This is a genomic window from Ruegeria sp. HKCCSA071 (assembly GCF_017872555.1).
Classification (GTDB): domain Bacteria; phylum Pseudomonadota; class Alphaproteobacteria; order Rhodobacterales; family Rhodobacteraceae; genus Ruegeria.
In genome coordinates this window covers 1-44,929 of sequence record NZ_JAEDOX010000020.1, presented here as the reverse complement: position 1 = coordinate 44,929, position 44,929 = coordinate 1, and the positions used below count along the sequence as shown (strand labels likewise).

General features: G+C 60.1%; 36 protein-coding genes. 18 read left to right on the top strand and 18 right to left on the bottom strand.

Going from position 1 to position 44,929, the window contains the following annotated elements; genetic code table 11:
- Window positions 1–195: 195 nt before the first annotated feature.
- The 6 genes from I9188_RS19640 to I9188_RS19615 form a co-directional block, all read right to left on the bottom strand.
- On the bottom strand, window positions 196–1,932 hold the full coding sequence (locus I9188_RS19640) for a Mur ligase family protein (protein ID WP_209507986.1): 1,737 nt from the start codon (window positions 1,930–1,932) through the stop codon (window positions 196–198).
- Between the two features lie 14 nt (window positions 1,933–1,946).
- The gene (gene cphA / locus I9188_RS19635; protein ID WP_209507984.1) at window positions 1,947–4,748 is read right to left on the bottom strand and encodes a cyanophycin synthetase; all 2,802 of its coding nucleotides are present in this window, start codon (window positions 4,746–4,748) and stop codon (window positions 1,947–1,949) included.
- Window positions 4,749–4,763: 15 nt separating this feature from the next.
- Window positions 4,764–5,660 (bottom strand): cyanophycinase, encoded by an 897-nt coding sequence (locus I9188_RS19630; RefSeq protein WP_209507982.1) that lies wholly within the window; start codon window positions 5,658–5,660, stop codon window positions 4,764–4,766.
- 274 nt (window positions 5,661–5,934) lie between these two features.
- The gene (locus I9188_RS19625) at window positions 5,935–7,446 is read right to left on the bottom strand and encodes an aldehyde dehydrogenase family protein (protein ID WP_209507980.1); all 1,512 of its coding nucleotides are present in this window, start codon (window positions 7,444–7,446) and stop codon (window positions 5,935–5,937) included.
- 3 nt (window positions 7,447–7,449) lie between these two features.
- Window positions 7,450–8,556 carry a saccharopine dehydrogenase NADP-binding domain-containing protein gene (locus tag I9188_RS19620; protein ID WP_209507978.1) on the bottom strand — a complete coding sequence of 369 codons (1,107 nt, stop codon included), beginning with the start codon at window positions 8,554–8,556 and terminating at the stop codon, window positions 7,450–7,452.
- A 134-nt stretch (window positions 8,557–8,690) separates the two neighbouring features.
- The gene (locus tag I9188_RS19615) at window positions 8,691–9,944 is read right to left on the bottom strand and encodes a cytochrome c peroxidase (protein WP_348540360.1); all 1,254 of its coding nucleotides are present in this window, start codon (window positions 9,942–9,944) and stop codon (window positions 8,691–8,693) included.
- A gap of 33 nt (window positions 9,945–9,977) precedes the next feature.
- On the opposite strand from I9188_RS19615, the gene I9188_RS19610 reads away from it, so the two are divergent.
- Window positions 9,978–10,448 (top strand): tetratricopeptide repeat protein, encoded by a 471-nt coding sequence (locus I9188_RS19610; RefSeq protein ID WP_209507976.1) that lies wholly within the window; start codon window positions 9,978–9,980, stop codon window positions 10,446–10,448.
- A gap of 30 nt (window positions 10,449–10,478) precedes the next feature.
- On the opposite strand, the gene dctP is transcribed toward I9188_RS19610, so the two are convergent.
- From dctP to I9188_RS19580, 6 genes are read right to left on the bottom strand one after another with little or no spacing between them, the layout of a single operon-like run.
- Window positions 10,479–11,540, bottom strand: coding sequence for a TRAP transporter substrate-binding protein DctP (gene dctP, locus I9188_RS19605; protein ID WP_209507974.1), 1,062 nt, complete (start codon window positions 11,538–11,540; stop codon window positions 10,479–10,481).
- Between the two features lie 24 nt (window positions 11,541–11,564).
- The gene (locus I9188_RS19600) at window positions 11,565–12,854 is read right to left on the bottom strand and encodes a TRAP transporter large permease (protein WP_209507972.1); all 1,290 of its coding nucleotides are present in this window, start codon (window positions 12,852–12,854) and stop codon (window positions 11,565–11,567) included.
- Window positions 12,855–13,442, bottom strand: a complete 588-nt coding sequence (locus I9188_RS19595) for a TRAP transporter small permease subunit (RefSeq protein WP_209507970.1) — start codon at window positions 13,440–13,442, stop codon at window positions 12,855–12,857.
- 53 nt (window positions 13,443–13,495) lie between these two features.
- Window positions 13,496–14,011, bottom strand: coding sequence for a flavin reductase family protein (locus I9188_RS19590; protein ID WP_209507993.1), 516 nt, complete (start codon window positions 14,009–14,011; stop codon window positions 13,496–13,498).
- Complete coding sequence (locus I9188_RS19585; RefSeq protein WP_209599725.1) at window positions 14,011–14,901, bottom strand: aldo/keto reductase; 891 nt, start codon at window positions 14,899–14,901, stop codon at window positions 14,011–14,013. The genes I9188_RS19590 and I9188_RS19585 overlap by 1 nt, the downstream gene beginning before the upstream one ends.
- On the bottom strand, window positions 14,901–16,055 hold the full coding sequence (locus I9188_RS19580; RefSeq protein ID WP_209507965.1) for an LLM class flavin-dependent oxidoreductase: 1,155 nt from the start codon (window positions 16,053–16,055) through the stop codon (window positions 14,901–14,903). The genes I9188_RS19585 and I9188_RS19580 overlap by 1 nt, the downstream gene beginning before the upstream one ends.
- A gap of 105 nt (window positions 16,056–16,160) precedes the next feature.
- Between I9188_RS19580 and I9188_RS19575 the strand changes: the two genes are divergently transcribed.
- The 8 genes from I9188_RS19575 (at window position 16,161) to I9188_RS19540 (ending at window position 27,781) form a co-directional block, all read left to right on the top strand.
- Complete coding sequence (locus I9188_RS19575) at window positions 16,161–16,871, top strand: GntR family transcriptional regulator (protein ID WP_209507963.1); 711 nt, start codon at window positions 16,161–16,163, stop codon at window positions 16,869–16,871.
- A 12-nt stretch (window positions 16,872–16,883) separates the two neighbouring features.
- Complete coding sequence (locus tag I9188_RS19570; protein ID WP_209507961.1) at window positions 16,884–17,984, top strand: Gfo/Idh/MocA family oxidoreductase; 1,101 nt, start codon at window positions 16,884–16,886, stop codon at window positions 17,982–17,984.
- A gap of 243 nt (window positions 17,985–18,227) precedes the next feature.
- Window positions 18,228–20,321, top strand: coding sequence for a hydantoinase/oxoprolinase family protein (locus I9188_RS19565; RefSeq protein WP_209507959.1), 2,094 nt, complete (start codon window positions 18,228–18,230; stop codon window positions 20,319–20,321).
- Window positions 20,321–21,973, top strand: coding sequence for a hydantoinase B/oxoprolinase family protein (locus tag I9188_RS19560; RefSeq protein ID WP_209507957.1), 1,653 nt, complete (start codon window positions 20,321–20,323; stop codon window positions 21,971–21,973). Before I9188_RS19565 ends, I9188_RS19560 begins: the two co-directional genes overlap by 1 nt.
- Complete coding sequence (locus I9188_RS19555) at window positions 21,970–23,037, top strand: histidinol-phosphate transaminase (RefSeq protein WP_209507955.1); 1,068 nt, start codon at window positions 21,970–21,972, stop codon at window positions 23,035–23,037. The genes I9188_RS19560 and I9188_RS19555 overlap by 4 nt, the downstream gene beginning before the upstream one ends.
- The gene (locus I9188_RS19550; RefSeq protein ID WP_209507953.1) at window positions 23,034–23,774 is read left to right on the top strand and encodes an Asp/Glu racemase; all 741 of its coding nucleotides are present in this window, start codon (window positions 23,034–23,036) and stop codon (window positions 23,772–23,774) included. Before I9188_RS19555 ends, I9188_RS19550 begins: the two co-directional genes overlap by 4 nt.
- 310 nt (window positions 23,775–24,084) lie before the next feature.
- Window positions 24,085–25,335 (top strand): aminotransferase class V-fold PLP-dependent enzyme, encoded by a 1,251-nt coding sequence (locus I9188_RS19545; protein ID WP_209507951.1) that lies wholly within the window; start codon window positions 24,085–24,087, stop codon window positions 25,333–25,335.
- Between the two features lie 28 nt (window positions 25,336–25,363).
- A complete protein-coding gene (locus tag I9188_RS19540) occupies window positions 25,364–27,781 on the top strand; it encodes an FAD-dependent oxidoreductase (protein ID WP_209507949.1) in 2,418 nt (805 codons plus the stop codon).
- A gap of 117 nt (window positions 27,782–27,898) precedes the next feature.
- Here the strand turns inward: I9188_RS19540 and I9188_RS19535 are convergent, their stop codons facing one another.
- Complete coding sequence (locus tag I9188_RS19535; RefSeq protein ID WP_209507947.1) at window positions 27,899–28,480, bottom strand: UbiX family flavin prenyltransferase; 582 nt, start codon at window positions 28,478–28,480, stop codon at window positions 27,899–27,901.
- Window positions 28,477–29,985 carry a UbiD family decarboxylase gene (locus I9188_RS19530; protein ID WP_209507991.1) on the bottom strand — a complete coding sequence of 503 codons (1,509 nt, stop codon included), beginning with the start codon at window positions 29,983–29,985 and terminating at the stop codon, window positions 28,477–28,479. Before I9188_RS19530 ends, I9188_RS19535 begins: the two co-directional genes overlap by 4 nt.
- Window positions 29,986–30,121: 136 nt before the next feature.
- Between I9188_RS19530 and I9188_RS19525 the strand changes: the two genes are divergently transcribed.
- The 3 genes from I9188_RS19525 to I9188_RS19515 are packed head-to-tail and all read left to right on the top strand — an operon-like array spanning window position 30,122 to window position 32,566.
- On the top strand, window positions 30,122–30,664 hold the full coding sequence (locus I9188_RS19525) for an SCP2 sterol-binding domain-containing protein (protein ID WP_209507945.1): 543 nt from the start codon (window positions 30,122–30,124) through the stop codon (window positions 30,662–30,664).
- Window positions 30,664–31,641, top strand: coding sequence for a peptidase U32 family protein (locus I9188_RS19520; RefSeq protein WP_209507989.1), 978 nt, complete (start codon window positions 30,664–30,666; stop codon window positions 31,639–31,641). The genes I9188_RS19525 and I9188_RS19520 overlap by 1 nt, the downstream gene beginning before the upstream one ends.
- Window positions 31,642–31,645: 4 nt before the next feature.
- The gene (locus I9188_RS19515; protein WP_209507943.1) at window positions 31,646–32,566 is read left to right on the top strand and encodes a U32 family peptidase; all 921 of its coding nucleotides are present in this window, start codon (window positions 31,646–31,648) and stop codon (window positions 32,564–32,566) included.
- 87 nt (window positions 32,567–32,653) lie between these two features.
- Here I9188_RS19515 and I9188_RS19510 read toward each other — a convergent pair whose 3' ends face one another.
- The 4 genes from I9188_RS19510 to I9188_RS19495 form a co-directional block, all read right to left on the bottom strand.
- The gene (locus I9188_RS19510; RefSeq protein WP_209507941.1) at window positions 32,654–33,796 is read right to left on the bottom strand and encodes an amidohydrolase; all 1,143 of its coding nucleotides are present in this window, start codon (window positions 33,794–33,796) and stop codon (window positions 32,654–32,656) included.
- Between the two features lie 181 nt (window positions 33,797–33,977).
- Window positions 33,978–35,996, bottom strand: coding sequence for a CocE/NonD family hydrolase (locus tag I9188_RS19505; RefSeq protein WP_209507938.1), 2,019 nt, complete (start codon window positions 35,994–35,996; stop codon window positions 33,978–33,980).
- Between the two features lie 73 nt (window positions 35,997–36,069).
- Complete coding sequence (locus I9188_RS19500; RefSeq protein ID WP_209507936.1) at window positions 36,070–38,109, bottom strand: NADH:flavin oxidoreductase; 2,040 nt, start codon at window positions 38,107–38,109, stop codon at window positions 36,070–36,072.
- A gap of 279 nt (window positions 38,110–38,388) precedes the next feature.
- Entirely contained in the window at window positions 38,389–39,315 is a 927-nt protein-coding gene (locus I9188_RS19495) for a LysR family transcriptional regulator (RefSeq protein ID WP_209507934.1), read from the bottom strand.
- A gap of 157 nt (window positions 39,316–39,472) precedes the next feature.
- Between I9188_RS19495 and I9188_RS19490 the strand changes: the two genes are divergently transcribed.
- The 6 genes from I9188_RS19490 (at window position 39,473) to I9188_RS19465 (ending at window position 44,817) form a co-directional block, all read left to right on the top strand.
- On the top strand, window positions 39,473–40,489 hold the full coding sequence (locus I9188_RS19490) for a TRAP transporter substrate-binding protein (RefSeq protein ID WP_209507932.1): 1,017 nt from the start codon (window positions 39,473–39,475) through the stop codon (window positions 40,487–40,489).
- A gap of 67 nt (window positions 40,490–40,556) precedes the next feature.
- Window positions 40,557–41,093, top strand: a complete 537-nt coding sequence (locus tag I9188_RS19485; protein WP_209507931.1) for a TRAP transporter small permease — start codon at window positions 40,557–40,559, stop codon at window positions 41,091–41,093.
- Between the two features lie 17 nt (window positions 41,094–41,110).
- Entirely contained in the window at window positions 41,111–42,451 is a 1,341-nt protein-coding gene (locus I9188_RS19480; RefSeq protein ID WP_209507929.1) for a TRAP transporter large permease, read from the top strand.
- A gap of 17 nt (window positions 42,452–42,468) precedes the next feature.
- Window positions 42,469–42,963, top strand: coding sequence for a universal stress protein (locus I9188_RS19475; RefSeq protein WP_209507926.1), 495 nt, complete (start codon window positions 42,469–42,471; stop codon window positions 42,961–42,963).
- A gap of 26 nt (window positions 42,964–42,989) precedes the next feature.
- Window positions 42,990–43,376, top strand: coding sequence for a nuclear transport factor 2 family protein (locus tag I9188_RS19470; RefSeq protein ID WP_209507924.1), 387 nt, complete (start codon window positions 42,990–42,992; stop codon window positions 43,374–43,376).
- A 37-nt stretch (window positions 43,377–43,413) separates the two neighbouring features.
- Window positions 43,414–44,817 (top strand): FAD-binding oxidoreductase, encoded by a 1,404-nt coding sequence (locus I9188_RS19465; protein WP_209507922.1) that lies wholly within the window; start codon window positions 43,414–43,416, stop codon window positions 44,815–44,817.
- Window positions 44,818–44,929: the final 112 nt, after the last annotated feature.

Sequence of the window (44,929 nt, the reverse complement as noted above, 5' to 3'; positions counted from 1 at the left end):
CGAATAACCAACACACCCGACAAACCCGTCTGCTCAATCTCCATATCACCCAACCTCAAAAACCTGTTGCCTGTATTAGGCGAGTATTGTCAGGCTGGGTGTCAATGCAAGGGCGATACGCAAATTGCTGTTCAGCTGACCTCAGCCGGAGGTGGCGGCTCGCTGCCTTACTGGTCCTTCAACCCGCTGGGTCGCCTACTGGTCCAGCATCTCAAGCACGGCGTCGCGTTCCGACAGAACCAGCAGCAGGGCAAGATCGCCCGGTTCCACCTGTTTCAGGATCATCGCGGCGGCCTCGGACGGGGATGCGGCCCTTTGGATCTGGGTCTTGTTATATCCCTGTTCCAAGGCAGACTTTTCGATCAGGTCCGGTATCTCTCCCATTGAGCGGCCCCTCAGATACCCTTCCAGTTCAGCAGCAACGACCACGTCGGGTTGGAAGTTCAACGCGGTTGCGGTGACGTCCCGAATGTCCTGATCCGAGCGGTCTCCGGCATGGCTGAGCATGATGAACCGCCGTTTTGCCGGCAGGGCCGACAGCGCATCGCACACGGCAGAAATCGAATGCGGATTATGCGCGAAATCCACGAAAACCTGAGCGCCGTTGTACCGGAATTCGTTACAGCGACCCGGATTGTCCTTGGCATCCGGCTTGAACCCGGCCAACCCTTGCCGCACCGCCTCAAGCGGCAGTTTCAATGCCAGCGCAAGGCACATAGCCGCCAGAGCGTTCAGGATGTTGTATTTCGCGACACCGCCCATGGTCACGGGCACGTCGGACACGGCAATGACCGCCTGCTCGGACCGGCCGTCGAAAAAGACGATATTGCCCTGCGAGACATAAGCGCAGCATGTTCCCGCGTCCCGCGCCCGACGGATCAGATCATTCCCGGGATCCAGCGAAAACCACCAGATATTTGCCGCAGTGTTTTCGGCTTCGGCACGGATAAAAGGATCATCGGCATTCAGGGCCAGAACACCGCCCTTGGTCAGTGTCCGGTGCACGGCGAATTTCGCCTGAGCCAGTTCGGGCACCGTGTTCACGCCGTATTGCCCCAGATGATCATTCGCCACATTGGTGACAGTGGCGGCCATGGCCGCACGCGTCGGCAGGCCGCGACGCAGGATACCCCCACGGGCCACTTCAAGGCAGCCGATTTCAAGCCGCTTGTCGCGCAGCAACATCCGCCCTCCGCCGGGGCCGGAATAGTCGCCGCGATCGAGAATATCATCACCCACCCGCACAAACTCGGTCGAGGTCAGCCCTGCGACCTTGCCCGAGGCGCGGGCGATGGCCTCCAGCAACCGGGTCGTGGTGGTCTTGCCATTGGTTCCGGTGATGAAGGCGACGGGGATGTTGTGAAGGGAGGGCCAGTCAACGTTATCCGGGGCGGGCAGTGCGTTGACAGGCCAGACTTGACTGCCGGAGCCATGCCCGATGGAAATCTCGTCATCGTCGCACAGGATATCCACACCATGCGCCTCGGCGGCCGCGATCAGGGCGATCAGCGCAGGGTTGGCCTCCTTTGCCATGACGCCTTTGACGTCCCGGATCATCTGATCAAAATCGCCCGGCGTGGCCTCCAACAACTCTGCCGCGCAGAAATGCCAGGCGGTCTGCGCCGCAAAGATCGCGGAATAAAGCTGATCCATCGGTGCCGAGATTGCCAGATTGACGCCACCGGTGAAGGTTCGGTGGGTCAGTGCCTGATCCTGCCAGCCAAGCGCATCCAGAACGCACCGGGCATGTTTTTCCCACAGTGCAATGACTTGCGTGGGGTCGATATCAGTGAAAAACACATCCATCACCGCGCCGGGGTGATCCCATAACAGGCCGGGGCCGGTCAGGCGCCGTGCGTCATCCACCTGAATATGATCAGCGGTCGCGCATTCGATGGTCAGCGCGGTTTCAAGCTCTTCGATCCGGTCCATTCCGGTGCCTCCGCTCAATCCGCGTCTTCGCTGATTTCACGCGCCAGTCTTACGCCGCGTTCGTCCCGGATCAGGTTCTGGTCACTGTCGAACATGTCCTCGAACGTGGTGTCGGCGGGGCTGGTCCCGGGTGTCGCCTCGGTTTCAGAGGTTTCGCCATCGGAATTGAAATAGATGATCTGTTTCCAGCACCGTGTGGTGTCATCGCCAAAGATCACCAGAAGATCGCCCGGAGCCGCCATCTCCAGCGCTGTGGTTACGGCCTCAACCTCATCCGGAATGATCGAGATCACGTCGTCCGGCGTCCCGCAATCGATCAGGGCCTGCCGCATCATTTGCGGCACTTCGTCATGCCCGCGACCCCGGCGGCGGTCATCGGCCTTGCAGATGAAGTGGTCAAAATGCCCGGCCAGCGCTGCGGCCCCATCAACAATGTCTTCATCGCGCCGGTCGCCGGGCATCGCAACAACGCACAGCCTGCGGCCCTTGACCTCCAACTGATCGGCCAAAGCGGCCATCGCCTTCAGCGCGGCCGGGTTGTGGCCGTAATCAAGGATTACCTTGAAAGGATGTTCATCATAGACATTCATCCGACCCGGCGCCTGGAAATAACTGGTGTCGAAAGTGCGCAGACCATGCCGGATATTGTCCAGATCGACCCCAAAGCTATAGGCCATTGCCGCCGCGACCATGGCGTTTTGCACGTTGAAGATCGCCTTACCCTCAAGCGTGGCGGGGATCAGATGCGACCACAGAACGGGGATGTGAAGCCCTTTGTCATAGATGGTCAGCATGTCGCCATTCATGCCTTTTTCCAGCACGATGGCCTTGCCCCCTGTCTTGATATGTTCCTTGACCAGACTGTGGCCGGGGTTGGTCGTGACATAGAAGATCTGATCCGCCCCGGCGTAATCGGCCATCTTCAGACAATTGATGTCGTCTGCGTTCAGCACGGCCGTATCGGTCGCGCTTTCCACCACCACCCGTTTGACGACGGCCAGCTCCTCGACCGTGTTGATCCCGCCCAGACCCAGATGATCTGCCGAGACGTTCAGACAGGCCGCCACGTTCGAGCGTTGATAGCCCAGACCCGAGCGCACCAGCCCGCCCCGCGCGGTTTCCATCACCGCAAAATCGACCATCGGATCACGCAGGACGATCTGCGCCGATTTCGGGCCGGTCATATCCCCCTTTACGCTTAGCTTGCCATCCACATAGACGCCGTCGGTCGAGGTCATGCCAACGATCTTGCCGCTGGTTTTCATGATATGACCCAGCATCCGCGACGTGGTCGTCTTGCCGTTGGTGCCGGTGATGGCCGCAATCGGGATGCGGGTCTGTTCATTGGCGGGGAACAGCATATCGATGACCTTGCCCGCCACATCGCGCGGCTGACCTTCGGACGGGGCCACATGCATCCGGAAACCGGGGGCGGCGTTTACTTCGACAATCGCGCCACCGATATCCTTGTAGGATTTGGTGATATCGTCGATCAGGAAATCGACACCGCCCACATCCAGCCCGACGGCCATGATGGCGCGTTCGGCCATGTCGCGGTTGTCAGGATGCACCACGTCGGTCAGGTCGATGGCGGTGCCACCCGTTGACAGGTTCGCGGTCGAGCGCAGATAGAAAACCTCGCCCTCGGGCAAGACAGTGTCTTCTGTCACGCCCGCATTCTCCATCAGGCGGTTTGCCTGATTGTCCAGCTCGAGCCTGGTCAGTACTTTTTCGTGCCCGATGCCCCGGCGCGGGTCCTGGTTCACGATGTCGACCAGTTCGGCAATCGTATGAGTGCCGTCGCCTGTCACATGGCCGGGGACGCGTTTGGCCACCGCAACCAGTTTGTCGTTCACGACCAGCATCCGGTGATCAAATCCGGTGATGAAGCTTTCAACCAGAATGGCGCGGCTGCGCGAATGCTCCTTGGCCTCGGCAAAGCCTGCCTCGACCTCGGCATCGGAATTCAGATTGATCGAAACGCCGCGCCCATGGTTTGCGTCCAAGGGCTTGACCACCACGGGAAACCCGATCCGCGCGGCAGCGCGCACGGCCTCGCGGGCCGAATAGACCATGCGCTGCTGCGGAACCGGCAGGCCAAGATCGTTCAGCAGGTTATGGGTGTCTTCCTTGTCACAGGAAATCTCAACCGAGATATGCTTGGTCTCGGACGTAATCGTCGCCTGAATGCGTTTCTGAAACTTGCCGTGCCCAAATTGCACAAGCGATCCCGAGTTCAGCCTGATCCACGGAATGTCGCGTTCCTGCGCCGCCTTGACCAGCGACCCGGTTGACGGGCCAAATTCCTTGCGTTGCGCCCGCAGAACAAAGCTGCGCAGTTCTTCATCCCAGTTGAAGTCAGGGTCGAATTCGTAATCGATCTGATCTTTCAGGGATTGTGGCAGCAGATGCATCAGCAACCGCATCGCCAGCTTGCCCGCATCCAGACCGACGTCACGCTGGCGGTATTCATAGACCATATTGTACTGGCCCGGCTCACCCGTGCCGCGCGTCCGGCCAAAGGTCACGTCGGACCCGGCCACGTTCTGCACCTCGATGGCACAATGTTCCAGCACATGTCCCAGCCAGGTGCCTTCATCCTCGCGCAGGCGGCGGACGAAGCCGCCGGGTTCGCGATAGGAGCAGCCATGTTCCGCCAGACCGGGAAGCGCCTTGATCAAGGCGTCAATAAACTCGGAACCAATCCTTGCCGAGGGCCATTCTTCCAGAACACCCAGATCGATGACATGGCGAATGACCGGAAAACTTGCCCAGACGTTCGGGCCGACAAAGACATTGGTCGAGATTATTTTCATGAGGCTCCCCGCTGGTTAGCTTTTTGTTTTCTCCCCGCTGGCGACCTCTTGCCCGGACATGTCCGGCAATGTGCAGAACGCCATATGCTCATCCGGCGGAAAAGCCTGGCGAGCCGTCAGATCATAACGGCACCCTTCGCCCAGAACGTCAAGCCGAAGCCCAAGCAGGCTCAGCGCTTCGCCGCGGCGCGCGTCCCACATCGATGAATGGGTCAGATGACTGGCATCCACGACGGTAACCGATCCGCTGCCTACGACTTCAAGGACATTATCGGGCCCGATGAAGGCTGCCGTGTCTTCATCGATACCCAGCCCAATCAAAAAAGGGTTGAAAGATGAAGCAGTTAACAAGCGACCCAGCCGATTGCGCTGTGTGAAGTGCTGGTCGATGATGACGGCGTTGGTCAAACCCATGCCCGGAGCCAGCGTGATATTGCCCTCAGCCGGGGCCGAGTTGCTGCTGCCCCCGGCCACCATATGTTCGGACATGATCGACGCCCCGGCTGAAGTGCCGGCAACCGGCACACCGGCCGCATTGCGGCGGCGTATTTTCTGCGCCACAAGCGTGCCACCCAGAATCGCCGAAAGCCGCAGCTGGTTGCCACCGGTCATGAATATCCCTGTGGCGCGGTCCAGCATCTCGGCATAATCAGGATTGTCGCAATCGGCACGCCGCGAGATGGGCAGAAATTCGACCTTGCCCGCACCCAGCTCGGAAAAGATGCGATTGTAATCCGGTCCGGTCTCTTCCAGCATCGAGGCCGTCGGGATCACGACAATATCAGCATTAGGACCACCAGACAGCTCAACGAACTTGCGGTGAATCTGCATTTCCTTGACGCGGTCTTCGCCGCCGCCGATCGGGATGATGAACCCGCGCGGGGTCTCTGCATCAACGGGTGCAGGGCACATATCTTACTTACCTTCCGGTATAAAAGCAGCCAGCCATCGGGGCCACTCGGTCGCTTAACCTGTTCATACATGCCGTGTCGGGCCATCTGACCTTATCGGACATGCCGTTCCCCCCCCAGCGACATCACATGCCGCACGGCAGGGATTTCGTCAAGAACCACCGGTTTTGTGCCTGCTTCAGCCTGCCAGTGCCAAACCCTGCACGACAAAAGCGATCCCCCCGAAACATCAAAGCTCCGGGGGGATCAGATTGCCCGTCAGTTTGCGCGCTGGTTCAGATGTCGAATTTGACACCCTGCGCCAGCGGGAGCTCTGCCGAGTAGTTCACGGTGTTGGTCTGGCGGCGCATATAGGCTTTCCACGCGTCCGAGCCGCTTTCGCGTCCGCCGCCGGTTTCCTTCTCACCTCCGAATGCACCGCCGATCTCGGCGCCCGAGGGGCCGATGTTGACGTTGGCAATACCGCAATCCGACCCCGCCGCAGTCAGGAACTGCTCGGCCTCGCGCATGTTCAGCGTGAACACACAGGATGACAGCCCTTGCGGTACATCGTTTTGAAGCTGGATCGCGTCGTCAAAGTCGTCATAGCCCATGACATAAAGGATCGGCGCGAAGGTTTCGGTTTTCACAACCGCGCTTTGGCCGGGCATTTCGACAATTGCGGGCTGCATATAGACCCCCGCAGGAAGCCCTTCGGTCACGCGCTCGCCGCCGAACACTGTACCGCCTTCGGCCCTTGCGGCCTCCAGTGCGGCCGTCATGGCGGCACCCGATGCCTCATCCACCAGTGGCCCGATCAACGTGCCCTCAGACAGCGGATTGCCGATGGGCAAACCGGCATAAGCCTTTTTCAGGCGGCCCACCAATTCCTCGCGGATCGAGTTGTGCACGATCAGACGGCGCAGCGTGGTGCAACGCTGACCGGCGGTCCCAACGGCCGAGAAGACAATGGCGCGCACGGCCATTTCCAGATCCGCCGAAGGGCCGACGATCATCGCGTTGTTGCCACCCAGTTCCAGAATGCACTTGCCAAAGCGTGCCGCAACAATGGGCGCAACCGCACGACCCATACGTGTCGAACCCGTGGCCGAGATGATCGGAACATCTTCGCTGGCCACCAGCGCCTCGCCCAACTCCGCGCCACCGATCAGGACCTGAAGCAACCCTTCGGGGGCATCGCCAAACCGCACCAGCGCGCGTTCAAAGATCTTTTGGCAGGCCATCGCTGTCAGCGGCGTCTTTTCGGATGGTTTCCAGATCACCGGATCGCCGCAAACCAGCGCCAAAGCGGCATTCCACGACCAGACGGCAACCGGGAAATTGAAGGCCGAGATCACGCCGACAGCACCCGCCGGATGCCAGGTTTCCATCATCCGGTGACCTGGGCGTTCCGACGCGATGGTCAGACCATAAAGCTGACGCGACAGGCCAACGGCAAAGTCGCAGATATCGATCATCTCCTGCACTTCGCCCAGACCTTCGGACGTGATTTTGCCGGCCTCCCAGCTGACAAGTGCGCCCAGATCGTCCTTGGCCGCGCGCAACTCTTCGCCCAGCAGGCGGATCAACTCGCCCCGACGCGGGGCTGGCACAACGCGCCACGCCTTGAACGCGGTTTTGGCGCGGGCAATTATCGCGTCCATTTCGGTGGCCCGAGTTTCGTGCACTTCGCCCAGAAGGCTGCCGTCAATCGGTGACGTCACCTTCAGAGTGCCGCCTTTCAATGCGGCATCCGTCAGATCCAGATTCGCAAGCGTGGTTTTGGCTGTCATTACGATGTCTTTCATATCTCAGGCCGCCTTGTTTTGCCGGGTCACGTCACCAGCACGATACAGCTGGCCAAATTCTGTTTTCAGGAAGTCATTCAGTTTGACCTGTTCCTGCCGGACAAACCCTTTCGAAGGCAGCGTGCCGGTGCGCATCAGGTCAACGACGCCCAGAATACCCGCAGCTGTGGTGACCTGAATGGCACTCCAGACCTGTCCGTTGATGGTGCGGGCAAAGCTTTTGTTGATCAGGGATTTCTCGCGCAGAACGCCGTTGATCAAGCCCTTGGCCGTGCAATAGACCAGCACAACGTCCTGATCGGTGCGGGGCAGGGCGGTCTCGAAGATATCTTTCAGCAGATCGCGGCGGCGTTCCAACCCCAGATCGTGCAGCAGCAGTTTCAGGATTTCGCAATGGCCGGGATACCGGATCGTGCGATAAGACACGGCCCGCGCCTTGCCTTCCAGCGTTTCCGGCAGTGTGCCCAATCCGCCCGAGGTGTTGAAGCATTCGTATTCCACACCATCGTGACCCAGAATCTCGTAATCTTCCAGCGGCGCGGTCTTGACCAGTTTGCCGTTCACAATGGCGTCGCAGGGGTTGCAGTACTCGTTGATCAACCCATCGGTCGACCAGGTCAGATTGTACTTCAGCGCATTGGTCGGATAAAGCGGCAGCGCGCCCACCCGCATGTGCAGGCTGTCTAGTTCATCAAACTCTGCTGCAAGCGCGGCTCCGGAGATACCCACAAAACCAGGTGCCAGACCACATTGCGGCATGAAAGCCGTCTCACTGCCTTCGGCCAGTTCACGTACGGCCTCGGTGGCCGCAACGTCTTCGGTCAGGTCAAAATAATGCGCGCCCGCCTCTTTGGCGGCCTTGGCAATGTTCGGAGTCAGAAAGAACGGTGCCGCTGAAACCACGGCGTTAAACCCGGTCAGTTCCTTTGCCAGACTGTCCGCATCCCGGGCATCAATCTGTTTCGTGCCAATACCAAGCCTTGTGATTTCACCCAGTGCTTTCAGGTCATGGTCGGCCACAGTCACTGTATAGTTTGGCGAGGCCCTCAGCAGCGTCGCGATCATCTGACCGATCTTGCCAGCCCCGATTACGCAAATATTCCAAGACATCAACGTCTCCGTAAATTTCTGTTCCTGATATTATGGTGCAGGGCTGGCCAGACATTTCATAGGCCGCAATTTGACGAAGTGATCGACTTATCCGACGTTATGCCGGATCGCTTGTCGCTATGACGTGAACGCCGTCAAGGATTGAAATCGGCAGGCACCCCGAAAGGAGGAGAGCCAACACCGGTGCCCGTCAGTGAATGCAGAAATGCGACAAGGGCGCCGATTTCCGCATCCGAAAGCGTCATTGGTGTTATATCGATCCTGCTGCGCTGGCGTTCCATTTCGAACCGGTCGTCCCACACCACGAAATCCGCCTCTTGCAGCCAGGGAACCTTGGGCAACGCAGCCATGTCGGGTTTCCATTTGGCAAGGCTGGTCTGGGGGTCAAGATGGTGACGGACCATGCCTTCGAGGTCTGCAAAAGCACCGTTATGCCCGTAGGGCGCGGTCAGGGCGACATTGCGCAGCATCGGAGTGCGAAAGCGATAGGCGTCTTCCAGGCGGTTGCTTTCCGCCATCCGGCCAACGTCTCGCGCATATGGGTCCCATTGCCGGGTCCGGCCCGGCCCGAATGGCGGCAAACCCAGCGCGTGAAACTTTTGGTCCGACATCAACGGACCCGCGTGGCAGGTCGCGCATCGTGCCTTGCCATAAAACAGGTTCATCCCGTCTTTCTGGACGTCTGACAGCGCATCCTTGTCCCCAGCCAAGTACTGGTCGAATGGGCTGTCGGTGCTGCGCCATTCGATGGCCATGAAGGCCGCCAGCGCGTTGGCGATCTGGGTGATCGTGATGTCTTCGGTGGTCTCAATGTCGTCAAAAGCCGCGACTATGGCGGGGCCATAGCGCGGATCGGTCCGCACGCGTTTGGCAAGGATCGGCCAGCCCTTGTCGATCCTGTCGTGAACCGCGCCGGTCACCTGATTTTCGGCGACATTACCGGCCATCTCGAACTGCGCGGTCAGCGGGAACAGGGCCTGCGCTGCCAAAAGCGAGTTCAGTCCCCCGGGCAGCCATTCCTGTGCAGGCGAATTGAACCCGTTGCCATAGATGTTCGAGATGCTCAGGCGGCCATCGTGGAAAACGGTATGAATGTCCTTTGCCCCGAGGTTCCACAACCCCGGCGCATTTCGGGGAATGCGTTTGCGGATCCTGTCCGCGCCGGTGCCCGGTGTGCGGTCCGGCCCCAACCCCAGTCCGCCTTCGCCGATCCCCAGGGACAACCCGTCAGAGGTGCCGAAATCGGGGTGATGGCAATGGGCGCATGAAATGTTCTGATTGCCTGACAGGATCGGATCGTAAAACAGTTGATGACCGATAGCGGCCTGTTCCATATCAAATGGGATAAAGTCATCATCCGTCAGCGGGCGCGGCAGGTCCTGCGCCACCGCGGCCCCCGCCCATACGAGGACAATCGCCCAATGCGCCAGTTTCTCTTTACCCTTTGTTTTCTTGCGACCCCGGCTCTGGCTGAACTGGAACAGGCCCGTGACATGATGGAGGCCGGGGAGTTTGAAGCCGCGCGCGCGGAACTGCTGCCTGCCGCCCGGTCGGGCAATGCCGAGGCCGAGGAACTGATTGGTGTGATGTATGGGTTGGGTCTTGGGGTCGAGCAGGACCACGAAAGAGCGTTTGAATGGTATCTGCGTGCCTCGATGAAGGGGCATCCGGGGGCACAGTCGGGGGTTGGCTGGTACTATGAACTGGGTCTGGGAATGCCCGCGCCCGATCTGGTGCGGGCCTATATGTGGTACACGCTCAGCGCCATTGGCGGCGATCCCGATGCTGCGATCAGCCTTGAGGAAGTGATCAAGAAAATGTCGCCGGAGCAGATTAAGAAGGCGCATGTTCTGGTCAACGACTACAAAGGGTGGATGTACCCGTTTCGATAAGGGCCGGGCCACAAGGCCCGACCCATCCGTTTAGTTCAGGTCCGCATTGCGCGAGGCGTTCACATCCGCCTCGGCCGCTGCGACGGCTTCGGTTAGCGCGGCAAAGATTTCATCACCACGGGCAACATTGGACTGAAACCAGGCATAGACCGGAGTGGCAGCCTCTTTGAACGCAGCCTTTTGCTCGGGCGTTGGGACGTACAGGTCACCGCCACCTGCGACGAAGTCTTCATACGCCTGAATCGATTTGCGCTTGGGCGAGGCAAAGGTGGCTTGTTGAAGGGCGTAGAACCCATCGACAACGACCCGGCGCACATCTTCCGGCATCGCTTGGAACTTGGCGTTGTTCATCCACCACAGCGCGCCCATATAGGCGTGCCCGTCCAGCGTGACATATTGCAGTCCCGCATCGGGGAACTTCATGCCCATAATGTCAGTGATGCCGTTTTTCGAGCCTTCGACAACGCCAGTCTGGAAGCTGGTGAACAGTTCCGGCCACGGAATCGGGGTCGGTGATGCGCCCAGTGCTTTGACCAGTTCCTGCGGCAGGTCTGCAACGACGGTGCGGATTTTCAGACCTTCCATGTCGGCAGGCTCGGCGACGCGGTGTTTTGTGTTGGCGAAGTTGCGCCAGCCACCGGTGTTGCCGATGGTCATCAGGCGGATCGCGCCACCGGAATCCTCAAGCGCCATGTCGCGCATGGTGCGGGTGAAATCGCCTGACAGAACATGCTCGGCGATCCGGTCATCGGCCATCAGATAGGGCAGGTCCAGAACCTGCACATAGGGGAAGATGCCCGACGCCCCGCCCGAGGTAGAGATATAGATATCGATGGTGCCATCCGCCACGCCCTGCAGGCATTCAGCACCGTTCGAACACAGCTGGGTGCCGATGAACAGCTCAACCTCGATGGCGCCGTTCGACGCCGCCTCGACATAGTTCTTGAAAACGATAAGACCGTCATAATCCTCGTCATTTTCGTTCGAATTGGCTGTGGCGCGCAGCGTATAGTCCGCAGCCGTCGCCGCGACTGCAGACGCGGCCACAAGCGATGTGGCAATCGCCGCTGTTTTGATGAAGTTTCCGAGCATGCGTTTCCTCCCTGTGATACTCAGTCAGTTTGCAAATCCCGTTATCCTCGGGATCGTCATGGATAGTGCGGGGATGTAGGTGATCAGAAAGATCACGATAATTTCGACCGCCAGAAACGGTAGGATCGCCTTGGCGATTGTCTCGACCCGCTCCCGCGACACGGCGGCGGCCACGAACAGCACCAGCCCCATAGGGGGCGTTGCAAGGCCGACGGTCAGATTGACGCTCATGATAATGGCGAAATGGATCGGGTCTACACCGAGACTGGTGAAAATCGGGCCAAGGATAGGCCCAAGGATGATGATCGCAGGGCCTGCGTCCAGAAACATCCCGACGATAAACAACAACAGGTTGATCAGGAACAACAGGATCAGCGGATTTTCCGACAGGCTGAGGATCAACGAAGCCAATTGTTCCGGGGCGTGGCTCAGGCTGACCACGGTCTTGAACGCCATTGCTGCGCCAACCAACAACAACACCACGGCCGACGTCATACCTGCATTGCTCAGAACGTCGGGAATTTCCCTCAGGGTCAGTGTGCGCAGAACGAAAAACCCGATGATAAACGCGTAGCCCACAGCGACTGCCGCGGCTTCGGTCGGGGTAAATATACCCCCCAGAATGCCGCCCAGAATGATCACCGGCGTCATCAGCGGGAAGAACGCCTTGAGGCTGGCCTTGCGCCGCTCATCCCATGTGTATTTCCGGCTGGCGACGGGAAAATAGTACTTGTCGGCCATGAATTTGATCATCACCATCAGGCCGACACCCACCATGATTCCGGGCACGATGCCTGCAAGAAACAGGGCGGCCACGCTTTCTCCCATGACATAGGCATAGATGATCATAATGCCCGAGGGCGGGATGATCGGCCCGATCACCGAACTCGCGGCTGTGATGGCGGCGGCGAATTTGCGGGTGTAGCCCTGTTTTTCCATCGCCGGGATCAGCATCGACCCCAGGGCGGATGTGTCAGCCACCGCTGATCCCGAAAGGCCCGCGAACAGGATCGAGCTCAGCACGTTTACATGCGCCAGCCCGCCGCGCAGGTGGCCCATCAGGGCCTGGCTGAATTCGACAAGGCGGATGGTGATGCCGCCACGGTTCATCATTTCCCCGGCCATCATGAAGAACGGGATGGCCATCAGCGGAAAGCTGTCCATGCCGTTGTAGACATTGCGATAAAGCAGGGTGATGTCATTCGTCTGTCCGTTCAGCCACAGCAGAATGCCGGGTGCTGCCAGAAGCGCGAAAAAGACTGGCAGTCCGATCAACAGGAAAATCAGGAAAGTGGGCAGGAACCAGATCAGCATCTATTCGGCCCCCACGGCCGCGTCGGGAATATCTGGCAACAAATGCGCACCGCCAAGCAGGGTGACCACGGAACGCAGGATAAGCTCGATATTGACCGAAATCAGCAGAATGATCCCCACCAGCAGCGAAGCCATCATCCAGCTGCGCGGAATGCGATACCACTCGTCAAACCCAAGCGATGTCGGCAGGTACAGGGCGGCGGTGGCGAACCTGCCGCCAAAGCCCGTGACCTCGGACCAGCCGATATTGACCGCAACCAAAAGCACGGCCAGCGAGATCAGCAGGAGGAACAGATTGAGCGACAGGCCGAGCATACGCGGCAGAAACCGTTGCAGCATGTCGATAGCTACAAAACCGCCGCGCCGAAAGGCCGTCGGTGCCATCAATCCGGTCATCCACAACATGCAGAACCGCGCGGCCTCATCCGGCCACGGCAGGGCGTTGCCCAGAACGTATCGGAAGAACACCTGAATCAGGATTGCGATGACCATGAATGCAATCGCAACAACGCCAACCGCGCGGCCCAGACGCAGCACGGTTTCGTTCACAAATGCAATCGGCGCAAGCACCGATGCCAGTCCGCCCATGCGGATCCTCCCTTGTTCAGCCGCGGGTGTGTCCCGCGGTCGTCAGATCGCGCTTAGTGCTGCGCGAATTGGCCCATTTTCCCGGCATAGAACGTCAGCGCGTCGCCGTCGCTCATGCTGGCCTTCAGGACTTTGCCCACCACGATCACGTGATCGCCCGCGTCGTGATAGGCATGTTGTTCGCATTCAAACCGTGCCAGACAATCCGACAGCAGCGGGGTGCCGTTTGCACAGCGCTCGTGCCGGATGTCGCGCAGGGCATGGGCATCTTTCGAGCAGCCAAAACACAGCTCAGCCTGCGCAGACGATAACACATGCACCGTGAAATGCGGTGCCGCGCGAAAATAGGGGAACCGGCGCGAGTTGCGGTCGCCGGCCCACATGATCAGTGGCGGGTCCAGCGACAGCGACGAAAAGCTGTTGGCTGTGATGCAGATCGGGCCATCACCGCTGTCGCATGTCACGATGGTAACGCCGGTTGCAAACCGCCCAAAAGCATCCCGCAGGGTCCGGGTGTCGTCCTTGGTTGGCACAAAGGTGTGGGTCATGTTTCTTGAGATTGCGTTCATCATGCTACCTCATGCCCCAGCGCCGCCTCGTACAGGCGGAACCAGGTTTCGCGATCAATTGTGACTTTCAGCGCGTCCGAGATGCGTTTGATACGGTTCAGGTTGTTGGTGCCCAGAACCGGCAGAATGCCCGCCGGATGAGCCAGCAGGAAGGCCACGGCCACAGCGGCCCGGTCTACACCGAACTCCTCTGCGATTTCATCGGCAACAACCCCAACGGGCGGGTTTCCGGCCATCAACAGCCCACCCCCCAGCGGCGACCACGCCATAAGGTGGTGACCGTGCTGTTGGTGAAACGCCAGATCACCATTGGTGAAAGGGGCGATCTCGCCCAGTGAGATCTCGATCTGGTTGGTGACCAGCCGGGTTTTCATCGCCGATTGCAGCAGGGTCCAGTCCCACGGACGGAAATTCGAAACACCAACCGCGCCTACCTTGCCGCTGGCGACAGCCTCATCCAGCGCAGCCCCGGTTTCGTGGTGGTCCATGAACGGATCAGGGCGGTGGATCAGCAGCAGATCGATGTGGTCGATGGCCATTTCCGACAGCGACATGTCGATGGACTTCAGGATATGCGCGCGCGAGGTGTCATAGTATTTGACCTTCGCATCTGAATGCCGCCCCACGGGCGCGACGATGTCACATTTGGTGACAATCTCCATCTTTTGGCGCAGGCCGGGATTGGCGCGCAAGGCGTTGCCCAGAACGGCTTCGGCCGCGTATCCGCCATATATGTCGGCCTGATCGAAGGTGGTGATGCCCTGATCAAGGCAGGCTTGAATCTTGGCCTCGACATGCCCTGCCGAGGTGTCGCTATCGTCACCCAGCCGCCACATGCCATAGACAAGGCGGCTCATTTCCAGCGTCGGGGATAGTTTCACGCGTTGCATCAGCGGCGCACTCCGTTGCCCAGCGGTGTGGCCGGGGGTGTCTTGGGCACACGCCCGTATGCTTCGGGCAGCGAGCATGTTTTCAGATGCGGCATCACACGCGCACCGAAATGCTTGGCCTCATCCATGTGCGGATAGCCCGAGAAGATGAAAGCGCGAATGCCCATCTTCCGGTAATCTTCGATCTTTGACATGACCTGATCGGTTGATCCGACGAGTGCCGCACCACAGCCCGAACGGGCGCGGCCGACGCCGGTCCACAGACCGGGTTCCACATAGCCATATTCATCCGCCAGATCACGGTTCCTGGCCTGATGCGCCACGCCAAGCGACGTTGCATCCAACGCCCGCTCGCGGATCGCGCGGCCATAGTCGTCATCCAGTTTTGAAACGATGTAATCCGCGTATTCCTGCGCCTCGGCCTCGGTATCGCGAACGATCATGTGAACCCGCAGGCCGTAATCCAGCGTGCGGTCGTAGTTTTCGGCCACTGCATGAACAGCTTTCATCCGCTCGGCCAGTTGATCCTTGGTTTCCGGCCACATCAGGTACACATCACAATGTTCGCCGCACAGCTCCAGCGCCGAGGGCGAATAGCCGCCGAAATACAGCAGCGGCCCGCCAGTCTGATAGGGCCGCGCCGGGTCGGTTGTCAGGCCTGTAAAGTTGTAGACCTCGCCCGCATGGTTGATCTCGTCCTGTGTCCAGGCCTGTTTCAGGATCTCGACCACTTCGCGCGAGCGTTGATAGCGATAGGCACTGTCGGCCTTTTCGCCGGGAAAATCGGATGAAATGATGTTGACGGTCAGCCGCCCCTTCAGCATGTGATCCAGCGTCGCGATCGTGCGGGCCAGCATGATTGGCTGCATCTCGCCGCAGCGCACGGCGGCCAACAGGTTGATCTTCTGCGTGATCGGCGCACAACCGGCGACAAAGCTCAGCGTGTCCTGCCCAACCTGATAAGACGACGGGCACAGGATGTTGCGGAACCCCTGCGCCTCGGCCTCTTTCACGATGGCCGAGCAATGCTCCCAGCTGGACCGCAGATCACCATCAGGCACACCCAGGAACTGATAATCGTCCGAACATAAGGCGGCGAACCACGAAACCTCGGCCGCATCCAGATCAGGGGATGTGATGGGGACGATGGTCATTTGATTCACGCTCCGTGCATCTTTTACTTTCCTCTTGCGTAGCAATCACATTGATGTAGATCAATAGTGTATCAATTTTTCCTGCGACCGAATGAAGCGCCTGAAATGCCCCCCAACACCCGAAACCCCAATGCCCTGCCTATCTACGTTCAGATTGCCGAGCTGCTGATCCGCGATATCGCTGCAGGCCGCTTGATCGATGGTGAGCGTCTGCCCCCGGAACGCGACATGGCGGCCGAGCTGAACGTGTCGGTCGGCACGCTGCGAAAATCGCTCGCCGAGCTTGAGAAAAAAGGCATGTTGGAGCGTATTCAGGGGTCAGGAAATTACATCCGCGAGACCGGAACCCAGAACAGCGTCTACGCGATGTTCCGGCTGGAACTGCCCCAAGGGGGCGGGTTGCCGCGTGCGGATATCCTGTCGGTCGATCATCTGAAGAAACCTTCCGATCTGCCGGATTTTGGCACCTCAGACACCGGATCGCGCGTACGTCGGATGCGCTATCTGAATGACACAATCATCGCGGTCGAGGAAATCTGGCTGGACGAATCAGCCGGCCTGATCAAGCGAAGCCTGCTGTCAGACTCGCTCTATCGCTATTATCAGCACCAGCTGGGCTTCTGGATATCACGGGCCGAAGATCGCGTATCGATTGGTCAGCTGCCCGATTGGACGCCCGTGGCGTTCACCAAAGCCGCCGGTGAAGCGGTGGGCTATATCGAACGGTTCAGCTGGTCGGACAAGGCCGAACCTCTCGAATTTTCCAAGACCTGGTTCGACCCGGACCGGGCCACCTATGTCCAACGTCTGAAGTAAAAGGAAACGCGCATGACCCGGACCATCAATTACGGGCTGATCGGATGTGGCATGATGGGGCAGGAACACCTGCACAACATCGCCCTGCTGGACGGCACGCGTGTCGCGGCGATATTCGAACCCGATCCCGGGATGGCAAAAGCCGCGCAGGCGATTGCGCCGGGTGCGGTTATGGCACGCTCGGTGCAAGAGGTGTTGGATATCGAAGACCTGGACTGCTTGGTCATCGCCAGCCCAAATCACATGCATGTCGACCAGATCTGTGAAATCGCGCAAACGCGCCCCTTGCCGCTATTGGTGGAAAAGCCCCTGTTCACCAACCCCCAGGACGCCGCAAGGCTAGAGAAGGTTCAGCGCGACTATCCACACCCGATCTGGGTCGCAATGGAATACCGCTATATGCCGCCCATCGCGACCCTGATCGACAAGATCGGTGACACAGGCGGGGTCAGGATGCTGTCGATCCGGGAACATCGCTTTCCATTTCTGCGCAAAGTCGGCGACTGGAACCGGTTCAACCGCAACACCGGCGGCACTTTTGTTGAAAAATGCTGCCATTTCTTCGATCTGATGCGGCTGATCCTGCAATCCGACCCGGTGCGGATCACCGCAAGCGGCGGGCAGGCGGTGAACCATCTGGACGAAACCTACGGGGGCGAAACACCCGATATACTGGATCACGGCTATGTTCTGGTCGATTTCGCCAATGGCGCGCGCGCGATGCTCGAACTGTGCATGTTCGCCGAAGGCGCCCGCTATCAGGAAGAGATTTCGGCCATCGGGCCCAACGCCAAGGTCGAGGCTCTGGTGCCGGGGCCGGGACGGTTCTGGCCCGACCATCTGGGATCGCCGCCCGTGCCGCAGGTCATCGTCAGCCCGCGGGACCCCAAGGGGCCAATATCGCACGACATCCCTGTCGATCCCCGCTTGCTGGCTGCCGGTGACCACAACGGCTCGACCTATTATCAGCACAGGGGGTTTCTGGATCTGGTGCGCGGGCACAAGGCCGAACCGGATGTAACAGTGCAAGACGGTCTGTGGGCGGTGCGAATGGGATTGGCGGCGCAGCAGGCCCTGCAAACCGGCGAAACGGTTCACCTAAAGCACCCTTAGACTGACCCCAGGCAGGTTCAGGGCAGAACCCTCTGCGGTGACAAATGTGTCGCTTGCGGGCCAATCTGTCGTAAACCAGCTAGTGAAGCGGGGCGCAGTAGGGGACAAAACTGTATGACCTGTCAGTGTATTCCCACCCGTCTGGATCGCCGTGCGACCGGCTGTGATCTGGTCACGACGCGCCGGTAACCGCCCTGCGGGGCCGTTCTGCCTGCCTGCTTTCAGACGACAACGGAATACCTCATGACAACCGCTCTGCGCCTCGCCATCGATATTGGCGGCACTTTTACCGACACGGTCCTCGTCTCGGGTGATGAGACGATACTGGCCTCCACCAAAACCCTGACCACCCACCAGAACCCGGCAGAAGGCGCACTGGAGGGCGCACGGCGCGTCATGGCGCAGGCTGGCCGGTCGCTGAATGATGTCACCGGATTTATTCACGGAACCACTCTGGCAACCAACGCGCTGATCGAACGGCGCGGGGCGGTCGTGACCACGGTCTGCACCGAAGGGTTCCGCGATATTCTCGATATCGGGTACGAGCGTCGGTATTCCCAATACGACATCAACCTTGAAAAGCCAGACATGCTGGTGCCGCGCGAACGCTCGTTGACCATATGCGAACGCATGTCGGCAGAAGGCAAGGTGCTGATTGAACTGGATGAAGGGCAAGTAGATCGTTTGCTGGCCGAGATTGACGCCAGCGGGGCCGAGGCGGTGGCCATCTGCCTGATGCATTCCTACGCCAACCCGGCCCACGAACGGCGTTTGCGCGATGTTCTGGCGCGACACCGCCCCGGTTTGACCGTCTCAATCTCGTCCGATGTCAGCCCCGAAGCGCGAGAGTTTGATCGGCTCTGCACCACTGTGGCAAACGCCTATATTCAGCCGCTGATGGAAAGCTATCTGACCCGGTTCGTGGATCAGTTCACAGCCGAGGGCGTAACCTGTCCGATCCTGATGATGACGGCAGGCGGCGGTATGTGCACGATCAGCACCGCCACGCGTTTCCCCATTCGTCTGGTGGAATCCGGCCCCGCCGGAGGGGCCATTCTGGCCGCTCGCATCGCGGCGCGTGCCGGGTTGGATCAGGTCCTGTCTTTCGATGTGGGCGGCACCACCGCCAAGCTCTGCCTGATCGACAACGCGCGCCCCCAGACCTCGCGCTCATTCGAAATCGCCCGCGCGGCACGGTTCATCAAGGGGTCGGGAATGCCGGTGCGCATTCCGGTGATCGAGATGATTGAAATCGGCGCTGGCGGCGGTTCGATCGCGGGTGTTGACCGTCTCGGGCGTCTGACGGTCGGGCCGAAATCGGCAGGCTCGGAACCCGGACCGGTCGCCTTCATGCGCGACGGAACCGATCCGACCGTTACCGACAGCGACATCACTCTGGGCTATATCGTGCCCGACACCTTTGCCGAGGGGCATATCCAGCTTGACCCCGATGGCGCAAAGGCCGCCCTGAGACGTGTGATCGGGGAAAAACTGGGGCTGGATGCAACAGGTGCGGCAGATGGAGTCAGCCGCATCGTTGTCGAAAGCATGGCCAGCGCCGGGCGGATGCACGCGGTTGAAAGCGGCAAGGACCTTGGCCCGCGCACCATGATTGCCTTTGGTGGCAACGGGCCGCTGCATGCCACCCGCGTCGCCCGGTCCGCCGGGGTGTCGCGTATCGTGATCCCACCCAATCCCGGCGTTGGTTCGGCGGTTGGGTTCCTGTTTGCCCCGGTATCCTTCGAAATCGTCCGCTCGCGCTATTCCCTGCTCGACAGCATGGACATGGACGGGATGAACGCCCTGTTTGATACGATGATTGCCGAAGCAAAAGAGGTCGTCGCCCAAGGGGCAGGGGACGCACCCACCGAAACCCTGCGCACCGCCTTCATGCGCTATAGCGGGCAGGGGCATGAGATCGAGATTACCTTGCCGGACCGCGCCCTGACGCACCGGGATATCGCCCCGCTGACGGCTGCATTCGAAAGGGAATACCGCAAACAATTCTCACGCCCCGTGCCGGGGATGAAGATCGAGGTTCTCAACTGGGCGGTTCGCGTTGCCACCCCGGACAAGGCGGTGCCCGCGGTGTCGGAAACACCCGCCCAAACCGCATTTCAGGTCACGCAGACGCGCCCCATCACCTGTGATCTGGATGGTACGATAAAACGGGCCGCCTTTGTCGCCCGCGCCGATATGCGCCCCGGAGACTATGTGGCAGGCCCCGCGCTGATCCATGAACCACAAACAACCACACTCGTATCCGCTGATTTCTCGGCTCAGATGGACGCAATCGGCAACCTTGTCCTGATACAGGATCAGAAAGGAGGCGCATAATGACCGCTGATCTGTCCCCCGCCCGCCTGCAAGTGATGTGGAACCGCCTGCTGGCAGTGGTCGAAGAACAGGGCCAGACCCTGATCCGCGCGGCTTTCTCGCCCATCGTGCGCGAATGCGGCGACATTTCCGCCGGGATATTCGACGTGAATGGCCGGATGCTGGCGCAGGCCGTGACCGGAACACCAGGCCATATCAACACCATGGCCGAGGCCGTGCTGCACCTGCGCGCCCGTTTCGCGGTGCAGGATATGCGCCCCGGCGACATCTACATGACGAACGACCCTTGGCTGGCCTCGGGGCATCTGAACGACTTCCTGCTGATGATGCCCGCGTTCAAGGACGGCAGGGTGGTGGGCTTTACCTCATGCACCTCGCATCTGGTGGATCTGGGTGGTCTTGGCATGGGGCCTGAAGGCTCGGACATCTATGACGAAGGCCTGCTGATCCCGCCTTGCAAATTGGTCGAGGCCGGAACGCCCAATGCGCTGCTGATGGATATCATCCGCGCCAACTCGCGCGAGCCTGTGGCCAATGAGGGCGACATCTACGCCCTGATCGCCTGTTGCGAGGCTGGGGTGAACCGCCTTGTTGCGATGATGGAGGAGTTCGGGATCGATGATCTGGACAGGCTTGGCACATATATCATCGACACCTCGCGTAAAGGTGCGTTGCAGGCCATCGCCGAGGTGCCCGAAGGCGTGTACAAAAACGTGCTGCGCATGGACGGCTATGAGGCCGAGCTGGAGCTGCACGCGACACTCACCGTCACCAAAGACGGGATACATGTCGACTTCACGGGCACGTCCGGGTGTTCGAAAAAGGGCATCAACGTGCCTTTGAACTATGCCACCGCCTATACGGTCTTTGCCCTGCGTTGCATCGTCGGGCCGGATATCCCGAACAACGCGGGCTCGCTGGAACCATTCACGGTGGACGGCCCCAAGGGTTGCATCCTGAACGCCCAACATCCGGTGCCGGTGGCCATGCGGCATACGCTGGGGCAGGTTACACCGGATCTGGTTCTGGGCTGCCTGCATCAGGCGCTGCCCGATCAGGTGCCCGCCGAAGGGGCGTCGTGCATGTTCGACCTGCCAATGCGCCACGCGCCCGAAGTGGCGGCGAATGGCGGGCGCGAATTTGCCATCGAACCCGTTCACAATGGCGGCACCGGGGCGCGGCCCCACGCGGACGGCCTGTCTGCGACAGCCTACCCTTCGGGGGTGTTCGGCTCGCAGGTGGAAATAACCGAAAGTGTCGCACCCGTGATCATGTGGCGACGCGAATTGTTGCCCGACTCGGGCGGCGCAGGCCAGTTCAGGGGCGGATTGGGTCAGCGGATCGAGATGACGTCCGCGAACGATGCCGCCTTCATCGTCTTCCTGTCGGTCGAACGACTGAAATTCCCGGCTCTGGGTCGCATGGGCGGCCTGCCCGGCGCGCCGGGACGTATCCGGTTCCGCGATGGCGGCGGCGACATTCCGGGCAAGGGTGAGCTACGCGTGGAAAGCGGCGATTACCTGATCTTCGACACCCCCGGCGGCGGCGGCTTTGGCAATCCGGCCGCGCGCGACCCCGAGGCGCTGGCGCTGGACCTCAGGCGCGGGCTGGTCACGGAAGAAGGGGCCAAAGCCTATGGGGGTGCCTCATGATCCGCGCAGTTGGTCACATTCGTGCCATGGCGGCCTATGCGCTGGCCGATCTGGGCGCGCCGGACACTGTATCTCTGGCCCAGAATGAAAGCGCCTTTCCGGTCAGCCCTGCCGCAACTGCGGCGGGCCAGGCGGCATTGCACCGGATGCCGCTTTATCCCGATCCCGACTGGTCGGACCTGCGCGCGGCCATCGCTCAGGCGCACGGGGTGCCAGCCGACAACATCCTGTGCGGTGCCGGATCGATGGAGTTGATCGGCTGCCTGATCCGCGCTTATTCAGGGCCGGGCGACCATGTATTGGGCACGGATTACGGCTATGCCTATGTGGCCTCAGCCACGGCGCAGGTGCGGGCAGATTATGTGAAAGCGCGCGAGGTTGATCTGACCGTCTCGGTCGATGACATTCTGGCCGCTGTCACGCCTGAAACCCGGATCGTCTTTGTCTGCAACCCCGGCAACCCGACCGGCACCCTGATCCCGAATACCGAGATCATCCGCCTGCGCGGCACCCTGCCCGGGAACGTGCTGCTGGTGGTCGATCAGGCCTATGCCGAATTCGCCGATCGCGATCACGACCCGGCTGAAATCTTTGCCCTCGTCGCACGTGGGGATACCGTGGTCATACGCACCTTTTCAAAGGCTTACGGTCTGGCGGGCGCGCGCGTGGGTTGGGGTCTGTTCCCGTCAGAGGTCGCGATTGAGCTGCGAAAGCTGCTCAACCCCAACAACGTATCGACCCTCTCTCAGGCCATGGCAACGGCAGCGATGCAGGATCAGCCCCACATGCGCGACACGGTTGCCAGAACCGCCGCCATCCGGGATGGCTTTGCCGATGGATGCCGGGCGCTGGGATTATCTGTTCCGCGCAGCCACACCAATTTTGTCCTGATCCGCTTTGCCGATGCCGCGACGGCGCAAAAAGCGGATGCTGCGTTGCGCAAAGCGGGTTTGCTCATGCGCGGAATGGGCGGCTATGGCCTCGCGGATTGCCTGCGCGCAACGATCTGCGACACGGCAGTGATGGAGCGCTGCCTGACTGTTCTGAAAGAGGTGACGTCATGACCTTTGAAACCCGGACACGGGCCAAAATCGGGGTGCTTGTGCCCTTTACCAACACCAATCTCGAAGCTGACATGATGCTGATGCGCTGCCCGGACACGACGGTGCATTTTCAGCGAATGGGTGGCTATGACGTGGATGAGATCCCCGGATCGGATCAGATGGCGGGTCTGGGGGCCTCGGATATCAGCCACGACCTCAAGATGATCTCGGGCGTTCGGCCCGATGTGGTGCTCTATGGCTGTACCTCTGCCACGCTGACCCATGGCTCGTCCTTTGATCGAAAGCTGGCGCAGGACATCAGGGCCGCGTCGGGCGCCGTGTGTATTACCGCCGCAGGGGCGCTGGTTGGCGCGATCCATGCGCTTGGCGTGTCCCGGGTCGGTTTTTCTTCGCCCTATCTGGGCGAGATCAACACGCAGGCCATGGATTTTCTGACGCAGAACCGGATCGCAACGGTGAAATGCGCGGATATCGGCCGCGAGCTGGGCAATTACGGGCAGGGTGAACTGACCCCGGACGAGGTTTTCGACCTTGCCATGCAGGCCGACCACCCAAAGGCCGAGGCCATCATACTCAGCTGCACCGACATGCGCGCGGTCGAGGCCATAGACCGGATCGAAACAGCCCTTGATAAACCTGTTGTAACGTCCAACCAGGCCATGATGTTTGCCCTGATGCGGGCGCTTGACCTGCCAAGGCACAGAAATGTTCCGGGGCGGGTGTTTGATCTGCTATAGCCGTGGGTCAGACAAAAGAACGGAATTCGCCCCGGACGGCTGCCTGCCTCAAAGGCAATTGCGACCCGGCATATGGGGCGGGAAATCTGGCCACCCCAACGCGCCGTGTCGCAGATGTGACTGTATTTACGTCGCAAAGGAACAAGATACCGCGTCCTCTACGCCATAGTCGGAATAAGGGCCGCTCGGGATTGAAGTACATGTTGAACCAGCCGCACAGTCACGGGAGATTTGGCCTGCCCCGCGGGGAAACCATCTTAGGCTTGTCTGAAACATCATACGTTCACAAAACACAAAGGTGCCGCTTTTCATGAGCCAATTTTCGGAAAATCTTCTGAACCAGATCCGCGACCGTTTTGCCCAGATCGATCACTGCCCCGAACAGGGCGAGCGGATATTTTTCGAAAACGCCGGTGGGGCTTTGACACTGAAATCCGTGCTGGACAGCTCGGCGCGTCATGCCGCAATCCCCGACAATCAGGGGCGCGACAATCCGGGGTCTCATGCGCTGGTTGCCACGATCAACGCGGCCAAGGCCGATATGCGGGATTTCATGAATGCACCCGGTGGTCAGTTCTTTGTCGGTGAAAGCGGCACCGAGCTTCTGTTCCGGCTGATCATGAACGCCTGTCTGGGAACCGGTCCGGGGATTGTGCTGGGATCGACACTGGAACACCCTGCCACACGCTCAGCCTGTGATCGCTGGGCCCGCATTGCCGGGCAGACCCATGTGCTGGTGCCCCATGATGACGACACCGGCACCGTAACAGCCGGGGCCTATGCCGCAGCTGTTACCCCCAACACCAAAGTGGCGACAATCCTGCACACCTCACCGGTGACGGGCATGGGCGTCGATGTGGCCGCTGTTTCGCAGGCTATTCGCGCCGTGGCGCCAGACTGTTTCATCATTGTCGATGGCATCCAGCACGCCGCCCATGGCCAGATTGACCTGAGCGCATATGACGTCGACGGCTACGTGATCTCGCCCTACAAGGTGTTTTCGCGCCATGGCTACGGCGTGGCGTGGATTTCCGACCGGCTGACGCGGCTCGAACACAATGCCCTGTTGGACGGCCCGGCAGATAACTGGGAAATGGGCACGCGCGACACCGGGGCTTATGCGACCATGTCCGACGTTGTGTCTTATTTCGAATGGCTCGGCAGTCAGGTCAGCGACGCCACCGACCGGCGTGCCAGATTTCTGGCAGCGGGCGAAGCCATCCACGCGCAGGAAAAGGCGCTGACCGACGCGATGATCCACGGCACCGGCAACCTGAGCGGTCTGGCCGAGATGGAGAAGGTCACCATTCTGGGCGGTGCCGACAATCCCGCACGCGAAGGGCTGGTGTCGCTTCGCGTTCAGGGTGTGGCCTCGGCAGATGTCGTCAAACGGCTGAACGATGAAGGTATTCGCACCCATTTGCGCAAAGCCGACCATTACTCTGGCAACATATTGACACCGCTGGGTTATGACGCCTGCGTCCGGGTCTCGATGTGCCACTACAACTCAATCGGCGAAATCGCCAGATTTCTGGCTGCCATGAAAGAAATCGCCACCTGAGCTACGGCGGACCAAGGGACATGCACTCATGAAAACTCATGCACAAGCTGTCGTGATCGGAGGGGGCCTTGCGGGCTGTTCGATCCTGTACCATCTGGCCAAGCTTGGCTGGACCGACGTTGTCCTGCTGGAACGGAATGAGTTGACCTCCGGCTCGACCTGGCACGCAGCGGCGAATATCCACGGGTTGCACGACAACAACAACATCACCCGTATCCAGCATTATACGATGAATCTGTATAAACAGCTGGAACAGGAAACCGGCCAAAGCTGCGGCGTATTCCAGCCCGGCTCGCTCTATCTGGCCCAGACCGAAGAGCGTGAGCAGCAGTTGCGCCTGCAAGAGGCGAAAGCCCGGTTCTATGGTCTGAACTTCTACGAAGTCAGCCGTGAAGAAGCCAAGGAACTGCATCCGCTGGCGCAGTTCGATGACATCCGCTGCATCATGTACGAACCCGATGGCGGCAATGTCGACCCGTCGGGCGTGCCGCATGCCTATGCCGCCGGGGCCCGTGCGATGGGGGCCACTATTGAACGGTTCTGCCCGGTGACAGCGACCGAAAAACAGCCCGACGGCAGCTGGATCGTGCGCACGCCCAAAGGCGACATTCACACGCAATGGGTTGTCAACGCCGCCGGTCTCTGGGGCCGCGAGGTAGCGGCGCTGGCGGGTCTGACCCTGCCGCTGCAACCGACCGAGCATCAGTATTTCGTGACCGAAAGCATCGACGAGGTCGCCAGTCTGGGCCGTCGTTTGCCCTCGATCGCTGACCGCGACGGCGAATATTACTTCCGGCAGGAAGGCAACGGCCTTCTGATCGGGGCCTATGAGAAAGATATGAAGTTCTGGGCCGAGGACGGCACGCCGCTCGACTTCGCGCATGATTTGTTCCCCGACGATCTGGACCGGATCATGGAAAACGTCATCCGCGCCACCGAACGCGTGCCAGTTGCGGCCACTGCCGGGGTGAAACGCGTGATCAACGGCCCGATGATCTGGTCGCCCGACGCCAACATGCTCTGGGGGCCGGTGCCCGAGCTGAAGAACTATTTCCTCTGCGGCGGTCTGATCCCCGGCTTCTCGCAATCCGGGGGCTTGGGTCTGCTGGCGGCGCAATGGATGATCGAGGGCGAGCCGCAATACGACATGTTCGCCTGGGATCTGGCCCGGTTTGGCGACTGGGCCGACAAGAAATTCACCAAGGCCCGCGTTCGGGATGCCTACACCCACCGCTTCAAGATCCATTTCCCCAACGAGGAACGCAGCGCAGGCCGCCCGGCCCGTATACGCCCCGCCTATGAGATGCAGAAGCGGATGGGCTGTGTCTTTGGCCTCAATTGCGGCTGGGAACATCCGCTCTGGTTCGCCGATGAACCCGAGGTGGAAGAGACCACCGGTTTTACCCGCCAGAACTGGTGGGAGCCCGTAGGCCGTGAGGTGCAGATGCTGCGCGACAGCGTGGGCGTGATCGATATCTCGAACTTCGCCAATTACGTGATCAAGGGCACCGGTGCCCTTGACTGGCTGGACCGTCTGGTGGCCAATCGGGTGCCCACCGAAGTGGGGCGCAGCTGCCTGACGCCGCTGATCTCGGTACGCGGTGGCGTGGCGGGTGATTTCACCATCACCAAGCTGGCCAAGGATGAATACATGATGATCGGGTCGGGCATGGCCGAACGCTATCATCAGCGCTTCTTTCAAATGGTGGAAATGCCCGAGGGCACAACTCTTGAAGTCGCCACCGACCGCATCGCAGGGTTCAACATTGCAGGCCCCGGGTCACGCGAAGCGCTGGCACGCCTGACCAATGCCGATCTGTCGAACGAGGCGTTCCGCTTCATGCGGTCGCGAAAGATCACCGTTGCAGGTGTTGATTGCGTGGCCATACGGGTCAGCTTTACCGGCGATCTGGGCTGGGAACTGCACTGCGCCGAAACCGATCAGGTCGCGCTTTACTCTGCATTGCTTGCAGCCGCCAAAGACTACGGTGGCGGCCCTGTGGGTGGGCGGGCGCTTGGGTCGCTTCGGATCGAAAAGGGCTATGGCTCGTGGGGGCGAGAGTATTCTCAGGAATACTGGCCGCAAGAGGTCGGGCTGGCGGGTCTGATCAAACTGGACAAGGATTTCCTGCACAAAGACGCCTATCTGTCCGTCAAGGACAACCCCGCGCGCGAGGTGCTGTCCGTCTTCGAACTGGATGTGACCGAAAATGCCGACGCAACCGGGGGCGAGCCGATCTTTACCCCCAATGGCACGCCCGTGGGCCGTGTCACGTCGGGGGCGTTCGGCTATTCGGTCGGGAAATCGCTGGCGCTGGGGTTCCGCAACCCAAACACGGCACAGCCGGGCGATGAGGTGGTCATTCAGGTCATCGGCAAACCGCACAAGGCGCGCGTACTGGCCGAGGCACCGTTCGACCCGTCGGGTGCCAGGCTGCGGTGTTGACGCTCAAATCCTGTCTACAGGCAAGCAAGGCCAATAAGACGCTCCAAAAGATGCCTCGTCCCGGCACTTCAGGCGACTTCATCTTTTTCCAAATACTCCCGCCGGAGGCGTCCGAACTCACCCACCAGCGCATTGCGGGCGCCACTCTTGTGCCACCGGCTCACAAATGCGCAGGCAGTCCACTGCGCGTGCGGCGATCTGGGACACGATATCCATCAGGGTGTCGGGCTTCAGATAAAACGCAGGAACCGGGGGCAGGATGATGGCCCCCATTTCTGCCGCCGCCGTCATGTTGCGTAAATGGGCCAGCGTCAGCGGCGCTTCACGTGTCAGTAAAACCAACGGCCTGCGTTCCTTGAGCTGAACACTGGCGGCGCGCGTCAGCAGGTTATCGTCCAGCCCATGCGCAATCGCGGCAAGCGTTCGCATGGAGCAGGGCGCAACGATCATGCCGGATACTGGAACCGACCCGGACGCAATGCTGGCACCGATATCAGCGCTCGGGTGATGCCGCGTCGTCAGTTGCCGCAGGTTTGGCAAAGCGTCCGGGCCGCATTCCTGCGCAAGTGTCCGCATCCCGGCTGCGCTGACCACAAGATCGGTCTCGATATCCGATGACGCCAGACACCGGGCCACGGCAAGGCTCAACGCCGCGCCTGACGCACCGGATACCCCCAAAACAACACGGGCGTTTGTCATGCTCTCAGCTCCGGTATCAATCGGTTTACAAGGTCTTCCGCAAAGGCGTGATCACCATCCGCAGTGCGCATGACCGTCCCCCATTCCCGCAGCGTTTCACTGCCCAGTTTCGTCGTGGCGTCGATGCCGATTTTTCCGGCCAGACCGGGTTCGGGCGATGCAAAATCCAGACAATCCATAGGTGTCCTGTCCAGCACCATCACATCCCGGCCCGGGTCCATGCGTGTGGCAAGCGCCCAGGCAATATCCCCCCAGTTTTGGGGGTCGATATCGGCATCGATTGCGATGATCATTTTCGTATAGCTGAATTGCGGCAGCATTCCCCACAGGGCCATCATCACGCGACGGGCCTGCCCCGGATACCGTTTGTCGATGGCAACGATTGCGATGCGATAGGAACAGGCAGCGGGCGGCAGCCAAAGATCGTGGATTTCGGGGATTTGCGCGCGGATGGTCGGCAGGGCCAGGCGGTTGAACACCTCGCCAATGATCGACGGCTCGTCCGGTGGCCGCCCGGTATAGGTGGAAAGATACAGCGGCGCGTCCCGATGGGTGACAGCGCTGACCTGCATCACCGGAAAGGGCTCAGCCGGGTTGTAGTAGCCGGTGTGATCCCCAAAAGGCCCCTCGGGGGCGGTTTCGCTTGGTGAAACCCAACCTTCCAGAACAATCTCGGCATCAGCAGGGACCAGCAGGGGGATGGTTCTGGCCGGGATCAGATGTGGGCGCTTCTGGTTCAGGGCACCGGCAAATGTCAGCTCGGATACCGCCTCTGGCAAGGGCAAGGCCGCCGACAACAGCGTCGCGGGGTTTGCGCCCAGCACAATGGCGACGGGCATCTTTTCGGCGCACCTCGCCCAGCTTCGGTGATGCGCCGCGCCGCCGCGATGAGGCAGCCAGCGCATGATGACACGGTTCCGGTCGAGCACCTGAATGCGGTAAACCCCCGCGTTATAGCCTTGCGCCCCGTTGGGATCGCTGCCGTAGGGCCGGGTAAGGACCACGGGCCATGTGATCAACGGCCCCACATCACCGGGCCAGTGGGTCTGGACCGGCAGTGCGGTCAGGTCCACATCCGCCCCGCTGTGGCAGTGGCTTTGAACCGGGGCAGTTCTGACCAGTTTCGGTCGGGTCGACAGGGCCGCCTTCAGCATCGGCCATCTGGCCAGCGCGTCCCGCACCCCGTCCGGCGGCGTCGGGGCTCGCAGCGCGGCCAGAAAGGCCCCCAGATCGTCCAGCCCGTTGGGTGTGACACCCAGCCCGGCGGCAACCCGCTCTGCCGTTCCGACCAGGTTGACGACGACCGGGGTATCGAGCCGATCAGTGGACACGTCTGTCGGGTGGTCAAATTGCAGAACCGGTCCGCCCGCCTCAAGCACGGCGCGGTGAACAGCGGTCATCTGGTGGCGTACGGAAACCGGATCAGGGATGCGCCTGAACTGTCCGGTGTCCTCGCACCATTTCAGAAAATGCCGAAGGCTGGGATATTGCGGCAGGGTGCGAATGGGGCTGCTCCGACAGTGGTTTCCACCCTCTAGCAACGAAAGCGAGGGGTCGAATTGACAACCGTCAAGTCACCCCTGTTGCGATCGCCCTAGGAAGGCATCCAAGGTCACAACGTTGAGACAGCAGGAGGTCTCATTGCCCGTTCCTGAGAACCCGATACCGCGCTGCCCGGCGGCTTTGGCGGCCACGCTTAGGATAGCGCCGCTTGCCCCCTTGTCACTGTCGCTGACGGTCTTCACGCGCCAGTTGGCAAAGAAAAACCCGGAAATGTTTCAACGGCTTGGCCCATACGGAAGATCAGTTTTCGTTCTTGATCCGACCGATCTGCCTGTTGTCCTGCTGCTGGATCCGAATGGCGGTGCCCCAAAGGTGACACTGACCCGGCGCAGCGGGACAGGGGTTGCGCGTGTTTCCGGCCCTCTGGCGGCCCTTCTTGGGCTGGTTCACGGCGCATTTGACGGCGATGCGCTGTTCTTCTCACGTGATCTGGTGATCGAGGGCGATACGGCTGCGGCGCTGGCCCTGCGCAATGCAATCGACGACGCGGAACTGGACCTCGCGCACGAGGCCGCAACCCTCTCCGGCCCGCTTGCGCGCCCGCTCAAGCAGCTCATCACTTTGGTGGAGCGTCGAACCGGCCTGTACCTGACCCGACCGGAAGATGCTGTACTATGGTGATGGAAATCGTCTGCCCGGCAGGAACGCCCGCCGCCTTGCGCGCAGCCGTCAAGGCCGGGGCGCATACAGTCTATTGCGGCTTCAATGATGAAACCAATGCCCGCAACTTCCCCGGCCTGAATTTCGACCGGGCCGAAATGCGCGCGGGCGTTGCCTTTGCCCATGACCACGGGGCCAAGGTACTGGTTGCGATCAACACGTTTCCCCGCGCCGGCAGCGAAGCAATCTGGCACCGCGCGGTGGCCGATGCGGAAACCTGCGGCGCGGATGCCGTGATCCTCGCCGATATAGGGTTGCTGGATTATGCCGCGTGCAGTCATCCGGGGCTGCGCAGGCACCTGTCCGTGCAGGCCGCAGCCGCCAATGCCGATGTGATCAACTTCTATGCCGAAACCTTCGACGTCAAACGCGTGGTCCTGCCGCGCGTGCTGTCGGTTCCCGAAATCGCCGCCATCAACGCCGAAACAGAAGTCGAGACCGAGGTTTTTGTGTTCGGCGGGCTTTGCGTGATGGCCGAAGGCCGTTGTTCGCTGTCCTCTTATGCCACCGGGCTGTCTCCGAATATGAACGGCGTGTGCTCGCCCGCCAGCCATGTCGAATACCAGAACGATCAGGGCGCGTTGAACACGCGCCTGGGTGGCTACCTGATCCACCGGGTCGAACGAAACCAGCCCGCACCCTATCCGACCTTGTGCAAAGGGTGCTTTTCCGCAGGTGAAAAGACGGGCCACCTGTTCGAAGACCCGGTCAGCCTGAACGCGGAGCGGCTGATCCCGCAATTGCAGAAGGCCGGTGTCACCGCGCTGAAGATCGAAGGGCGCCAGCGCTCGAAATCCTACGTTGCGCAGGTGGTTCGGAACTTCCGTGCCGCTGTCGACGCGCTTGAGGCCGGGCGCCCTCTGCCCGAGGGGATGTTGGCCCGTTTGTCCGAAGGGCAGGCCATGACAACCGGCGCATACAAAAAGACCTGGAGATAGCGTGATGGAACTGACCGTTGGCCCCAACCAGTTTTTCTGGCCCGCCGAGAACTGGATGTCTTTTTATGGGGATCTGGCCCATGCCTCCGTCGATCGCATCGTGCTGGGTGAGCTGGTTTGTTCCAAGCGCCTGCCGTTTTATCAGGACCGGATCCCCGACGCGATTACCCGACTGGTTGAGGCTGGCAAACAGGTTGCGCTGACCAGTCTTGCTCTGGTGACGCTCAAGCGTGAACGCAAGCTGACCGCCGATCTGGCGGATCTGGGGGTCACGGTCGAGATCAACGACCTGACCGCGCTGGCGCATCTGCCCCAGAACACGGCTTTCGATGTCGGACCCCTGATCAATGTCTATAACGAAGGCACATTGGCATGGCTGGTGTCACGTGGCGCGCGCCGCATTTGCCTGCCACCGGAACTGCCAATCGCCTCGGTCAGGGTTCTGGCACAAGCCGCCGCCAGTCTGGGTGTCGCAGTCGAGGTTTGGGGCCATGGTCGCCTGCCATTGGCCATCTCCGGCCGGTGTTACCACGCGCGCCTGCATGGGCGCAGCAAAGACAACTGCCAGTTTGCCTGTGAAAACGATCCCGACGGGCTGGATGTGCTGACCGGGGATGGACAGCCGTTCATGGCCATGAACGGCGTGCAGACCCTGTCAGACAGCTATGCCTGCACGGATCACCAGATCGAGTTGCTGCAAAGCGCGGGCGTCTCGGCCCTGCGCCTGTCGCCGCAATCTCAGGGGTTCCCAAGGCTTTGCGCGCTCTACCGTCAGCGGCTGGATGGGCAACTTGACCGGGGCGATCTGGAACATGCGCTGCGCGCCGCCGATCCCGGTATAAGGCTAAGCGATGGGTTCCTGACCGGCGAATCCGGTGCTGAATGGTCGGGTTCGGCATGCGCGCCCATAGAAGCTGCACGCTGATCATTCCGGAAAAGACTGGCATCCGAACCCGAATTTTCAGCACGACCTGAACAGCGAACCTGAAAATCCAAGGATCGACCCGCGCATTCAGGTGGGCACTGGCAGACGTTGCCGCACCAGTTCGGCCCACAGATTTGCCCCCAATGGCAGCAGCGCGTCGTTGAAATCATAATCGTCCGCGTGCAGGGGGCGGCCATTCGACCCCTCGGCTCCATTGCCGATCAGCAGAAAACACCCCGGAACCGCAGCCGCAAATTCTGCGAAATCCTCGGAAAACGACATGGCGATCCGGTCGCCGTCAACCTCCAGACCCAGCGTTTTTGCAGCTGAAACCACATGGGTTGCGGCATCGGCATCGTTGATTGCCTCGATGAATTCGGCCCGGAAATCCACCGTCACCGCGACACCGTGGCTTTCCGCTACGCCCGCCGCGATCTGCCGCATGTGGTGTTCAATCCGCTCGCGGTCCTCGGGCGACATCGCCCGTGCGTCCCCTTTCAACACCGTTCGACCCGGCAGGACGTTGCGCTGCCCATCGGTGATGAACTCGGTCACGGAAACGACCGCGCCAGACGACGGGGCAAGCTTACGCGAAACGATGGTTTGCAAAGCCAGAACAAGCTCTGCTGCGGGCGTGATTGTCTCGCGCCCGACATGGGGCATCGAGGCATGGCCGCCCTGACCGGTGATGGTGATCTTGAACAGGCTTTCGCTGCAACAAATGACACCGGCACGGGTTGAAACCCGCCCAACGGGTTCACCCGGCAGATTGTGAGCGCCATAGACTTCGTCAATCGGGAAATCCCGCAGGACGCCTTCCTCAATCATCGCTCGTGCGCCCAGCCCGTGCTCCTCATTGGGCTGGAACAGGAAGACAACGGTGCCGTCAAAATCCTGATCCCTGGCCAAAAGCTCGGCCGCGCCCAGCAGCATCGTCGTATGGCCGTCATGGCCGCAGGCATGCATCACGCCCGGGTTCTGAGATTTGTAGGCAAAGCTGTTGACCTCAGTGATGGGCAGCGCGTCGAAATCCGCGCGCAAACCGATGGATCGGTTGCCATGACCCGCTCGCAGAACACCAACAACGCCGACACCCTCATGCACCTCGATGCCAAGGTTTCTCAGGTGATCGGCGATCCGGGCCTTGGTCCAGTCCTCCTGAAAGCCAAGCTCGGGGTTGCGGTGAAACTCATGCCGCAGGGCGCGCAGGTTTTCGGAAAAACTCGTCATGGCTACACTCCTTCGTCCTTCTTCCTTGTGCCATTGCTACAGGGTTTTGCAATCCCGCAAAAAGATCGGTTCCGATTGATTCACGTTGCCCCCGGATGAGCGCCCTGAACAGTTTCGATCCTGCGAGCGGCCCACCAACCCGCGCACCGCAAGACGGGCAGGTCTGTAAACCATTCTGCGCCTACATCCCGTTGCGGGGGATGACAAAAGACCGTTCTTCCTCAAAGATCAGATCGGCACCCGACCACGCCTTTAGGCGAGCGGTCAGGTGAAATTCGGTCGCTGTCGCCCTTTGTTCGGAATGGGTCCAGATCTTGGCTGACCACCCTTCGCGGTCGAAACCGGCGGTTTGCTCCATTGTGGCCACTGCCGACAATGGAGCACCCGGCTGGATGGTATAGCGTCGATCCGACATATCGCTCAGCACCGTGCCGGTATCGTCAAGGCGAATATCGCCCACCGGCCCAAAGACACCGCCGTCAAGGAAATACCTGTGTGTCACCCCGCCATTGGTCAGATCGGTGTGGACCGAACGCTCCATCGACCCGGAGCGGACGTTTGTCTTCCGCGGGGCGACGTCGGGACGCTGAGGTTCTGGCAGAGGGCGTGGGGCTGGCGCGTCATCTCGCTGGCTGCGCACGGGCAGGATCAGCCGCGATGTGCCGGGCCGGATCGTCAGCGTAACCGGCTCGGGCGCTGGCCACAGAACCGGCCAATAGGCAGACGCGATTTGCAGAACGATGCGATGACCCGCCAACACCCGATAACCGGTTCCATAAAGCGGGACAGTCACGTGCATATCTTCGCCCGGTGTGATCGGCACCGGTTCAGTGTCGCTGATCCGGTGCGTCAGGTTGCAGAACCCGCGTGCAATCAATGTCTGCGCGCCATCCGGGGCCTCATCCACCAGCAAGGCCGCAACGAAACCCTGCGTCCGATCGGCAGAAACAGTCAGGTCAACCGAGGGTTGGCCAAGAATATCAACGGGCTTTTCCAAGGGCTCTGCTTTGAATTGCAGCGCCCCTGCGGCTTCGATCCGGCAATCTGCGGCCATATCTCCGGGTATTGCAAAAGAACACATGTCGCCCGCTGCGGCCCCGAAATTCTGTGGCGAACAAACCGCCATCACCCCGCCCGACCCGGCGGAGGCGTCCAGCGTTCCGTCATTCAGCCACAAGGGCTGGTCTTGGACATTTGGCGATGGCCAGCTCGGCTCCTCGATCCACCGCCCTTCGCGGTGCACATGTGTCCCGGACGGGGCGGCACTGTCTTGCAGGAAAAACCTCAAGGGCAGCTCGTCCATCAGGCCGGTGTCGATCCCCTTCAGCCAATGGTCCCAGAACCGGATCACCTCGCCGACGAAATCGACCCGGGGCCCCGGCACCCCTTCTTGCGGATACAGATGCGCCCAGGGGCCCATCAGGATCTTGACCGGCCCGCTCAGGTGTTCCGCGATGCGGAACGGCGTGTCGCGATACAGGTCCATCCATCCGCCAAAGAAATACACCGGCACATCGACATCCGCATAGTTTTCGCAGATCGAGCCGCGCCGCCACATGTCGTCATGGGTCTGATGTTCCAGCCACATGGCGGGCCAGAATTCGACCCCCTCCAACCGTGCGCGCCACATGTCGATCCAGCGATCCGCGCCCACGATCTCGGGGTCGGGCGGCATGGCATTGTACAGCTGCATGATCGAGCCCCACCAGAAATTGTCATTGGCCAGACAGCCGCCGTAAAAGTGAATATCCTCGCGCCAGCGGTCATCCGTTCCCATCACCGGCGCAATCGCCTTCAGCGCTGGTGGGCGGGTCGCGGCCACCTGAAAGGCGTTATACGCCCCCCAGCTTTTTCCGAACATTCCGACATTTCCGTCGCACCAGTCCTGAGCTGCAATCCACTGGATGATGTCGTGCCCATCCTGAATCTCCTGATGCGAATACTCATCCTCGGGGATCCCGTCGCTGTCACCATAACCGCGGATATCCACCCGGATCGACGCATAGCCTGCTGCGGCGAAATGCGGATGCATGCTTTCATCCCGCATCCGGGTGCGATCCCGGCGGCGATAGGGAATGTATTCCAGAACACAGGGAACAGGCGTTGTTCGGGCCGAGCGGGGCAGCCAAAGCCGTGCCGCAAGCCTTGCGCCGTCCGGCATGGGGATCCAAACGGTTTCGATGACCTCTGTGTTGCTCATGTCCGGTCCTTTGACTGACTGTCAGGTGAAAAGCTGTTTGTGGTGTGCTTGGCCGAGGTGTGCTTCAATGATCTCACCACCGAAGCCCCAAGCGCAGCGCATCATAAATGGCGGCATGCGTGTTGCGTGATGAAACGGCATCGCCGATCCGGTACAGATCAAACCCCGCCTCTGGGACGGATTGCGGAAACACGGGGCCGGACCCGCCGACCAGCGCTTCATAGTCCACGGCGCCCAGGTTGCGCGACAGCGGTTTCAGATCGAAGTACAAATCATCCAGTGGTAAAATACCCTGATTGACAACCACCTGATCATACAGGCGCTTTTCTGTCAGGTCCGAGTAATCCGTTCCAATGGCTGCCTCCAGCTGGTTGCCTGACCGCACCAGTGATTTCAGCGTCCGGGCGACTGTGAACACGGCCCCGGTCTTTTGCAGGGCCCGCATGTAGGGCACCAGGTTCATCCCCATGATTTCGGGGGCAAAACTGCGGTCGCGGGTCATGATTTCTACCCGCCCCCCTGCCTGCGCGATAGCCTCAGCCGCCATCAGGGCCGGGTGATCCCCCGCATCGTCATAGATAAGGACATTGTCGCCGGGGCGCACATCACCGGTCAGGATATCCCAGGCAGTAACCGCCAGATCGTTACCCGTTTCCAGAACCGTCACCTCGGGCAACCCGCCGGTTGCGATCACCACCATGTCCGGCGCAAGCGCGGTTACAGCATCGGCGTCCGCAAAGGTGTTGAACCGAAATGTCACGTCGCGCGCCGCGCATTGGGCCATGCGCCAGTCGATGATCCCGATCATCTCGGCCCGACGTCGGGATTGCGCGGTCAGCCGCACCTGACCGCCGGGTTCGGGGGCGGCCTCAAGAACGGTGACGTCATGCCCGCGCTCGGCCGCGACCCGCGCGGCCTCAAGCCCGCCGGGGCCTGCGCCCACAATCACCGCGCGGCGGCGCGTTTCAGCGGCGGGGATCACATGCGGCATCGACAACTCGCGCCCGGTGGCCGGGTTGTGGATGCACAGCGCCTCACCGGCCTGATAAATGCGGTCAAGGCAGTAGGTGGCACCGACGCAAGGCCGGATATCCTCTTCCCGTCTGGCCCGGATTTTGGCAACGATCATCGGATCGGCCATATGCGCGCGCGTCATGCCGACCATGTCCAGCAGGCCCGAGGCCACCGCATGCCGCGCCGTTGCCACATCGGGAATGCGCGCGGCGTGAAAGGTCGGCATCCCAACCTCGGCCCGCACCCGCCCGGCAAAATCCAGATGGGGTGCGCTTTTCATTCCCTGAACCGGGATCACATCCGTCATGGCCGGGTCGGTATGAATACGCCCGCGAATGATGTTCAGGAAATCGACCTGACCACTGTCGCGCAGCCTTCGGGCAATCTCCAACCCTTCCGCTTCGGTGATGCCGCCCTTTTCCACCTCATCGGCGGTATAACGGACCCCTATGATGAAATCGCGCCCGACGCGGTCGCGGATTGCATCCAGAACCATGAAGCCAAAGCGCAACCGGTTGTCCAGATTGCCCCCAAAAGGCGCATCCATCCGATTAGTCATCGGCGACCAGAACTGATCGATCAGATGGCCGTAGGCCTGCAATTCAATTCCATCCAGCCCGGCGGCCTGCATCCGTTCGGCAGCATCGGCGTAATCGGATACGATCCGCGCAATGTCGAAATCTTCCATCTTCTTGGCAAAGGCCCGGTGTGCCGGTTCCCGGTCGTGCGACGGCGACAGGGACGGCAGCCAGTCACCCTTGTTCCAGCCCGTGCGCCGCCCCAGATGGGTCAGCTGGATCATCACCGCACAGCCATGGGCATGGCAGGCATCCGTCAGGTCCGCCATCCAGCGGACCACCTCGTCCTTGTAAGCCAGGATATTGTTGAACGCAGGCGGGCTGTCGCGGCTGACAACGGCCGACCCCGCCGTCATGGTCATCGCAACCCCCGCTTTGGCGCGCACCTCGTGATAGGCACGATAGCGTTCCGTCGGCATCCCATCTTCGGGATAGGCGGGTTCGTGACTGGTCGTCATGATCCGGTTTTTCAGCGTCAGGTGCTTTAGCTGATAAGGTTGCAGCAAGGCATCGCGGCTCATGGTAGCGCCTCGTGATCGGTTTGAGTGCGCAAGGCGGCAACAGGGTCGGATGACATGCGGCTCTCCGGTTGACTGGGGGCAAGAGGTGAGGGTCTTTGCCGATTGAAATCAAACTGGAATTGCCAAGTCAAATTTGTTTTCAATCGGACGTTTTCGACCCATTTTCCTCATGCCTTTCGCCGTAGTGGACAGGACAAGCGCGGCCGCGCGCCCCCGGCTGGCGCATGTCATCGGTTAATAAACGGGGTGCCCTTGCGCAAACATGCGACAAGGCCGGGCTCAGGGCGCCTCGGAATGGACGCTCAGCAGGGTTTCCAGAAACAGCTTGGCCGCGCGCGTCGGATCCGGCTGTTTCCGTGTCACCGCCGCAAAGCGCGTTCTGTATTTGATGTCCTGCGGCATCACCTGCCTCATAAGCCCCTTATCAACAAATTCCTGCGCCAGATGGTCCGGAAGAAAGCCCAGATAGCTGCCTGACAGAATAAGTGTTGCAAGGGCCTGCTCGTTCTGCACTTTGGCGGCGCGCCGAAACCCCAGTTGCTGGCCATAAATCAGGTTGGGTGAGTTCACGTTCAGACCCGCATAGTTGTATGCCTGAATGTCCCGCAAACTCAGTATGTCGGCGGCTTGGCTGAACAACGGATTGGCCTGCCCGCAATACAGAAACATGTTTTCCCCATAAAGTGGCGCATAATGCAGGCTTGCCGAGGGGCGGTGCAGGGCGATGATCCCGACATCCAGCTGCCCGCTGATAACCATGGTCTCAATGACGTTGGGCGGTTCGATTGACAACTCGATCTGGATGGCAGGGGCGGCTTCGTTGAACCTGTGAATGGCGCGGGCAAGGCGCGCTTCGGGGTTCGTGGTACACTGATCGAACAGCGCCACGCGGATACTTCCTGCCAGTTGTTGCTTGATTTCGTTGACTTCGGTTCTGAATTGCGAAACCGAAATCAGCAGGTCTTCTGTCGCGGCCAGCACTTTCTCGCCGTCTTCAGTCAGGGAAAAACCCGCCGGGCCACGGTTGCACAGCTTCAAATCCAGCCGAAGCTCCAGATCCGATATGTGTTTCGAGATTGTTGATTTCCCGATGTTGAGCTCATTTTCCGCCGCTGAAAACCCGCCGCTTTCCGCAACGGTTTTGAAAACCCGAAGAAGGCGGATGTCCGTATCCCCAATGCGGGTGGCCAGTGGGTTCTGCCTCATATTAAAAGTTCGACATTTGTGAAACCTTTCGCGCAAATATTAACAACGACGAAACCATGTTGGCAAGATAGCCTCTTGTGGCCGAGGCAGAATCGGACTGGCCACTTTCTCCCCAGGCCATCGCGCACCTCGAAACACGACAAATGGGAGGACATCCATGTCATTTATCAAAAAGCTTGGCACCATCAGCGCCGCCGTTTCTGTTGCTGCACTGATGGTTGCGGGCGCGGCTGATGCGAAGAACTTCAAGATCGCGGTGGGCGATAGCGCAGGAAGCGCACAGGAAGCTCTGGGCATCGCTTTCGTCAAGGCGCTGGAAGAGAAATCGGGCGGTGCCCACACCGCAACGCTGTTTCTGAACGGTCAGCTGGGGTCCGAACAGGACACAGTGAACGAGGCGGCGATCGGCACGCTGGATATGTCGCTGCTGGCGATCAACAACATCACGCCTTTTTCGCCTTCGGTCGGTGTTTTCACGCTGCCTTACGTGATCCTCAGCCTGGAAGATGCCGAAAAGCTGACCCAGGGCCCAATCGGTCAGGAACTGGTCGAAAACACCATCCGTGATGCCGGCGTGCGCATCATCGGCTGGACCTATACCGGTTTCCGCCGCCTGACCAACTCGAAAAAGCCGGTCAAATCGGTTGCTGACCTTCAGGATCTGGTCATCCGCGTTCCCAAGAACGAGATCATGATCGAAACCTACAAGGCATGGGGCATCAACCCGACGCCGATGGCATGGTCGGAAACCTTCACCGGTCTGCAAACCAAGGTGGTTGACGGGCAGGACAACCCTTACCTGACCATCAACGCGATGAAGTTTTACGAGGTTCAGGACCACGTCACCAACCTGCGTTACATCTTCTCGATTGAACCGCTGATCGTATCAGAAGCTGTCTTCCAGGATCTGTCCGCAGAAGATCAGGCAATTCTCCTTGAAGCAGGACAGGAAGCCACCCTGGCATCCGCTCAGTTCCTGCGGGATTCCGAAGCCGCCATCAAGGAAGAGCTGACCGCCAAAGGCATGGAGATCATCGATCCCGAAAACGACGAAGCCGAGTTCATCGAACTGGCGACAAGTGCCGTATGGCCCCAGTTCTACGACTCCATCGGTGGCGTCGAAAAACTGAACACCGTTCTTGAAGCCATCGGCCGCGAGCCGGTGCAGCAATAATCGCCGCAGAGCGATACCGGGAAGAGCGCCACGGCGCTCTTCTCATCTCAGGGAGGAGTGAAACCACATGTTCTGGAAATTTCTGGACAACATAGAAAGTGTCATCTGCCGGATACTCTTATCCGGCTTTGTCTGCCTTTTGTTCGTGCAGATCATCGCGCGCGAAGTCTTCGGCTTCTCGGTCAGCTGGATCGAAGAACTCTCGGTCTACATGTTCGTCTGGTTCGTCTATTTCGGTGCAAGTTACGCCGCCCTGAAAGGGGCGCATAACCGTGTGACGTTCCAGTTCAAGTTCCTGCCTGACGGGTCGATCAAATATATCGAAGCCTTTGCCGACCTCTTCTGGCTCTTCTTCAATGTCTACTTCCTCTATCTGGCGACAGACTTTGTTTTCAACAAGATGAACAAGTTCTGGAAATCCCAGACACTGGGCATCGAGATGAAATACATCTACATGGTGCTGCCCATCGCATTTGCGCTGATGACCTTCCGCATCATTCAGGTGAATTACCGCCGCCTTGTCAAAGGCGAGGACATTCACGATCCCGACCAGATCGATCTGGACGAGATCAAGGCCGCTGCCGAAGCGGCCAAAGACCACTGAGACCGGGAGGGGTAACCATGGAATCCGAAATCGTCACGGTCCTGTTTGGATCATTTCTGTTCTTGCTGCTCATTGGCGCGCCGATCACGGTGGCGCTGGGTGTCGCGTCGCTGATCTCGTTTCTCTATCTGGGCGACAACCCGATCAAATTCGTGCAGATCGCCTTTACATCCGTGGGCTCGTTCCCGCTGATGGCACTGCCAGCCTTTATCCTTGCCGGGGCCCTGATGGAGGCCGCTGGTATCTCAAAACGCCTGATCAACGTTGCCGAAAGTCTGGCCGGTCCCTTCACCGGTGGTATTTCGGCCGCAACGGTCATGGCCTGCCTGTTCTTTGGTGCCATCTCGGGCTCGGGCCCGGCAACGACCGCGGCTGTCGGGATGCTGATGATCCCGGCTATGATCAACCGCGGCTATGAGCGCGGCTATGCCTCGGCGATCACTGCGTCCTCTGGTGGCCTCGGGATTATCATTCCTCCCTCCATCCCGATGGTGATCTTCGGCATTGCCGCGCTCGGTATGGCCCCGCCGCCCGAAGCTGTCGAGAAATTCGGCACTTTCCAGTCGGTTTCGATTTCGAAACTGTTCATTGCCGGGTTCGTACCCGCCTTCCTGATCGCCACAAGCCTGCTGATCCTGAACTATTTCATGTCGAAAAAGCGTGGCTACAAAGGCGTCGCCGAGGGCTGGTCGATCCGCAATGTCGGGTGCGAGATGTATCGCGGTTTCTGGTCGCTGATGGCTCCGCTGGTGATCCTGGGCGGTATCTATACCGGCTTTTTCACCCCGACCGAGGCTGCAATCGTCGCGATCTTCTACACCCTGTTCGTGGGTGTTATCATCTATCGCGAACTGACCTGGCAGTCGCTGTTCCAGTCGCTTGAAGCCACCACATGGCTAACCGGCCGCGTTCTGCTGATCCTGTTCACAGCAACGGTGTTTGGTCGTCTGCTGGTAGAAAACCAGATCCCGGCAATCATCGCAGAAGGGATGCTCAGCTTTACCGAAAACCTCTATGTGATCTGGGCGCTGATCATCTTCTTCCTGCTCTTCGTCGGCATGTTCATGGAAACACTGGCCACCATCCTGATTCTGGTTCCGGTGATGCTGCCGGTGGCCTATTCGGTGGGTATCGACCCGATCCATTTTGGCGTGGTGATGGTCTGTACGCTGGGCATCGGGTTCCAGACGCCACCATTGGGCGAGAACCTGTTCATCGCATCCGGTATCTCGAACATCTCGATCGAACAGATCTCGTTGCGCGCGCTGCCTTTTGCGGCGGCCAACACGGTGGCGATCTTCGTTATCGCCTTCTTCCCTGAACTGTCGCTGTGGCTCCCACGGCTGTTTGGCTACTGATCTGAAAGGATGACGACATGAAACAGATGGTCACCAACATCCTGTTTGCCACCGACCTGTCCGAAAACTCGGGTCACGCCATGCGCCATGCCGCAAGCATCGCGCAGGCCACCGGGGCGGAAATTCACGTGCTGCATGTGAACGAACCCCTGTCGGAAGACGCCAAGATCACGATGGAAATATTCATCATGAACGAGGAAACCCGCAAGACCGCGATTGAGCGTCGTCACGAGATGGTGCGCAAGGTTCTGGCCGAACGGCAAGCCAAGTTCTGGGCGCAGTTCGACGGCGACGACGGGAAAATTCGCGATCAGGTCACCTCGGTCGAGGTGACTGACGGCCATCCCGCAGAAGTGATCCTGCGCCGCTCGGTCGAACTGGGTTGCGACCTGATCGTATTGGGCGCGCATGATCACGGCTTTTCGCACACCTTCCTGGGCACGGTCGCAAAACGCGTTTTGCGGCGCTCCAGGATCCCGACACTGATCGTTCCGAACCCGGACGAAATGTAACAACCCCACTGACAAGGAAGTACAAAATGAACAAAACCCTGACCGCGCAGGACCTGGCGGACACGTTCGACGCGTTCAACCGCCACGACATCGACGGCGTGATGACCCACTTCGCCGACGACTGCGTGTTCTACACCGTGGCCGGTGACGAGAAATACGGCAACAAGGTTGAAGGTGCCGAAGCCATCGCCGCCGCGTTTTCGGGCGTATGGGCAGGTATGAAAGACGCCCATTGGGATCATCACAGCCACTTTGTCCACGGTGATCGTGCCGTGTCCGAGTGGACCTTCTCGGGAACCGATGCAAACGGTATGCGGATCGAAGCTGAAGGTGCGGACCTGTTCACCGTTCGTGACGGTAAAATCGTTGTAAAACAGGCGCTTCGCAAAACGCGCCCAATGTTCAAAGCCTGATCCGCCGCCCTGCGCGCAGCCTCGGAGAAAAACAAGAATGGTGGATAACAGCATCCCGCGTCACTGGCCCAAAGCCAGCTATGACCCCAAATATGACCCGATCATTGATGCGGGTCCGGGTCACAATCGCGACCACGCGCCCACATATTGGATTGGAACGGCCGGAACACCTCCGGCCGATGACGGACCAGTGTCCAGCGATATGGATGCGGATGTGGTGGTGATCGGATCGGGGTATACCGGCCTGTCCACCGCCATCCATCTTGCCAAGGAACACGGCATTCAAGCCATTGTTTTAGAAGCAAATACCGTCTCTTGGGGCTGCTCCACCCGCAATGGCGGGCAGGCCCAGATCTCATCCGGGCGGCTCAAGCGGTCGCAATGGATCGAACGGTGGGGAACGGACGTGGCTAAGCGCATGCATGCCGAGGTCACAGAAGCGTTTCAGCTGTTCAACGAGCTGATTGCGTCGGATGATATCGATTGCGACCCGCAGCCGGGTGGCCACTACTACATCGCGCATCGCGACAAGGTCATGCCGTCTCTCAAGAAAGAGAGCAAGCTGCTCAACGATGTGTTCGGCTATGGCTCGCGCATTCTCTCTCGGGAAGAACTGCATGAAAAGCACGTACGCGATATGGAGGCCGCAGGTGCCATGTGGGAACCTGACGGGACCTGCATCCATGCGGGTAAACTGGCGTTCGGCTACGTCAACATGGCGCGCCGTCTGGGGGTGAAAATTCACACCGGCAGTCCGGTCATGGGATGGCAGACGAAAAACGGCGTGCATCACCTGCGCACACCGGGCGGCATCGTCCGCGCCAAAACGGTGGCCCTGGCAACCGCGGGCTATACCCCACCGGGCCTGAACACGCGCACAAAGCACCGCCTGATGCCTATCCTGTCCAACTCGATGGTGACACGGCCGCTGACCCAGGCCGAACTGGATGAGTGTGGCATTCAGACCAAATCACCCCTGACGGACACCCGTACCTTGCGCCATTACTATCGTTTGTTGCCCGACAACCGGGTGCAGATCGGCAGCCGCAGCGCGGTAACGGGACGGGACGCCGAGAACGAAAGACATCTGGAGCTTCTGAAAAAGGGTCTCGCCCGAAAGTTCCCGGCGCTGACGGATATCAACCTCGATTACTCGTGGTGGGGCTGGGTCGATGTCAGCCACGATATGATGCCGCGTATCTTTCAACCAGACCCGCAACAGCGCGTGTTCTACGCGATGGGATATGGTGGCAACGGCGTGATGTACTCGGCTCAGGCCGGGCGTCGTATGGCACAGCTGATCGCGGGCAAGAAAGACAAGGCCTTTGCCCTGCCGATCTTCACGTCCCCGCTGCCCAGCCATGGCATCCTGACACCCTTCCGCCGCCTCGGCCAGCGCATAGCCTATGTCGGCTATTACCTCCGAGACGAAATACTGTAATTTACCAACGCTTCGGCGTTCTGAAGATAAGGAAACACCCCTATGAAGATGACGACGGAAGAGGCCTTTGTTAAGGTTTTGCAGATGCATGGTATTGAGCATGCGTTTGGGA

What these genes read in the sequence shown, in the direction of transcription:
- I9188_RS19550 (WP_209507953.1), top strand. Translation starts at nt 23,034, where the DNA reads ATGACCTTTGAAACCCGGACACGGGCCAAAATCGGGGTGCTTGTGCCC.
- I9188_RS19505 (WP_209507938.1), bottom strand. Translation starts at nt 35,996, where the DNA reads ATGAGCAACACAGAGGTCATCGAAACCGTTTGGATCCCCATGCCGGAC.
- I9188_RS19480 (WP_209507929.1), top strand. Translation starts at nt 41,111, where the DNA reads ATGGAATCCGAAATCGTCACGGTCCTGTTTGGATCATTTCTGTTCTTG.
- I9188_RS19630 (WP_209507982.1), bottom strand. Translation starts at nt 5,660, where the DNA reads ATGTGCCCTGCACCCGTTGATGCAGAGACCCCGCGCGGGTTCATCATC.
- I9188_RS19620 (WP_209507978.1), bottom strand. Translation starts at nt 8,556, where the DNA reads ATGTCTTGGAATATTTGCGTAATCGGGGCTGGCAAGATCGGTCAGATG.
- I9188_RS19570 (WP_209507961.1), top strand. Translation starts at nt 16,884, where the DNA reads ATGACCCGGACCATCAATTACGGGCTGATCGGATGTGGCATGATGGGG.
- I9188_RS19510 (WP_209507941.1), bottom strand. Translation starts at nt 33,796, where the DNA reads ATGACGAGTTTTTCCGAAAACCTGCGCGCCCTGCGGCATGAGTTTCAC.
- I9188_RS19495 (WP_209507934.1), bottom strand. Translation starts at nt 39,315, where the DNA reads ATGAGGCAGAACCCACTGGCCACCCGCATTGGGGATACGGACATCCGC.
- I9188_RS19555 (WP_209507955.1), top strand. Translation starts at nt 21,970, where the DNA reads ATGATCCGCGCAGTTGGTCACATTCGTGCCATGGCGGCCTATGCGCTG.
- I9188_RS19485 (WP_209507931.1), top strand. Translation starts at nt 40,557, where the DNA reads ATGTTCTGGAAATTTCTGGACAACATAGAAAGTGTCATCTGCCGGATA.
- I9188_RS19610 (WP_209507976.1), top strand. Translation starts at nt 9,978, where the DNA reads ATGCGCCAGTTTCTCTTTACCCTTTGTTTTCTTGCGACCCCGGCTCTG.
- I9188_RS19565 (WP_209507959.1), top strand. Translation starts at nt 18,228, where the DNA reads ATGACAACCGCTCTGCGCCTCGCCATCGATATTGGCGGCACTTTTACC.
- I9188_RS19470 (WP_209507924.1), top strand. Translation starts at nt 42,990, where the DNA reads ATGAACAAAACCCTGACCGCGCAGGACCTGGCGGACACGTTCGACGCG.
- I9188_RS19515 (WP_209507943.1), top strand. Translation starts at nt 31,646, where the DNA reads ATGGAACTGACCGTTGGCCCCAACCAGTTTTTCTGGCCCGCCGAGAAC.
- I9188_RS19560 (WP_209507957.1), top strand. Translation starts at nt 20,321, where the DNA reads ATGACCGCTGATCTGTCCCCCGCCCGCCTGCAAGTGATGTGGAACCGC.
- I9188_RS19585 (WP_209599725.1), bottom strand. Translation starts at nt 14,901, where the DNA reads ATGCAACGCGTGAAACTATCCCCGACGCTGGAAATGAGCCGCCTTGTC.
- I9188_RS19595 (WP_209507970.1), bottom strand. Translation starts at nt 13,442, where the DNA reads ATGGGCGGACTGGCATCGGTGCTTGCGCCGATTGCATTTGTGAACGAA.
- I9188_RS19640 (WP_209507986.1), bottom strand. Translation starts at nt 1,932, where the DNA reads ATGGACCGGATCGAAGAGCTTGAAACCGCGCTGACCATCGAATGCGCG.
- I9188_RS19535 (WP_209507947.1), bottom strand. Translation starts at nt 28,480, where the DNA reads ATGACAAACGCCCGTGTTGTTTTGGGGGTATCCGGTGCGTCAGGCGCG.
- I9188_RS19490 (WP_209507932.1), top strand. Translation starts at nt 39,473, where the DNA reads ATGTCATTTATCAAAAAGCTTGGCACCATCAGCGCCGCCGTTTCTGTT.
- I9188_RS19540 (WP_209507949.1), top strand. Translation starts at nt 25,364, where the DNA reads ATGAAAACTCATGCACAAGCTGTCGTGATCGGAGGGGGCCTTGCGGGC.
- I9188_RS19500 (WP_209507936.1), bottom strand. Translation starts at nt 38,109, where the DNA reads ATGAGCCGCGATGCCTTGCTGCAACCTTATCAGCTAAAGCACCTGACG.
- I9188_RS19575 (WP_209507963.1), top strand. Translation starts at nt 16,161, where the DNA reads ATGCCCCCCAACACCCGAAACCCCAATGCCCTGCCTATCTACGTTCAG.
- I9188_RS19600 (WP_209507972.1), bottom strand. Translation starts at nt 12,854, where the DNA reads ATGCTGATCTGGTTCCTGCCCACTTTCCTGATTTTCCTGTTGATCGGA.
- I9188_RS19580 (WP_209507965.1), bottom strand. Translation starts at nt 16,055, where the DNA reads ATGACCATCGTCCCCATCACATCCCCTGATCTGGATGCGGCCGAGGTT.
- I9188_RS19520 (WP_209507989.1), top strand. Translation starts at nt 30,664, where the DNA reads ATGGAAATCGTCTGCCCGGCAGGAACGCCCGCCGCCTTGCGCGCAGCC.
- I9188_RS19465 (WP_209507922.1), top strand. Translation starts at nt 43,414, where the DNA reads ATGGTGGATAACAGCATCCCGCGTCACTGGCCCAAAGCCAGCTATGAC.
- dctP (WP_209507974.1), bottom strand. Translation starts at nt 11,540, where the DNA reads ATGCTCGGAAACTTCATCAAAACAGCGGCGATTGCCACATCGCTTGTG.
- cphA (WP_209507984.1), bottom strand. Translation starts at nt 4,748, where the DNA reads ATGAAAATAATCTCGACCAATGTCTTTGTCGGCCCGAACGTCTGGGCA.
- I9188_RS19545 (WP_209507951.1), top strand. Translation starts at nt 24,085, where the DNA reads ATGAGCCAATTTTCGGAAAATCTTCTGAACCAGATCCGCGACCGTTTT.
- I9188_RS19590 (WP_209507993.1), bottom strand. Translation starts at nt 14,011, where the DNA reads ATGAACGCAATCTCAAGAAACATGACCCACACCTTTGTGCCAACCAAG.
- I9188_RS19625 (WP_209507980.1), bottom strand. Translation starts at nt 7,446, where the DNA reads ATGAAAGACATCGTAATGACAGCCAAAACCACGCTTGCGAATCTGGAT.
- I9188_RS19475 (WP_209507926.1), top strand. Translation starts at nt 42,469, where the DNA reads ATGAAACAGATGGTCACCAACATCCTGTTTGCCACCGACCTGTCCGAA.